Below are 46,855 nucleotides of genomic sequence, written 5' to 3' on the forward strand. Positions count from 1 at the left end.
GGGCGGGGGCACCGCGCCGGGGGGGCGGGGGCCGCCCCGGGGGTTGGGGGGGGCCCCGGGGGGCGCCCCCCCCCGCCCCGCCGGGGGGGGCGGGGGCCCGGGGGGCCCCCCGGGGCCCCCCCCGGCGGGTACGCCGGGACCGGCCGGTCCCGGCGTACCCGTGTCACGCCCTGGTGTTCCACTCCGCGATCACGGGCCGCCCGTGCTCCGTCGACAGACGGCTGAGGGTGCCCGTCTCCAGCCGGAACAGCCGGCCCTCGGACGGCGGCAGGCCCAGCCGGCGGGCGGTGAGGACGCGCAGGAAGTGGGAGTGGGCGACGAGGACGACGTCGCCGCCGGGGAGCGCCGCGGCCACCCGCGACAGCACCCGGTCGGCCCGCCGCCCGACCTGCTCCGGCGACTCGCCCAGGTGCCCCTCCGGGCCGGGCGGCACCCCGTCGGTCCACAGGTCCCAGTCCGGGCGCGTCCGGTGGATCTCGTCGGTGGTGACGCCCTCGTAGCCGCCGTAGTCCCACTCGTGCAGGTCCGCGTCCCGCGCGGCCCCGGTCAGCCCCGCCAGTTCGGCGGTGCGCGTCGCGCGGCGCAGCGGGCTGGTCAGGACGAGCGCGAAGGCGCGGTCGGTCAGCAGCGGGGCGAGCGACTTGGCCTGCGCCTCGCCGGCCGGGGTGAGGGGCAGATCGGTGAAGCTGGTGTGCTGCCCCGATCTGCTCCACTCGGTCTCGCCGTGGCGGACCAGAAGGATGTCCCCCACGGCCGTTACGCCTTCTTCGCCGACTCGACGGCGTGGCCGCCGAACTGGTTGCGCAGCGCGGCGATCATCTTCATCTGCGGCGAGTCCTCCTGGCGGGAGGCGAACCGCGCGAAGAGGGAGGCGGTGATCGCGGGCAGCGGCACCGCGTGGCCGATCGCGGCCTCCACCGTCCAGCGGCCCTCGCCGGAGTCCTCGGCGTAGCCGCGCAGCCCCGTCAGGTGCTCGTCCTCGTCGAGGGCGTTCACGGCCAGGTCCAGCAGCCAGGAGCGGATGACGGTGCCCTCCTGCCAGGAGCGGAAGACCTCGCGGACGTTCTCCACGGAGTCGACCTTCTCCAGCAGCTCCCAGCCCTCGGCGTAGGCCTGCATCATGGCGTACTCGATGCCGTTGTGGACCATCTTCGCGAAGTGCCCGGCACCCACCTTGCCCGCGTGGACGTAGCCGTAGGGACCCTCCGGCTTGAGCGCGTCGAAGATCGGCCGGAGCCGGTCGACGTGCTCCTTGTCGCCGCCGACCATCAGGGCGTAGCCGTTCTCCAGGCCCCACACGCCGCCGGAGACGCCCGCGTCGACGAAGCCTATGCCCTTGGCGCCCAGTTCGGCGGCGTGCTTCTCGTCGTCGGTCCAGCGGGAGTTGCCGCCGTCGACGACCGTGTCGCCGGGCTGGAGCAGCTCGCCGAGTTCGTCGATGACGGACTGGGTGGCGGGGCCCGCCGGGACCATCACCCACACCGTGCGCGGCGCCTGGAGCTTGTCGACGAGGTCGGCGAGGCTCGCCGCGTCGGAGAGCTCGGGGTTGCGGTCGTATCCGATGACGGTGTGGCCGGCGCGGCGGATCCGCTCGCGCATGTTGCCGCCCATCTTCCCCAGACCGATCAGGCCGAGTTGCATCGCTGTCATGTCAGTTCACTTCTCCTTGGGCGTTCCCGGTGTTCCGCAGCGAGCGGTAGGCGGCCACGAGGGCGGTGGTGGAGGGGTCCAGGCCGGGGACGTCGGCGCCCTCGGTCAGGGCGGGCTCGACGCGCTTGGCGAGGACCTTGCCGAGCTCGACGCCCCACTGGTCGAAGGAGTCGATGTTCCAGACCGAGCCCTGGACGAACACCTTGTGCTCGTAGAGGGCGACGAGCTGGCCCAGCACGGACGGGGTCAGCTCGCGCGCCAGGACGGTGGTGGTGGGGCGGTTGCCCTGGAACGTCCTGTGCGGCACCAGCTCCTCGGGCACGCCCTCGGCGCGCACCTCCTCCGGCGTCTTGCCGAAGGCCAGCGCCTGGGTCTGGGCGAAGAAGTTGGCCATCAGCAGGTCGTGCTGGGCCCTGAGGTCCTCGCTCAGCTCGCCGGCCGGGCGGGCGAAGCCGATGAAGTCCGCCGGGATCAGCTTCGTGCCCTGGTGGACGAGCTGGTAGTAGGCGTGCTGGCCGTTGGTGCCCGGCGTGCCCCACACCACCGGCCCGGTCTGCCAGTCGACCGGGGTGCCGTCGCGCTGCACGGACTTGCCGTTGGACTCCATGTCCAGCTGCTGCAGGTAGGCGGGGAACTTCGACAGGTGGTGGCTGTAGGGCAGCACCGCGTGCGACTGGGCGTCGAAGAAGTTGCCGTACCAGATGCCCAGCAGGCCCAGGATCAGCGGGGCGTTGGCCTCGGCCGGGGCGGTGCGGAAGTGCTCGTCGACGATGCGGAAGCCGTCCAGCATCTCCCGGAACCGGTCCGGGCCGATGGCGATCATCAGCGACAGGCCGATGGCGGAGTCGTAGGAGTAGCGCCCGCCGACCCAGTCCCAGAACTCGAACATGTTGGCCGGGTCGATGCCGAACCCGGCGACCTTCTCGGCGTTGGTCGACAGGGCCACGAAGTGCCGGGCGACGGCCTTGTCGTCCCCGTCCAGCCCGGCCAGCAGCCAGGCGCGGGCCGAGGTGGCGTTGGTGATGGTCTCGATGGTGGTGAACGTCTTGGACGCGACGATGAACAGCGTCTCGGCCGGGTCCAGGTCGCGCACCGCCTCGTGCAGGTCGGCGCCGTCGACGTTGGAGACGAACCGGACCGTCAGGGAGCGGTCGGTGTAGGCGCGCAGAGCCTCGTAGGCCATCGCCGGGCCCAGGTCGGAGCCGCCGATGCCGATGTTGACGATGTTGCGGATGCGTTTTCCGGTGTGGCCGGTCCACGCCCCGGAGCGCACCCGGTCCGCGAAGTCGGCCATCCTGTCCAGCACCGCGTGCACCCCGGGCACCACGTTGCGGCCGCCGGTCTCGATCACCGCCTCGCGCGGGGCGCGCAGCGCGGTGTGCAGCACCGCCCGGTCCTCGGTGGTGTTGATCCTCTCGCCGCGGAACATCGCGTCCCGCAGGCCGAAGACGTCGGTGGCGGCGGCCAGCTCCCGCAGCAGCCGCAGCGTCTCGTCGGTGACCAGGTGCTTGGAGTAGTCGATGCGCAGATCGCCGACGTGCACGACGTAGCGCTCCGCCCGTCCCGGGTCGGCGGCGAACAGCTCGCGCAGACTCGGCTCCCGCAGGTCGCGGGCGCGGTGCTCTTCCAGGGCAGCCCACTCGGGACGCCGGTTCAACCGGGGAACGTCAGACATGGGCAACGGCCTCCTTGGCGCCCTCGCCGCGCAGGGCGACGGCGTACATCTCGTCCGCGTCGAGGCGGCGCAGCTCCTCGGCGATGAGTTCGGAGGTGGGCCGGACCTTCAGCGCCAGGGTGCGCGGCGGCTGCCCGGGCAGGGACAGCGTGGCCAGCGGGCCCTCGGGCCGGTCGATGACGATCTCGCCCTGCTCGGTGCCCAGCCGCACCCCGGTGACGACCGGCCCGGCGGTCTCCACCCGGTCCACCGGCACCCGCAGCCGCGCCTGGAGCCAGCGCGCCAGCAGCTCGGCGCTGGGGTTGTCGGCCTCGCTCTCCACGGCCGCCGAGGTGACCGTCAGCCGGGCCTGGTCCAGGGCGGCCGCCAGCATCGAGCGCCACGGCGTCAGCCGGGTCCAGGCCAGGTCGGTGTCGCCCGGCGCGTAGTGCCGGGCCCGGGCCTCCAGCTCCCGCAGCGGCCGCTCGACGGCGTACAGGTCGGTGATCCGGCGCTGGGCGAGGGCGCCCAGCGGGTCCTTCGCCGGGTTCTCCGGCGCGTCCACCGGCCACCACACCACCACCGGCGCGTCCGGCAGCAGCAGCGGCAGCACCACCGAGTCGGCGTGCTCGGACACCTCGCCGTACATGCGCAGCACGACCGTCTCGCCGGTGCCCGCGTCGGCGCCCACCCGGACCTCGGCGTCGAGGTGGGAGCGGGTGCGGTCGCGCGGCGTGCGGGCGTGCCGCTTGATGACGACCAGGGTGCGCGAGGGGTGCTCGTGCGAGGCCTCCTCGGCCGCCCTGATCGAGTCGTAGGCGTTCTCCTCGTCCGTGACGATCACCATCGTCAGGACCATGCCCACGGCCGGCGTGCCGATGGCGCGGCGGCCCTGCACCAACGCCTTGTTGATCTTGCTTGCCGTGGTGTCGGTCAGGTCGATCCTCATGGCCTGCGCCAGCTCCGTCCGTCTCGTGCGAGCATCTCGTCGGCTTCCTCGGGTCCCCAGCTGCCCGCGGCGTACTGCGCGGGCCTGCCGTGGGCGGCCCAGTACTCCTCGACCGGGTCGAGGATCCTCCAGGACTCTTCCACTTCCTGGTGACGGGGGAACAGGTTGGCGTCGCCCAGGAGGACGTCGAGGATGAGCCGCTCGTACGCCTCCGGGCTGGACTCGGTGAAGGACTCGCCGTAGGCGAAGTCCATCGACACGTCCCGGATCTCCATCGACGTGCCCGGCACCTTGGAGCCGAACCGGACCGTCATGCCCTCGTCGGGCTGGACCCGGACGACCACCGCGTTCTGGCCCAGCTCCTCGGTGGCGGTGGAGTCGAACGGGGAGTGCGGGGCGCGCTGGAAGACCACCGCGATCTCCGTCACCCGGCGGCCCAGCCGCTTGCCGGTGCGCAGGTAGAACGGCACCCCCGCCCAGCGGCGGTTGTCCACCTCCAGCTTGATCGCCGCGTAGGTGTCGGTGGTGGAGTTCGGGTCGATGCCCTCCTCCTCCAGGTAGCCGCGCACCTTCTCGCCGCCCTGCCAGGCGGCCGTGTACTGCCCGCGCACGGTGTGCCTGCCCAGGTCCTCCGGCAGCTTCACGGCCCGGAACACCTTCAGCTTCTCGGTGAGCAGCGACTCGGCGTCGAAGGAGACGGGCTCCTCCATCGCGGTCAGCGCCATCAGCTGCAGCAGGTGGTTCTGGATGACGTCCCGCGCCGCGCCGATGCCGTCGTAGTAGCCCGCCCGGCCGCCGATGCCGATGTCCTCGGCCATGGTGATCTGCACATGGTCCACGAAGGACCGGTTCCAGATCGGCTCGAACAGCTGGTTGGCGAAGCGCAGCGCCAGGATGTTCTGGACGGTCTCCTTGCCCAGGTAGTGGTCGATGCGGAACACCTGGTCCGGCTCGAACACGTCGTGCACGAGCGCGTTCAGCTCGCAGGCGCTCGCCAGGTCGTGCCCGAACGGCTTCTCGATCACCGCCCGGCGCCAGGAGCCCTCCGGGGCGTCGGCCAGCCCGTGCTTCTTCAGCTGCTGGACGACCTTCGGGAAGAACTTCGGCGGCACGGAGAGGTAGAAGGCGTAGTTGCCGCTGGTGCCGCGCGCCCGGTCGAGCTGGTCGACGGTCTCCCGCAGCTGCTTGAACGCGGTGTCGTCGTCGAAGTCGCCGGGGATGAACCGCATCCCCTCGGCGAGCTGCTGCCAGACCTCCTCCCGGAAGGGCGTGCGGGCGTGCTCCTTGACCGCGTCGTGCACCACCTGCGCGAAGTCCTGGTCCGCCCACTCCCGGCGGGCGAAGCCCACCAGGGAGAAGCCCGGCGGCAGCAGGCCGCGGTTGGCCAGGTCGTACACGGCCGGCATCAGCTTCTTGCGGGACAGGTCGCCGGTGACGCCGAAGATGACCAGACCGGACGGGCCCGCGATGCGGGGCAGCCGGCGGTCGCGCGCGTCGCGCAGCGGGTTGGTCCAGTCGGTGGCGGGCAGGGCGGGCAGGGTCACGGCGGTCCGCTCCGCCTTCCCCCCGGCCGCCGGGGCGCCCGTCCCGGACAGCTTCTTGTTCATTCCCCGTCAACTCCCTTGCCCATGAGGGACTTCGTGACCGCGTCCAGCAGGTCCTGCCAGGCCGCCTCGAACTTGGCGACGCCCTCCCTCTCCAACTGCTCGACGACCTCGGCGTAGGAGATGCCGAGCCGCTCGACGGCGGCGAGGTCGGCACGGGCCTGGGCGTAGCCGCCGGTGACGGTGTCGCCGGTGACGGCGCCGTGGTCGGCGACCGCGTCCAAGGTGGCCTCCGGCATGGTGTTGACCGTGCCGGGCGCGACCAGCTCCTCCACGTACCGGGTGTCCCGGTACGCCGGGTCCTTCACACCGGTGGAGGCCCACAGGGGCCGCTGCTCGGTGGCGCGGTCGCCGGCCAGGGAGAGCCAGCGCTCACCGGGCGGCGTCCGGCCGTCGGCGGAGCCGAACACCTCCTCGTACGCCTGGTAGGCGAGCCGCGCGTTGGCCAGGGCCGCCCTCCCCTTCAGCGCGAGGGCCTCGTCCGTGCCCAGCAGGGTCAGCCGCTTGTCGATCTCGGTGTCGACGCGGGAGACGAAGAAGGACGCCACGGAGTGGATCCGGGACAGGTCGAACCCGGCCGCCCGGGCCTTCTCCAGGCCGGCGAGGTAGGCGTCCATGACCGCGCGGTAGCGCTCCAGCGAGAAGATCAGCGTGACGTTGACGCTGATGCCGGCGCCGATCACCTCGGTGATCGCCGGGAGTCCCGCCCTGGTCGCCGGAATCTTGATCATCACGTTGGGGCGGTCCACCAGCCAGGCCAGCTGCCTGGCCTCGGCGACGGTCGCGGCGGTGTCGTGGGCGAGGCGCGGGTCGACCTCGATGGAGACCCGGCCGTCGCGGCCGCCGGTCGCCTCGTACACCGGCCGCAGCACGTCGGCGGCGGCACGGACGTCGGCGGTGGTCATCATGCGGACCGCCTCGTCGACGGTGACGCCCCGCACCGCCAGGTCGGCGAGCTGCTCCTCGTAGCCCTCACCGGAGCCGATGGCGGCCTGGAAGATGGACGGGTTGGTGGTGACGCCGACGACGTTCCTCGTCTCGACCAGGCCGGCGAGGTCGCCGGACTCGATCCGCCGGCGCGACAGGTCGTCCAGCCAGACGGAGACGCCCTCGTCGGAGAGGCGCTCCAGTGCTCCCGCGGTGGCGGTTGCTTCGGTCACAGTGATCATCTTCTTTCGGCGTCTCGATCAACCGCGGGCGGCGGCCAGGGATTCCCGGGCCGCGGCGGCGACGTTCTCGGGGGTGAAGCCGTACTCGGCGAACAGGGTCTTGGCGTCGGCCGAGGCGCCGAAGTGCTCGAGGGAGACGATGCGGCCGGCGTCCCCGACGAACCGGTGCCAGGTCAGGCCGATGCCGGCCTCGACCGCGACGCGGGCCCTCACCGACGGCGGAAGGACCTGTTCGCGGTACTCGCGCGGCTGCTCCTCGAACCACTCCACGGACGGCATCGACACCACCCGGGTGCCGATCCCCTCGGCCTGCAGCTGCTCCCGCGCGGCGACGGCGAGCTGGACCTCCGACCCGGTGGCGATGATGATCACGTCCGGGGTGCCGGTGTCGGAGTCCCGCAGGACGTAGCCGCCCTTGGCCGCGTCCGGGTTCGGCTCGTACGTCGGCACGCCCTGGCGGGTGAGGGCCAGGCCGTGCGGCGCCGGGTTGGCGGCGTGCCGCTTGAGGATCTCGGCCCAGGCGACGGCGGTCTCGTTGGCGTCGGCCGGGCGCACGATGTTCAGGCCCGGGATGGCGCGCAGCGCGGCCAGGTGCTCGACGGGCTGGTGGGTGGGGCCGTCCTCGCCCAGGCCGATGGAGTCGTGCGTCCACACGTACGTCACCGGCAGCTGCATCAGGGCGGACATGCGCACGGCGTTGCGCATGTAGTCGGAGAACACCAGGAACGTGCCGCCGTAGACGCGGGTGTTGCCGTGCAGGGCGATGCCGTTCATCTCCGCGGCCATGGAGAACTCGCGGATGCCGAAGTGGATGGTGCGGCCGTACGGGTCGGCCTCCGGCAGCGGGTTGCCCGTCGGCAGGAAGGAGCTGGTCTTGTCGATGGTGGTGTTGTTCGAGCCGGCCAGGTCGGCGGAGCCGCCCCACAGCTCGGGGATCACCGCGCCGAGCGCCTGGAGCACCTTGCCGGACGCGGCACGGGTGGCGACCGCCTTGCCCGCCTCGAAGACCGGGATCTTCTCCTCCCAGCCCGCGGGCAGCTCGCCCTTGCTGACCCGGTCGAACAGCTCGGCCCGCTCGGGGGCGGCGTCGCGCCAGGAGGCGAGCCGCTTGTCCCAGGCGGCGTGCGCTTCGGCGCCCCGGTCCAGGGCCTTGCGGGTGTGGGCCAGCACCTCCGGCTCGACGGCGAAGCTCTGCTCCGGGTCGAAGCCGAGGACCCGCTTGGTGGCCGCGACCTCGTCCTCGCCCAGCGCCGAGCCGTGCGCGGCCTCGGTGTTCTGCGCGTTCGGCGCCGGCCAGGCGATGATGGTGCGCATCGCGATGATCGAGGGGCGTTCGGTCTCGGCCTGCGCGGCCTTCAGCGCCGCGTACAGGGCGTGCACGTCGATGTCGCCGTTGCCGGCGGGCTCGATCCGCTGCACGTGCCAGCCGTAGGCCTCGTAGCGCTTCAGCACGTCCTCGGAGAACGCGGTCGCGGTGTCGCCCTCGATGGAGATGTGGTTGTCGTCGTAGAGGAAGACCAGGTTGCCCAGCTTCTGGTGGCCGGCCAGGGAGGAGGCCTCGGCGGAGACGCCCTCCTGCAGGTCGCCGTCGGAGACGATCGCCCAGACGGTGTGGTCGAAGGGGGACTCGCCCGCGGGCGCGTCCGGGTCGAACAGGCCGCGCTCGTAGCGGGCGGCCATGGCCATGCCGACGGCGTTGGCGACGCCCTGGCCGAGCGGGCCGGTGGTGGTCTCCACCCCCGCGGTGTGCCCGTACTCGGGGTGACCGGGCGTCTTCGAGCCGTGCGTGCGGAACGCCTTCAGGTCGTCCAGCTCCAGCTCGTAGCCGGCCAGGTACAGCTGGGTGTAGAGGGTGAGCGAGGTGTGGCCGGGGGACAGGACGAAGCGGTCACGGCCGGTCCACTCGGGATCGGCGGGATCGTGACGCATCACCTTCTGAAAGAGCGTGTACGCGGCGGGAGCCAGGCTCATCGCCGTCCCCGGATGGCCGTTGCCGACCTTCTGCACGGCATCGGCCGCCAGCAGGCGGGCGGTGTCGACGGCACGCCGGTCGAGGTCGGTCCATTCGAAGCTGTCCGATGTCTGCGTGCTCATCTTCAAGAAGTCCTCGATCGAAGCGAAGTGGCTGGTCTGACGTGTTCAAAACTAAAAGTCTGACTTTTTTGCGGGAAGGTCGAGGTGTGCCAGCCTGTGGTGAAAGTGGGACACCCCACCGCGGCATGACGCACCAGCAGGACGGCACGAGAAGGACATGGCGGACGAAACCCCCCAAGACGGCGGCGATGGCGGCGACGGGATCAGAACGTTCCCCTTCCCGGTCGATCGGAGCGTCCTCGGCGTCGGCATGCAGGTCGGCCCGATGGGCGCCGGCCGCACCTGGTCCACCGCGGCCCCGCTGGGCCGGGTACACCGCATCGACTTCCACGTCGTCATGCTCTTCACCGGCGGCCCGGTCCGGCACATGATCGACTTCGCGGAGCACGAGGCGACGGCCGGCGACCTGCTGTGGATCCGCCCTGGGCAGGTCCACCGCTTCTCGCGGGAGAGCGAGTACCGCGGAACCGTCCTGACCATGCAACCCGGCTTCCTGCCCCGCGCCACCGTGGAGGCCGCCGGCCTCTACCGCTACGACCTGCCGCCCCTGCTGCGTCCCGACCCGGCGCAGCGCGCCGGCCTGGAGGCCGCCCTCGCCCAGCTGCGGCGCGAGTACGAGGACACCGCGACCCTGCCGCTGGGCCTGCACACCGCGGTGCTGCGGCACTGCCTGACGGCGTTCCTGCTGCGCCTGGCCCACCTCGCGGCGAGTTCCGCGCGGACGGCGGGCGGGCAGGCCGGCACCGCCTTCACCCGGTTCCGGGACGCGGTGGAGCGGGGCTTCGCCACCAACCACAGCGTCAGCGCCTACGCCGACGCGCTCGGCTACTCCCGCCGCACCCTGGTCCGCGCGGTCCGCGCCGCCACCGGCGAGACCCCGAAGTCCTTCATCGACAAGCGCGTGATCCTGGAGGCCAAGCGCCTCCTCGCCCACACCGACCTGCCGATCGGCCGGGTCGGCGCGGCGGTCGGCTTCCCCGACGGGGCGAACTTCTCCAAGTTCTTCCACCAGCACACGGACATGACCCCGGCGGCGTTCCGGGCGGAGCTGCGCTGAGGGCGGCGGCACGCGAAAGGGGCCCCATGCGTGCGCGAGGCCCCACCGGAGACGGCCGGGCGGGGTCCCGGGGAGGGGGCCCCGCCCGGACCGGTCAGCGCCCGAAGGTGAACCAGTTGACGTTCACGAAGTCCGCGGGCTGTCCGCTGGTGAAGGTCAGGTACACGTCATGCTTTCCGGTGACCGGGCCGATGTTCGCGGGGACGGTCCTCCACGACTGCCAGCCGCCCGTGCTGCCCACCGCGAAGCTGCCGACGGGCGCGCTGGTACGGCTGTCCAGGCGCACCTCGACCAGGCCGCTGACGCCGGACGCGGCCCCGCTCGCGACCCGCGCGGAGAACTGCCGGGCCGCGCTGGAGCCGAAGTCGACGCCCTTGTACTGGACCCAGTCGCCGTTCGCGAGGGCGCCGATGTTCTGGCCGCCGCCGGAGTCGGAGGTGGCCTCGGTGATCACCCCGGACTGGCCGTCGAACGACTCGGCCTGGATGGTGCCGTAGGCGTCGCGGCTGCCGGTCGGCGGAGGCGTGGTACCGCTCCCACCGGCCGACAGCACCTGGACGTAGTCCACGAGCATCGGGTGGCCGGGCTGCGTGCCGCCGTCCGGGCCGCCGCCGAAGGCGTTCGGGAAGCCGCCGCCCATCGCCACGTTGAGGATGATGTAGAAGCCGTGGTCGGTGGCGTTCGCCCAGGTCGTCGCGTCGACCTGGTTGGCCCGTACGGTGTGGTAGTTGATGCCGTCGACGTAGAAGCGGATCTCCTCCGGACTGGTCGAGCGGTCCCACTCCATCCGGTAGGTGTGGAAGCCGGCCGTGCAGGCGGTGCCGGGACAGGCGGTGCTGCCGCCGATGCCGCTGGTCTCGTTGCACGGGCCGCCCGGCGAGGTGCCGCAGTGCATCGTGGCCCACACGGTGTTCAGGCCCTGGGTGTTCTCCATGATGTCCAGCTCGCCGACGGCGGGCCAGTTCCAGTAGTTGCCGCGGTAGGGCGCGCCCAGCATCCAGAACGCCGGCCAGTAGCCCTTGGCGGCGGCGCCGGTGACGTTCGGCACCTGGATGCGGGCCTCCACGCGCAGCTTGCCGCCGGCCGGGGGCTGGAAGTCGGTGCGGTTGGTCTCGATGCGGCCCGAGGTCCAGTTGCCGGCCGCGTCGCGCAGCGGCGTGATGCGCAGGTTGCCGTTGCCGTCGAGCGAGACGTTGTTCCTGCTGGACGTCATCGTCTCGACCTCGCCGGTGCCCCAGTTGGCGGGGCCGCCGGGATAGCCGGTGCCGGTCGCGTACTGCCAGTGGGCCGTGTCGACGCCGGATCCGGCGGCGCCGTCGAAGTCGTCCAGGAAGACCTGCGTCCAGCCCGACGGGGGCGGGGGAGCGGAGGCGCTCGCGGACGGCGTGGCGACGGTGGCGCCGGCGACCGCGAGGCCGAGGGTGCCGAGTACGGCGACGAGCGCGCGGCGCAGGGGCCGGCGTCTGCGGGGTGTGCCGGAGGTTTCGCTCATGTGGGGATGCCTCTCGGGTACGGAACGGGGTGGTGCGGGTGTCCCAGGAGAGCGCTCCCGGCTGCGTGAGAGCGCTCTCAAATTGCCGCCAATGTGCTCCGAGCCCATCCGGTCGTCAAGAGGTGAAACCGATAAAGTCCCGCCGGGGCAGGGGAGTTCATCCCGTGAAGGACCCGAATGCGGCAAAGAGCGCTGCGGGCCGGGCCGTACGGCCGCAGGCGTGCCCCGCGCCGCACCCGGGGGCCGTGCGCTCCCGTCGGCGCGGCGCGCCGCCCGCCTGCCGCCCCTGCCCGGACGGGACCGGCCGCCGAGGCCGTCCGCCGGCGTCGTGCCGCCCGGCGGGCGGGGCGCGGGCGCGACGGCCGTGGAGAGCCGGCCGGGCGTGCCATGATCGAGGCCGGCGGACGGGTCGTGCCGCGCACCGGCGCGGCGGGGCTCCCGGGCACGGGGACGGCGCGGTCCACGGCCGCGGGACCCGGACGCGGTGAGGACGAACGAGCCGGCCGGCACGGCGCCGCGGACCTTCCCGCGGGAGGCGGGCGCCGGGGCGGCCGTGGCGGGAAGGGTGCAGAGGTGAAGCTGACGATTCTGGGCGGCGGCGGATTCCGGGTGCCGCTCGTGTACGGGGCGCTGCTGACGGACCGGGCGGAGGGCCGGGTCACCCGGGTCGTGCTGCACGACCTGGACGCCGGCCGGCTCTCCGCGGTGACCCGCGTGCTCGCCGAGCAGGCGGCCGGCGTGCCCGGCGCGCCCGAGGTGAGCGCCACCACCGACCTGGACGAGGCGCTCACCGGCGCCGACTTCGTGTTCTCCGCGATCCGCGTCGGCGGCCTGGAGGGCCGCGCGAACGACGAGCGGGTGGCCCTCGCGGAGGGCGTCCTCGGCCAGGAGACGGTCGGCGCGGGCGGGATCGCCTACGGCCTGCGGACGGTCCCGGTGGCCGTGGACATCGCCCGGCGGGTGGCCCGCCTCGCCCCCGACGCCTGGGTCATCAACTTCACCAACCCCGCGGGTCTCGTCACCGAGGCCATGTCCCGCCACCTCGGCGACCGCGTCATCGGCATCTGCGACTCCCCGGTCGGCCTCGGCCGCCGTGTCGCCCGGGTGCTGGGCGTCGACCCGCGCGAGGCGTTCGTCGACTACGTCGGCCTCAACCACCTCGGCTGGGTGCGCGGCCTGCGCGTCGACGGCCGCGACGAACTGCCGCGCCTGCTCGCCGACCCCGAGCTGCTGGGCTCCTTCGAGGAGGGCAGGCTCTTCGGCGCCGACTGGCTGAGGTCGCTCGGCGCGATCCCCAACGAGTACCTGCACTACTACTACTTCAACCGGGAGGCCGTCCGGGCCTACCAGCGGGCCGAGAAGACCCGCGGCGCCTTCCTGCGCGACCAGCAGGCCCGCTTCTACGCGCGGATGCAGGACCCCGACGCCCCCGCCCTGGAGATCTGGGACCGCACCCGCGCCGAGCGCGAGACCACCTACATGGCCGAGAACCGCGAGACCGCGGGCGCCGGCGAGCGCGACGAGGAGGACCTGTCCGGCGGCTACGAGAAGGTGGCCCTCGCCCTGATGCGGGCCGTCGCCCGCGACGAGCGCACGACGCTGATCCTCAACGTCCGCAACCGCGCCACCCTTTCGGTCCTCGACGCCGAGGCCGTCGTCGAGGTGCCGTGCCTCGTCGACGCCAACGGCGCGCACCCGGTCGCGGCCGACCCGCTGCCCGGCCACGCCACCGGCCTGGTCTGCGCGGTGAAGGCGGTCGAGCGCGAGGTGCTCGCCGCCGCCGAGTCGGGTTCCCGCGCGGCGGCGGTCAAGGCGTTCGCGCTGCACCCGCTCGTCGACTCCGTGACCGTGGCCCGCCGCCTCGTCGAGGGCTACACCGCCGTCCACCCCGGTCTCGCGTACCTGCGGTAGGGCTTGTCCGGTGCCGCGCACGGCGGACGCCGCCGGGCCGAGGGCGGGCCGGGTCCGGAAACCGCGCCGGCGGTGTTCCCGTGAACCCCGGGGGGCGAGGGACGCGCAGGCCGGAGCGCGGCCATGGTGGACGCGGAGGCCGCCGTGACGTGTCGCCCCGCCCGCCCGGCACCCGGAGTTCTCCTTCCGCCCTCGGGACGCGCGGGCAGGGAGCGGGGCAGAGGCGTCGCCGGGCGGGGCCCGCGTGGCGACGCGGCCCGCGCGCGCCTACAGCGGCAGCGCCTCGGCGGCGGTCCCGACGCTGCGCACCGGCGCGGGAGGGACCGGCAGCAGCTCCCCCTCCTCCGCGGGCCGCGGCGGCGTCGCGGCCCGCAGCGGACGCGGCCCGGACACCACCGTGTAGTCCTGCCCGAGGAACGGCGGCACGATCTCGCCCGGGTCCTCGCCGAGCGCCAACCGCACGGCGGCCCAGGGGGCGTTGATCCCGCACAGCGACAGCTGGTGCAGTCCGCCGGCCGGGCGGGTGTTGACGTCCATCAGGACCGGCCGCTCGCCGTACATCCGGAACTGGATGTTGGACAGGTGGTGCAGCCCGAAGCCCTCCGCGATCCGCCGCGCGGGCTCCAGCCACCGCTCGTCCAGCGTGAAGCCCCGGCGGCGGCCGTTCTTGGTGCGGCCCACCGCCAGCCGCACCCGGTTGTCGCGCCCGGTGAGGCAGTCCACCGACACCTCCGGCTGCTCCAGCCGCGGCATCACCAGCCAGTCGACCGGCTCCTCGGCCCTGCGCAGCGCCTCGACGACCAGGTCCAGCGGCACGTACGGGCTCGGGAAGCCGCTCAGGTGCACGAGCGAGAAGGGCGCGCGCGTGACCACGCGGAAGCCCACCCCGCCCGCACCGGACACCGGCTTGAAACACGCCTTGTGCCCGTTCGCCTCCAACTCGTCCACGGCGGCGACGAGTTCGTCCGCGTCGCGCACCCGCCACCACGGCGGCGTCGGCACGCCGATCGCCTGGACCGCCTGGTAGGCGATCACCTTGTCCCGGAAGACGGCCACGGCCTCGGGCGGCGGCGCCAGCAGCGCCGTGCCGGCCGCCTCGAACTCGGCGCGGTGCGCCACGATCGCCGCCTGGTGCAGCCGCGGCACGAACACGTCGATGCCGCGCCGCGCGCACTGGTCCAGGGCGTACTCGACGTACGCGGCGGGGGACAGGCCCTCCGGTTCCAGGTCGGCGGTGTCGGCGGCGGCCAGCACGGGGGAGTCCGGGTCGCCGTGCGTGGCGTGGATCTCCACCGCCCGGTCGCTGGGATTTCTCCGCAGCTGATCCATGAAGAACACGTTCTCCGCGTACGTGCGGTTCAGCCAGACGCGTACGCGAGAGACCATGCAGGCCGCCTTTCACGGTTCGCGGGCAGGGCGAAGCAGGCCGTGCCCGGCCAGGGGGGTAGGGAGGGACACCGAACCGCCCTGTGCGAGAGGGGATGCGCGGCGGTGGTGTTGGGGCGATCATACGGCTTCGCGGGAGTGCCGCGTGCAACGCGCGTGTTACGGGTTCCCCGGTCACGCACACCGGTCACGCACGCCGCTCGCGCGCACCGGCCGCGCCCACCGATCGGCGCCCGCGGACCGCGCGGACGCCGGCCCTCCGGTCCGGTCCGCCCTTGTCCCCCGGACGCGGATGTGATCTCTTGGACGCGTCGTGTGCCCGCGGGGGCGACGAGCGCGGAGGAGGCGGAGGATGACGTCGACGACCGGCCGTGCCGGGCAGCTGTGGGCCATCAGCGATCTGCACATCGGATACCCGGAGAACCGCGCCCTGGTCGAGGACATGTACCCCGAGTCGGACGGCGACTGGCTGCTGGTGGCCGGCGACGTGGCGGAGACCGTGTCCGACATCCGGTGGGCGCTGAAGACGCTCGCGGACCGGTTCCACCGGGTCGTGTGGGTGCCGGGCAACCACGAGCTGTGGACCCATCCGAGGGACACCGTCGCCCTGCGCGGCGTCGCCCGGTACGAGCACCTGGTCGAGATGTGCCGCGACCTCGGCGTGACCACGCCCGAGGACCCCTACCCGGTCTGGGACGGACCCGGCGGGCCGGCGGTGGTGGCGCCGCTGTTCCTGCTGTACGACTACTCGTTCCTGCCGGCCGGGTGCGCCACGAAGGAGGAGGGGCTGGCGTACGCGCACGGCACCGGGATCGTGTGCAACGACGAGTACCTGCTGCACCCCGACCCCTATCCGAGCCGCGAGGACTGGTGCCGGGCGCGGGTCGCCGAGACCGCGCGCAGGCTCGCCGAACTCCCCGGCGACCTGCCCACGATCCCCGTCAACCACTACCCGCTGGACCGGCATCCGACGGACGTGCTGTGGCACCCCGAGTTCGCCATGTGGTGCGGCACCCGGCTGACCGCCGACTGGCACCGCCGGTTCCGCGTCGACACCATGGTCTACGGCCACCTCCACATCCCGCGCACCACCTGGCACGAGGGAGTGCGCTTCGAGGAGGTGTCGGTGGGCTATCCGCGCGAGTGGCGCAAACGGCCGCAGCCGCCGGGCCGGCTGCGCCGCATCCTGCCGAGGGAGGACGGGTCCCGGTGATCGGGGAACTGCTGCCGGACACGGTGGTCGCCGTGGAGACGTACGGCCACGAGACCGGGGACGCACCGCTGTACCCCGAGGAGGAGGCGCTCGTCGCGCGGGCGGTGCCCAAGCGACGGCGCGAGTTCGCCGCCGTGCGCGCCTGCGCCCGCCGGGCCATGGAGAAGCTCGGCGTGCCGCCGCAGCCCGTGCTGCCCGGGGAGCGGGGCGCCCCGCAGTGGCCGTCCGGCCTGGTCGGCAGCATGACCCACTGCGAGGGCTACGGCGCCGCCGCCCTGGCCCGCGACGGCGACCTGGCCGCGCTCGGCATAGACGCGGAACCCCACGGACCGCTGCCGGACGGAGTGCTGTCCGCGGTGTGCCTGCCGACGGAGGCGCGACGGCTGCACCGGCTGGCCGAGCAGCGGCCCGCGGTCCACTGGGACCGGCTGCTGTTCAGCGCCAAGGAATCCGTCTACAAGGCGTGGTTCCCCCTCACCCGGAAGTGGCTGGACTTCTCGGAGGCCGACATCGAGATCGCGGCGGACGCCGGCGGGGACCACCGCGGCACCTTCCGCGCCACCCTGCTCGTCCCCGGCCCCGAGCTGGCGGGCCGCCGTCTCACCCACTTCGACGGCCGCTGGACGGTCGGACGCGGCCTGGTGGCCACGTCGGTGACGGTCCCGCACGGCTGACCGGCGGCGGCCCCCGGCCCGGCCGGGGGCGGGAGACCGGCCCGGCTCCGCCGGCGTCCGGGTGTCAGGGCTCCTCGTGCCAGTTGCGCAGCAGACGGAAGAACCCCTCCTCGGTGCCGGTCAGACCCGCGTCCGCCAGGGCGTGCTCCGCCTCGGCGAGCACGGCGGGCGGGACGACGGGGGGCCGGTGGCCGCCGGGCGGGCCGGAGGCGGCGTCGAACGCGGCCCGCACCGTGTGCAGCAGCCGCAGACAGGCCTGGACGGCGGTGCGCTCACGGTCGGTCGGGACGGCGGTGGGCATGGGGCGGCTCTCCCCGTGTCGGCGTCAGCGGTCCGCGCCCCGCGCGGATGCCCCCGCACGGCGCGGCGCCACCCCGCGCCCGGCCGCCGTCGCACCCGCCGCCGGGCTTCGGCCCGCTCAGCCCCGCGGCCCGAGGTATCCGAGCGACGCCCCGATCCGCCCCGCCAGGTGGTCCCGCTGCACCGGCCCCCGCAGCGACGAACCCGCCAGCCACGTGCGGCACCTGCTCGCCAGCAGCAGGCCGAAGCTCTCGGCCTCCTCCTCGTCGGCGAGGTCGAAGCGGGAGCGCGCGGCGACCGTGCGGACGGTGGCCCGCAGATCGGCCTCGTCGCCGAGCAGGCGCGCGGCGACCGCGGCGCCCTCGACGTGGTGGCCGTGGTGCCCGGCCTTCATGTGCCACAGCTCGTGCCCGAGGATCACCAACTGGTGGTCGGGCGCGGTGCGTTCCTCGACCACGACGAGGTCCTGGTCGGCCATGTCGAGCCAGAGCCCGCTGGCGGTGCCGGGCGGGAAGGCGGCCGTGCGGAAGTGCACGGGGCGGCCCCGGCGTCTGCTCATCGCGGCGCAGAGCGCGGCGTACAGGTCGGCGGGCCGTGCCGGGGCGGGCAGCGTCAGCTCCGCCACCAACTCGCCGCACAGCCGGCGCATCTCCCTCCCGATGCCCACGCCCCTCCCCAGGCTCACGACTCGGGCCGCTTCACGCTCTCCAGGAGCATGTCCAGCCATTCGGCGACCTTGTCGCGGTGCTGGTCGGTGGGCAGCTGCGCGGCCCGCCAGGCGATCCCGCGGACGCCGTGGTCCTGCAGCAGCCGCTCCAGCGGGTCGTCGGCCGCGGCGGCGGCCTCCCGCTCGCGGTCGGCGAGCTTCTGCAGGAGTTCCTGCTCGGTGTGTTGCAGGACGGTCGCGAGCGCCTCGGGGTCCTCGGCGGTGAGGAACCCGGCGTGCACCCGGAAGAACCGCTGGATGGCGTCGCAGTGCTCCATCGTGGGGCGCCGGTCGCCGTTGATGAGGGCGCCCGCCTGCTGGCGCGACATGCCGGCGCCGTCGGCGATCTCCTGCTGGGTGTAGCGGCGCCCGTTCGGCTTCAGCCGGGTGCGGCGCAACAGGTCCAGCCGCTGCACGAACCGCGCCTGCACATCCGGCTCGCCCGCCGGCCGGCCGCTGAGCAGGGCCTTGACCACGGACTCCGGGACGCCGGAGGCGACGGACAGACGGCCGACGTCGAAGACCTCGGCGTGCGGCACGCCGAGCCGGTCGGCGAGCGCGGTGACGCGGGCGACGACGGCCGGCAACGCGGTCGTCGGCGCGGCGCCCGGACCCTCGACGAAGCCACCCGTCACCGACAGATCTCCTACGTCTCTCACAGGCTTCTCACATGTGGTTGCCGTGAACTTCCCGGAGAGTAGCCCTTCGCCCGAACCCGCATCCAGGTCTCGCCACAACTGTGGCCAATTTCAGCCGTCAACCGGCATGAAATGCCACGATAGTTGACATGCCGCGCGTCCGAGCAGCAGGATCGGGGCGCCGCGGCAGTGCGGCACAGGCAAGAGGGGTGACCTCCCGATGGCATATCAGGCAGGAGGGCAGCGGTCGGCGCCGCGGTCCGTCCCCGAGACTCCCGCGGCCCAGGCGTACCTGCAGGACTACGCCGCGCTCCTGGAGGCCGTCCCCTTCCCGTCCTTCGTCGTCGACCACCGCTGGGACGTGGTGCTGGCCAACGGCGCCTTCCGGGCGCTCTTCCGGGAGGTCGGCCCGCACCCGACGGCCATGCCGGGCGACAACTTCCTCAGGTTCGTCCTGTTCCACCCGGACGCGTCCGCCGTGCTGGGCGAGCACGAGTCGAGCTGGTGCCTGCCGATGCTGGCGCACTTCGCCGCCGCCGTGGAGCGGCACGGCCACGACCACGGGCTGCAGGCCATTCGCCGCGACATCGCCCAGGACCCGATCATGGAGGCCGCCTACCGGCAGGGCCTGCCGCACTGGATCCGCGCGGTCGGCGAGGAGGCCGTCGAGCACGACGGGGCCGTGCGCCCGCTGCGCCACCCCGATCCGCGCTGGGGCGCCACCGACTGCCGGATCGTCGTCGAGACGTCGGGGGCGCTGGAGCGCATGGGCTGCACACGGCTGACGCTGGTGCTGCGCGAGGCGCGCCGCACCGCCTCCGGCGCCCGCCCCCGCCGTGCCGCCTCCCACCTCCGGGTGGTCCCCGCCGCCGAGTGAGCCGGTCCCGGCCGGCGGGCCGCGCCGGCCGTCCGGCCGCTCCCGGCACGCGCGCCGGACACCGGCAGCGGCTCCGGGAACGACACCGTCCCCCGGCCGGCGGCGCCGCGATCCGCGGCGGCACCGCCATCACCGTCCGGGACACCCCGGTCTCCGGCGCCCCCGCCTCCGGCGCACCGGCCGCCGCGCACGGGCGGCCCCCGCCGCCGGGCAGGAGCCCGTCAGCGCCGCAGCTCCCGGTGCGCGGTCTCCGGCAGCCGCAGGTACACCAGTGAGGACAGCAGGCACACGGCGGCGACGTACCAGGGGAAGAGCCCGGGGTGGCCGAGCTCCTTGACCAGCGTGCCGACGTACGGGGCCGTGCCGCCGAAGAGCGCCACCGTCAGCGAGTAGGGGAAGCCGATGCCGGCCGCCCGTACCCGGGGCGGGAAGATCTCGGCGTTCACGGCCGCGCTGATCGAGGTGAACCCGGTCAGCAGCACCATCCCCGCGCAGCTCACCAGCAGCAGCACGGCGAAGGAGTCGCGCAGGGCGTGCAGCAGCGGCACGCACAGCAGCGCGAAGCCCAGCCCGAAGAAGAGCAGCAGCGGGCGGCGGCCGACGGGGACGCCCCCGCGCGGGCCCGTCCGGGCGCGGGGGAGGTCGGAGAGCAGCCCGCCGAGCGGCTGGAGCAGCCCGAAGAAGGCCAGCGAGATCGTGCCGGCGAGCAGCGCCTCGGACTTCTCGACGCCCGCGTTGAGCTCGGCGTACGTCGGCAGGTACGACGTCCAGGTGTAGTAGGCGAGGGTGCCGCCCGCGGTGATGCCGCAGATCAGCAGGGACTCGCGCGGGTGGCGGCGCAGCGCCTCCAGCAGGCCGGGGCGCGGCGCCCGCCGCTGCTCGATGCTGCGGGTCTCCTCCGCGCCCCGCCGGATCCACAGACCGGCCAGGCTCAGTACGGCCCCCAGGACGAACGGGACGCGCCAGCCCCAGCCGTTCATCGACTCCTCGGGGAGCGTGGCGACGAGCAGGGTGGTGATCCCGGAGGCGGCGAGCTGCCCGGCGGTCGTCGACACGTACTGGAAACTGGAGAACAGCCCGCGCCGGCCGGGCCCGGCAGACTCCACCAGGAAAGTCGTCGACGCCGCGAACTCCCCGCCCACGGACAGCCCCTGCAGCAGCCGCGCGGCCACCAGGACCACGGGGGCCAGCACGCCCGCCGCCGCGTACGTCGGCGTCAGGCCCACCAGCAGGCTGCTGCCGCCCATCAGCAGGATGGTGACCGTCAGCGCGGTCCGCCGCCCGTGCCGGTCCGCGACCGCGCCCATCAGCAGCCCGCCCACGGGCCGCATGAAGAAGCCCACCGCGAACACCGCGAACGTCGACAGCAGCGGCACCAGGGAGTCGTCCGCGTCCTCGGGGAAGATCCGGGCGGCGATGTAGGTGGCCAGGAACGTGTAGGCGTACCAGTCGTACCACTCCACCGCGTTGCCCACCGAGGCGGCGAGGAGCTGGCGTACGGGCCGGTGCGCGGGTCCGGCCGAGGTGTCCATGCGTGTCATGATCGCGACCATCCCCGGGCGGCGGGCCCGGCACACCTCACATACCGAGGACCTTCACACGGGTGTCATCCGGCCCTTCCTCGACGTTCGCCGCTGCTGGAAAACTCGCTCCGCGCGCCATCCGCCGCGTTCCGGCCAGTTCTCCGCCGTCAGGACGAGAGGTCCCTCACCCATGCCCGAAGCCAACCGGCGCCGCTTCCTGCAGCTCGCGGGCGCCACCGCGGCGTTCACCGCCCTGTCCGCCAGCATCGAGCGCGCCGCCGCGCTCCCGGCCCACCATCGCACGGGGTCGATCGAGGACGTCGAGCACATCGTCGTCCTGATGCAGGAGAACCGTTCCTTCGACCACTACTTCGGCAAGCTGAGGGGCGTCCGCGGCTTCGGCGACCCGCGCCCGGTGACCCTGGACAGCGGCAAGCCGGTGTGGCACCAGGAGCAGGACGGCACGGAGGTGCTGCCCTTCCACCCGGACGCCGACGACCTCGGCATGCAGTTCCTGGAGGGCCTGCCGCACGGCTGGACCGACGGCCAGGAGGCCTACCACGGCGGCAAGTACGACCGGTGGCTGCCCGCCAAGGGCACCACGACCATGGCCTACCTGACCCGCGAGGACATCCCCTTCCACTACGCCCTCGCCGACGCCTTCACCGTCTGCGACGCCTACCACTGCTCGTTCATCGGCTCCACCGACCCCAACCGCTACTACATGTGGTCGGGCCACACCGGCAACGACGGCGCCGGCGGCGGCCCGGTCCTCGGCAACGACGAACTCGGCTACGCCTGGACGACCTACCCGGAGCGCCTGGAGCAGGCCGGAATCTCCTGGCGGATCTACCAGGACGTCGGCGACGGCCTGGACGCGGCCGGCTCCTGGGGCTGGATCCCGGACGCCTACCGCGGCAACTACGGCGACAACTCGCTGCTCTACTTCGACCGGTACCGCACCGCCCGGCCCGGCGAGCCCTGGTACGACAAGGCCCGCACCGGCACCGACGTGAAGAACGGCGACGGATACTTCGACCGGCTGCGCGCCGACGTCAAGGCGGGCAGGCTGCCGCAGATCTCCTGGATCGCCGCGCCGGAGGCCTTCTCCGAGCACTCCAACTGGCCGTCGAACTACGGCGCCTGGTACATCGCGCAGGTCCTGGACGCGCTCACCGCCGACCCGGCGGTGTGGGCGAGGACGGCCCTGTTCATCACCTACGACGAGAACGACGGCTTCTTCGACCACGTGGTGCCGCCGCTGCCGCCGGCGTCCGACGCGCGGGGCAGGTCCACGGTCGACGTCTCCCTCGACCTCTACCCGGGCGACGCCAAGCGCCCGGCCGGCCCGTACGGCCTCGGCCCGCGGGTGCCGATGCTGGTCGTCTCGCCGTGGAGCAAGGGCGGGTACGTCTGCTCCGAGACCTTCGACCACACCTCGATCCTGCGGTTCATGGAGCGCCGCTTCGGGGTGCGCGAGCCGAACATCTCGCCGTGGCGCCGGACCGTCTGCGGCGATCTGACCTCCGCGTTCGACTTCTCCCGCAAGGACAGCCGGCCGGCCGCGCTGCCGGACACCGACGGCTACCAGCCGCAGGACCGCGAACGCCACCCCGACTACCGCCCGACGCCGCCGGCGGACCCGCGGATGCCCCGCCAGGAGCGCGGCCTGCGACGTACCCGGCCGCTGAAGTACGCGCCCCGCGTGGACGCCGCGGTGGACCCGTCGGCCGGGAGGGTCACGCTGACCTTCGCCTCGGGCGCCGAGGCCGGCGCCGCCTTCCACGTCACCTCCGGCAACCGCGCCGACGGCCCCTGGACGTACACCACCGAGGCCGGCCGGACCGTCGCGGACACCTGGGACCCGGCCTCCCCGGGCGGCGCCTACGACCTCACCGTGCACGGCCCGAACGGCTTCGTGCGCGTCTTCAAGGGCACGGGCCGGGCCGCCGGACCGGAGGTCACCGCCCGGCACACCGGCGACGACGTGGAACTCGTCTTCACCCACCGGGGCCGCGGCACGGTCCGGCTGAGGCTCGGCGACGGCTACGGCGGCCGGACCACCACCGTCACGGTGCGGCCCGGCGCCGCGGTGCGGCGCACGGTCCGGCCCGCCGCCGGCCACCGCTGGTACGACCTGACCGTCACCTCCGAGTCCGACCCGGCGTTCCTGCGCCGCTTCGCGGGACACGTCGAGAACGGGCGGCCGGGGGTGAGCGACCCGGCGATCCGCACCGAGTAGCGGCCGCCCCGCGCCGTGCGGCGGCCTTCAGCGAGCAGCGGTCGTGAGGGGTCCCGGTTCCGCCGGCCGGGGCCCCGGGGCCGGTCCGGACGCGGCCGCGGACCGCGGGGCCGCGGCCGGCGGACGGTCGTCGGGGGGTCCGGGTTCCGCCCGGCTCAGCAGCACCACGCCCCACGAGGCCACGGCCGCGCCCGCCAGCGCGAGCAGCACCCCGGCGGGGCCGCCCTGGAGGCGCTCGCCGAGCAGGGACAGCCCGATCACCGCGGCGGCCACCGGATTGGCCAGGGTCACCACGGCGAGCGGGGCGCCGAGGCCGCCCCGGTAGGCGGTCTGCGACAGCAGCAGCCCGCCCGTCGCGAAGGCCGCGACGAGCAGCGCCACCCCGACGACCTGGACACCGAGCACCGGACCGGATCGGTCGGTGGCGGCCACCGTGACGGTCTGGGTGAGCGCCGAGGCCGCCCCGGAGGCGAACCCGGACGCGGTCGCGTGCCGCAGCCCGGGGCGGACGCCCGGCCGCGCCAGCATGCCGATCAGCGTCGCCGTCGCGCCCGCGACCGCCAGCGCCTCCGGCCCGCTCAGCACGTCGTCGGGCGCCGGCCCGGACGCCGTGACCAGCAGCGCGGCCAGTCCGAGCAGGGTCAGCGCGGTGCCCCGCCACTCGACCGCGCTCACCCTCCGCCGCGCGAGCCGCGCCCCCATCGGCACCGCCGCGACCAGGGTGAGCGCGCCGAGCGGCTGGACCACGGTGAGCGGTCCGTACTTCAGGGCCACCACGTGCAGCAGCGCGGCGAAGGCGTTGAGCGCGACCGACCACCACCACGCCCCGCCGGCCGGCAGCCGCGCCGGGCCCGCGCCGCGGCGGCGGGCGGCCAGCCGTTCCTGGACCACGGCGGCGGCCGCGTAGGCGACGGCGGAGACCAGGGACAGGACGACGGCGGCCAGGACGGCGCTCACCGTCCCGCTCCCACGAGCGCTCCGCTCCGGGCCGCGGCGATCCCTTCCCGGCCGCGCCCGGCGGTCGTCGCCGCGCGGTGCGGCGCCGGGATCAGCGCGAGCGCCGGGGTGAGCAGCGCCGCCGCCACGAGCGCGTCGAGCCAGTAGTGGTTCGCCGTCCCCACGATCACCAGCAGGGTCAGCAGCGGGTGCAGCAGCCACAGCCACCGCCACCGCGACCGGACCGCGACGACCAGTCCGACCGCCAGCATCAGCGCCCAGCCGAAGTGCAGCGACGGCATCGCCGCGAACTGGTTCGACAGCTGGTCGTCCGCCGGGGGCCCGTACACCGACGGCCCGTACACCCGCGCGGTGTCCACCAGGCCGGTCACCGCGAGCATCCGCGGCGGGGCGAGCGGAAGGGCGAGGTGCAGCACCAGCGCGGCGGCGGTCAGCGCGGCCAGCGCCCGGCGGGCCCAGACGTAGTGCGCCGGACGCCGCAGCCAGAGCCAGAGCAGGAAGGCGGCGGTGGCGGGGAAGTGGACGGTGGCGTAGTAGGTGTTCGCCAGGTGCACCAGGGTGTCGCCGTGCAGCAGCAGGGACTGCACCGCGCCCTCGCCGGGCAGCCGGACCGCTCGTTCCAGGTCCCACACGCGGTGCGCGTTGCGGAAGGCCTCGCCGGTGCGGCCCGTCGCCAGCTGCCGGCCGGACTTGTAGACGAGGAAGAGCCCTGCGACGAGCAGGAGTTCACGGGCGAGCGGTGGCCGCGCCGCCGCGTCCGCCTCCGCTTCCGCAGGCTCGGTGCGGGCGTTCATCCCCCGGCCCCTTCGCTGACGGTGGTGCGTCTGTCATCGATACGATTCAGTATCGATACGCCAGTGTACCGATACTCCGGAGTATCGGTACACTGGCGTATCGATGGACCCGGACGGCCCGGAGGTCCGGTCCGTCCGGGCCGCACGGAAGGCGGGCCCCCGGCGTCCGTCGAGGGGCCGCCGGAGACGAGCGAGGAGCAGACCCGATGACGTCGCAGGCCGCGCAGGGACCGGAGACGGTCGCCGCCTCGCGCCGCTCCAAGCTCACACCCGAGCGTGAGCAGGAGTTCTTCGACGCCGTTCTCGACCGGATCCGCGCCTGCGGGTACGACGCCGTCACCATGGAGGGCATCGCCGCCAGCACGCGCTGCAGCAAGTCCACGCTCTACCGGCAGTGGAAGACCAAGCCCCAGTTCGTCGCGGCGGCCCTGCGCTCCCACCGCCGGGTGCGGTTCGCCGGCATCGACACCGGCTCGCTCGCCGAGGACCTGCGGCAGGCGGCCCGTGCCGCGGGCGAGTGGTCGGCCCAGGACACCGTGCTGCTCCAGGCGCTCGGCCATGCCGTGACGCAGGATCCGGAGCTGCGCCGGGCGCTGCGGGAGGCGCTGGTCGACCCGGAGGTCGCCGCACTGAAGGAGATCCTCCGCCGCGGGGTCGAGCGGGGGGAGGTGGCCGCCGGCCATCCGGCGCTGGAGTACGTGCCCGCGCAGATGTTCGGTGTGCTGCGGATCCGGCCCGTCCTGGAGGGCGAGCACGCGGACCCCGAGTACCTGGTCCGGTTCGTGGAGGCCGCCGTGCTGCCGGCGCTCGGCCTCACCCGAGGACCCAGGCCGCCGTCCACGGGATGACCGGACGGTGACCTGACCGCGCCGCACCGTGGGGACGGGGGCGGCGCGCACCCCCGGCCGGGCGGGGTCCCCCTCGAGCGGAGAGGGACCCCACCCGGCCGGACCGCCTCCCCGGCGGCGGGGAGTGCCCGGCGCCGGGGGTCAGACGTCCTGCCCGCTGCCGCCGCCCGTCGACACCTCGATGCCCTCGGTGATGTCGTCGATGACGGACTGCTCCTCCCCGGCGTCCACGCCGAAGCGGACCACGACGATCTGCCGCGGGTCGGCGGGGGAGGGGAAGGCCAGCGACTGGACGTACCCGTCGGCCCCCTTGCTGGTGACCGCCTTCCAGCGGACCAGGTAGCCCTTCTGCCCGGCCACGGTCACCGCCTTGGAGGCCAGCACGTCGTGCGAGGTGATCCCGCCGTAGCTCCTGCCGCCGTAGGACTCCTCCGCGTTCGCCGGGATGTCCGCCTTCGCGACCTCCTCGGCGGTGCTGCCCTCGGTGCCGAGGGCCAGTGCGGGCGCCGAGTACGCGCCGCCCTTGGTGCAGGTGGCGGAGGCGTCGCCGGGGCACTCGTAGGAGTCCTCGGACGTCACCTGCGCGCCGACGGTGATCTCCTGGCCGTACCACCCCTCCGGGATGGGCAGGCTGATCCCGCTGACCGCGTCGGTCACCGACCCGCTGTCGATCCTCGGCGGCTCGGACCGCTCCGGCGAGGGCGACGCGCCGCCCGACCCGCCGCCGGAGTCGCCGAAGGGCCCGCCCGGCCCGCCCGGGGTCTCCTGCCGGGCGCCCACGCCGCCGCCCGGACCGTCACCGTCGACCAGCGCGTACACGCCGACCCCGATGCTCGCGAGGACCGCGACGGCCGCGGCGACGGCTATGCCGGTCCGCAGCCGGCGCCGCCCGGCCGGCGGCCGGGCGGGATACGGCGGGGCGCCCGGAAAAGGCGGCTGCGTCGGGGGACCCCACGCGGCGGCCGATCCCGCGGGGCGGACCTGGTCCGTCCAGGCCTTGCCGTCCCACCAGCGCTCGGTGGGCGGACCGTCACTTGTCTGCCCGGGGTCGGGGTACCACCCGGGGGGAGTCACCTGCGTCATGACCCCACCGTATGAGGTCTCGGTGAAAGCCGGATGAGAGGCCCGGACCGGATCCGGCCGGAGGCGGGCGCACCGCCCGGGCCGTGAGCGCCGCCGGTCCGGCGACGGCGTCCGGGCGGACGCGCGGCACGGCTCGCCGGGACGCCGTCCGCACGGACGGGACCGCGTCCGCACCGTCCCCGCGGGCGGGCCGCCTGCACGCCGCCCACGCCCTCCGCGCCGCGCCGCCCGCGCCGTACCGCTCCACGGGGGCGCCGGCCGGGCCCGCGCCCGGCTCCCGGCGGCCGTGCGCCGCGCCCGCTCCCGGCGGACCACCGCTCCCGCCACCGGCAAAACCCTTTCTTGGCAAGCTTTTTGACGGTCCATGAGAAACGGGCCGACCGCGGCCGCGCCCCGCGCGCCGGCCCCCTTTACCCCGTGTCGTCCGTCACGGCAACTGCTGCCCCGACCGGACTCCGCCCCGCCGGCCGGAGGGCTACGCTCGGGATCCGTACGTCGTTCGAGCGACTCGACCCGGGGAGGTAACGGGATGACGGAGGTACGGCCCAGGGCCGCCGCCTCGGCTTCCCTGTGGGAGCGCGACCAGGAGATCGCCGTCCTCACGCAGGCGGTCGACACCCTGTGCGCGGACCGCTCGTCCCCCGGCGGCCTGCTGGTCCTGCGCGGCGAGGCCGGCCTCGGCAAGACCGCGCTGCTGGCCGAGGCCCGCCGCATCGCCGAACGGCGCGGCTGCGCGGTGTGGTCGGCCCGCGGCGGCCAGACCCTGCGGTCCGTCCCCTTCCACGTGGTGCGGCAACTGCTGCAGCCCGCGCTGGTGTCGCTGCTGCCGGAGGAGGCGCGCGAGTACCTCGGCGACTGGTACGGCATCGCGGGCCCCGCCCTCGGCATCGCGGACCCCGGTGAACGGCACGCCGACCCGCAGGGCGTGTGCGACGGCCTGGTCGCCGCCGTGCGCCGGCTCGCCCGGCGGGAGTGGCCGCTGGTGCTGCTGATCGACGACGCCCACTGGGCCGACCAGGAGTCCCTGCGCTGGCTCGCCGCGTTCGCCGAGCGCCTCGGCGACCTGTCCGTGCTGGCCGTCGTCGCCCGCCGGCCCGGCGAGGCCACCGGCGCCGCCGCCCGCCACCTGGACGCGATCGCCGCCGCCGCGCGCCGCCCCGTCACCACGCTCAGCGCCCTCACCCCGGACGCCACGGCCGGGCTCACCCGCGCCACCCTGGGCACGGACGCCGACGCCCCGTTCTGCCGCGGGGTGTGGGCCGTCACCGGCGGCAACCCCTACGACACCGTCGAACTGCTCGCCAAGGTGCGGGACAGCGGGCTGGAACCGGTCGGGTCCCGGGCCGGCGAACTGCGCGCCCTGAACCGCGCCGCCCGCGGCGGCGGTCTCGTCGCCCGCCTGGAACAGCTCGGCGTCGACGCCACCCGGTTCGCCTGGGGCGCCGCCGTCCTCGGCACCGGCATCCGTGTGGACCTGGTGGCCCGGCTGACCGTGATGAGCCACGAGGACGCCGCCCGCTGCGCCGAGCTGCTGCGCGCCGACCGCATCCTCACCGAGCCCGATCCGGCCGCCGGGCAGGCGGCCGACGGCGACCTGGAGTTCGTCCACCCGCTGATCGCCACCGCCGTCTACGAGTCCATCCCGGACGCCCTGCGCCGGGCCATGCACGGCATCGCCGCCCAGCTCCTCACCGACTCCGGCCGCGGCGCCGCCGCCTCCCGCCACCTGATGGAGGTCCACCCGGACGACGACGCCGAACTCGTCGAGCAACTGCGCGAGGCCGCCCGCGAACACCTCGCCGTCGGCGCCCCGGAAGCCGCCCGCCGCTGCCTGGAACGCGCCCTGCAGGAACCGCCCGGGCCCGACGTCCACGCCCGCGTGCTGTACGAACTCGGCTGCGCCACCCTGCTCACCGCGCCCGCCCGGACCATCGGCCACCTGCGCGCCGCGCTCACCCTGCCCGGCCTCGACGCGGACACGCGCGTGGAGGCCGTCTGGCGTCTGTCCCAGGCCTACCTGCACAACGACCAGCCGGAGGAGGCCGTCCGCACCGTCGAGGCGGAGGCCGCCCGGCACGGACCGGGACCGGCCCGGATGCGGCTGCAGGCGGTGCGCTGCATGTGGGAGGGCCTCCACGCCGGCGAGGACACCTCACCGGGGCGCTCCGCGCGCCTCGCCGAACTCGCCGCCTCCTGCACCGGCCGGGACAACTCCGAGCGCGCCCTGCTCATCCTGCGCGCCTTCGACGCCATGACCCACGGCGAGAACGCCGAGGTGGTCGTCGAACTGTGCGACCGCGCCCTCGTCGACGGCCGCCTCGCCCCCGGCCTCGGCTGGACCGACCCGGAGTGGGGCGTCGAGCTGCTGATGATGCTGGGCAGTTCGTACGCCTGCGCCGACCGGCTCGACCGCGCCGAGAGCCTGTTCGCGGAGGCCCTGCGCGCCTACACCGCCGCCGGCTGGAGCGGCGGCCACCTCGCCCTCGCCCACGCCTTCCTCGGCCTCGCCTACCGCAGGCAGGGCCGCCTCAGGGACGCGGAGCGCGTCCTGCGCGAGGCGCTGCGGCTGGCCGAGCGGGTCGGCCGCGGACTGCCCCTGTACTGGTCGGCGACCTGCGGCCTGATCGACACGCTGCTCGCCCGCGGCCACGTCGGGGAGGCCTGGGGGGTCGCCGAGCAGTACGGCTTCGCACCGCCGTACCCGTCCACCATCGTCCTGCCGGACACCCGGTCGGTGCGCGGGCGGCTGCTGCTGGCCGTCGGCCGCACCGCGGAGGGCGTCGACGAACTGGAGTCCGCCGAGGAGGCGGCGGCGGCCCGCGGCGGCCACAATCCGGTGCTCGCCCCCTGGGCCCTCGACCTCGCCCGGGCCCTCGCCGCTCAGGACCCCGCCCGTGCCGCCCGGCTCGCCGCGGACGCCCGCCGCCACGCCGAGCGCTTCGGCACGGACACCGCCATGGGGGAGGCCCTGCGCTGCGCCGCCGCCCTGGAGACCGGCCGGCGCGCGGTCCGGCTCGCCGCCCAGGCGGCGGCCCGTCTGGAGGCCTCGCCCTGCCAGTACGAGCACGCCGCGGCCCGCGTCGAGTACGGCATCGCCGCGCGCTCGGTGCCCGAACTCGAACGGGGCCTGGCGCTGGCGCGTTCGTGCGGCGCGGACGGGCTGGCGGCACGGGCGCGCAAGGCCCTGGAAGCCGAGGGCGCGCTGTCCCGCGTCGGGGTGTGAGGGCCTCGGGCCCGCCCCGGCCGGTCCGTCCGTCCCCTCCCGCCGGGCGTCGCGCCCCGCGGCCGCAGGCGGCCTCGTGCGCCCGCGCCGGACGCTCAGCCCGCGCCGCCGTCCTCCTCCGCCAGCACCCGCTGCGCCGTGGCGAACGCCGAGTTCGCCGCCGGGACCCCGCAGTACACGGCGGTCTGCAGCAGCACCGCGCCGATCTCCTCCGGCGTGAGCCCGTTGCGCCGGGCCGCCCGTACGTGCATGGCCAGCTCCTCGTAGTGGCCGTGCGCCACCAGCGCGGTGAGGGTGATCATGCTGCGCTCGCGGCGGCTGAGCGTCGGGTCGGTCCAGATCTCGCCCCAGGCGTAGCGGGAGATGAAGTCCTGGAAGCGGGCGGTGAAGGGCGTCTGCCGGGCCTGCGCCCGGTCCACGTGCGCGTCGCCCAGCACCTGGCGCCGCACCTCCATGCCGCGTGCGGCGTCCCCGTCGAAGTGGGCGCGCAGCGCCGTCAGCACGGCCTCGGGGCGCTCGGCGGGTGCCAGGTGCGAGGCGCCGGGGATCTCCACCAGCGCGGCGCCCGGCACGGCGTCCGCGATCTCCCGCAGATGCGCCGGCGGGGTCGCCGGGTCCTCCCGGCCGGCGATCAGCAGCGTCGGCACGGAGATCCGGGCCAGCTCCTCCCGCAGGTCGTACGCGGCCAGCGCGTCGCAGCAGGCGGCGTACGCCTCCGGGTCGGCGTCCCGGTGGTCGCGGACCAGCCCGGGGACGGTGAAGCCGGGCGTGAACCAGCGCGCGTCTGCGCTCTTCGCGAGCCCGGCCAGTCCTTCGCGGCGGACCAGCGCGGCCCGCTCCCGCCACGGCTCCGCCCCGTTGAAGTGCGCCGACGAGCAGATCACGGCCAGTGACGACAGCCGCTCGGGGTGGTGCACCGCCAGGTGCAGCCCCACCGCGCCGCCCAGCGACACGCCCGCGTACGCGAACCGCTCGACGCCGAGCGCGTCGGCGAGCTCCAGCACCAGCCCGGCCAGGTCGCCGACGGTGGCGCCGGGGCCGATCAGGCCGGCCGGGGAGCCGCCGTGCCCCGGCAGGTCCCAGCGGACCACCCGGTGGCGGGCCGACAGCTCGGGCGCCACCTCGTCCCACAGGGCGCAGGAGGTGCCCAGCGAGGGCCCGAGCAGCAGCGGGGGAGCCGAGGCGGGGCCCTCGGCGCGGTGGTTGAGGAGTCTCTCGGTCAACGTCGCTCCAGTGCACGGTCGGTGAGCGCGGGCGCGGCGCCCGTGTAGCGGGCGGGGTCGGTGAGCTCGCCGAGCTCGCCGAGTTCGCTGTCCGCCAGCCCGGGCTCCTCGGCGAGGAGGTCGCCCAGGGCGCGGTCCTCGGCGTGGGCGCGCCGGGCCAGTTCGGTGAGCAGGGCCTTGGCGCGGGCCCGGCCGAGCACGGGCGCCAGCTCGGCGGACAGCCGCTCGGACACGATCAGCCCGTGGGTCAGGCCGAGGTTCTCGCGCATCGCCTCCGGGCGCACCCGCAGCCCCTCGGCCAGCTCGGCGGCGTCCCGCGCGGCGCCGCCGGTCAGCCGCAGCAGCTCCCGCAGCGGCTCCCACTCGGCGTGCCAGGCCCCGGCGGGCCGCTCGTCCTCCGCCGCCAGCGCGCCGTACAGCGTCGCCGCGAGCTGCGGCGCGCGCCGGGCCGCCGCCGCGATCAGCGTGGAGCGCACCGGGTTGGCCTTGTGCGGCATGGCCGACGAGCCGCCCCCGCTGCCCTCCGCCACCTCCCGGACCTCGGTCCGGGACAGGGCGAGCACGTCCACGGCGAGCTTGCCGAGCGCCCCGGCGGTGAAGGCCAGGCATCCGGCGAGGTCCGCGACCGGCGTCCGCAGCGTGTGCCAGGGCAGCGGCGGCGCGGCCAGGCCCAATTCGCGGGCGTAGGCCGCCGGCAGCGCGAGCGGATCGTCCGCGCCGTACGCGGCGAAGGCGGCCAGCGTCCCGGCCGCGCCCCCGAGCTGGGCGGGCAGCGCCCCCCGCACGGCGGTGACCCGGTCGCGCGCGTCGAGCACCAGCGACCGCCATCCGGCCGCCTTCAGTCCGAACGTGGTCGGCACGGCGTGCTGGGTGAGCGTCCGCCCCGGCAGGGCGGTGTCGCGGTGGCCGGCGGCCAGCCGGGCCAGCGCCCGCTCGGTGCGGGCGAGGTCGGCCAGGACCAGGTCCAGGGTGCGCGCGGCGACCAGCATCGCCGCCGTGTCCAGGATGTCCTGGCTGGTGGCGCCCCGGTGCACGTACGGGCCGTGCTCCTCGCCGACCGCCGCCGTCAGGTCGGCGACCAGGGGGATGACCGGGTTGCCGCCGGCGCGGGCGCGCTCGGCGAGGGACCGCACGTCGAACCCGTCTCCCCGGGCCGCTTCGGTCACCGCCGCCGCGGCCGGGGCCGGGACGAGGCCGAGGGCGGCCTGGGCGCGGGTCAGCGCGGCCTCCGCGTCCAGCAGCGCCCGCAGATAGGCGGTGTCGCTGGTCGCCGTGGCGGCCGGCGAGCCGGCCCACCCGGGGGCGAGCAGGCCGGCGTCGTCGGAGCCGGCCGCCGTCACCGGAACTCCAGGAAGACCGTCTCGCCCTCGCCCTGGAGGCGGATGTCGAAACGGTAGGTGCGGTTGCCCTCGTCCGCGGCGATCAGCGTGGAGCGCCGCTCGGGCGCCAGCCGCGCCAGCAGCGGGTCCGCGGCGAGCGCGGCCTCGTCGCCCGGCAGGTAGATCCGGGTGAACAGGTGCACGAGCAGCCCGCGCGCGAACACGCACACGCTGATGTACGGGGCGCTGCGCCCGCGTGCGCCGGGCCGCAGCGTGCGCGCGTACCAGTGGCCGTCGGCGTCGGTCTGGATGCGGCCCCAGCCGGTGAACTCCACGCCGTTGCGGCCCAGGTAGCCGCCGGTCGCCGGGTCGCGCCGGATCGAGCCGTCCACCTGCGGCAGGTCGCCCTCGGGGTCCGGGCCCCACAGCTCCACGAACGCGTCCGGCAGCGGCTTGCCCTCGCCGTCGGTGACGTACCCGTGCACCGTGATCGTGTCCGGGTGGCCGAGCGGCGCGATCTCCTCGCCGCCGCGGAACGGCAGCGCGTACCCGTAGAAGGGGCCGACGGTGTGCGAGGGCGTGGGCAGCACGCTCTCCGGCCTGCTGGTGTCGATCTTCGTCATGGCGGTCAGCGCCCTTCTTCCATCCAGGTGGCGTTCGGGCCGTCCAGCACGATGTCCCAGTGGTAGCCCAGCGAGAACTCGGGCACGGACAGGCTGTGGTCGTAGGTGGCGACCAGCCGCTGCCGGGCCGCGTCGTCCGTCACGGACTGCAGGATCGGGTCGTACGGGAACAGCGGGTCGTTCGGGAAGTACATCTGCGTCACCAGCCGCTGGGTGAACGCCGTGCCGAAGACCGAGAAGTGGATGTGCGCCGGACGCCAGGCGTTGACGTGGTTGCGCCACGGGTACGGGCCCGGCTGGATCGTGGTGAACCGGTAGCGGCCCTCGTCGTCGGTGAGGGTGCGGCCCACACCGGTGAAGTTCGGGTCCAGCGGCGCGTCGTGCTGCTCGCGCTGGTGCGCGTACCGGCCCGCCGAGTTGGCCTGCCAGATCTCGATCAGCTGGCCGCGCACCGGGCGCCCGTCGCGGTCCAGCAGCCGGCCGGAGACGGTGATCCGCTCGCCGATCGGCTCGCCGGTGTGCTGCCGGGTGAGGTCGTTGTCGATCTCGGTGATGTCCCGCTCCCCGAACGCGGGGGAGGACAGCTCCACCAGCTCCGGGTCCTGGGTGACGTCGATGGCGACCGGCGGCTGCTTCGGGTGGCGCAGCACCGAGGAGCGGTACGGGGCGTAGTCCCGGCGCGGGTGGTGCTCCACGGGCGCGCCGTCGGCCACCCGCTTCTCGTACGCGGCGTGCTCGGCCGCGATCTCCTGGTCGATGTCGTGCTGGGTGAGGGTCATGGGGGTTCCTAACGCTTCCTAGCGCTCGAGGACGAGGGCGAGGCCCTGGCCGACGCCGATGCAGAGGGTGGCGACGCCGACCCCGGCGCCCTTGCGGGCGAGCTGGTGGGCGACGGTGCCGGCGAGGCGGGCGCCGGAGGCGCCCAGGGGGTGCCCGAGGGCGATGGCGCCGCCCTGCGGGTTGAGGATCGCGGGGTCGAACTCGGGCCACTCGGCCACGCAGCCGAGCACCTGGGCGGCGAACGCCTCGTTGAGCTCCAGCACGTCCAGGTCGGCGAAGGTCTTCCCGGCCCTGGCCAGGGCGCGGTGGACGGCTTCGACGGGCGCGAGGCCGAAGTAGTGCGGGTCGGTCGCCGACACCCCGGTGGCGCTGACGCGGGCCAGCGGCTCGCGGCCGGTGGCCTCCAGCCCCTCCTCGTCGACGAGCAGCAGCGCGGCGGCGCCGTCGTTGAGGGGGGAGGCGTTGCCCGCCGTCACGGTCCCGCCGTCCTTGCGGAAGGACGGCTTCAGCTTGGCCATCGCCTCCAGCGAGGCGTCGGCGCGCACGGACTCGTCGGCGCCGACGACGACCGGGTCGCCCTTGCGCCGCGGGACCGGCACGGGGGCGAGCTCGGCGTCGAACAGGCCCTCGGCCTGCGCCTTGGCCGCCTTCCGGTGGCTGTGCAGCGCGAACTCGTCCTGCTGCTCGCGGGTGATCCCGTGCTTGTCGGCGATCAGCTCGGCGGACTCGCCCAGCGGGATCGTCCACTGCGGGTCCATCCGCGGGTTGACCATGCGCCAGCCCAGGGTGGTGGAGTACAGCTCGGCGTGCCCGGCCGGGAAGGGCCGGTCGGACTTGGGCAGCACGTACGGCGCGCGGGTCATCGACTCCACGCCGCCGGCCAGGGCGATCGAGGCGTCCCCGACCGCGATGGCGCGGGCGGCCTGGATCACCGCCTCCAGGCCGGAGGCGCACAGCCGGTTGACGGTCACGCCCGGCACGCTGGTGGGCAGGCCCGCCAGCAGGGCGGCCATGCGGCCGACGTTGCGGTTCTCCTCGCCGGCGCCGTTGGCGTTGCCGAAGTACACGTCCTCGATCCGCGCCGGGTCCAGCCGCGGGGTGCGGGCGAGGAGCGCGCGCACGGCGTGGGCGGCCAGGTCGTCGGGGCGCACGGCGGCCAGCGCGCCGTTGTAGCGGCCGATCGGGGTGCGGACCGCGTCGACGATGTAGACGTCCTTCACGACTGGATCTCCTCGGGGATGCGGACCTCGGCGGCGGTCCTGGCGACGATCTCCTCGGCGCTCACGCCCGGCGCGCACTCGACGAGGACGAGTCCGTCGCCGGTGACGTCCAGGACGCCGAGGTCGGTGATGATCCGGTTCACGCACGCCTTGCCGGTCAGCGGCAGCGCGCACTCGGCGAGGATCTTCGGGCTGCCGTCCTTGGCGGTGTGGGTCATCACCACGATGACGGTGCGGGCGCCGTGGACCAGGTCCATCGCCCCGCCGATCCCGGTGATCATCTTGCCGGGGACGGCCCAGTTGGCCAGGTCGCCGCGGGCCGAGACCTGCATCGCGCCGAGCACGGCGACGTCGATGTGCCCGCCGCGGATCATGCCGAAGGAGAGCGCGGAGTCGAAGAAGGAGGCGCCCGGCAGGACGGTGACGGTCTCCTTGCCGGCGTTGATCAGGTCCGGGTCGACCTGGTCCTCGGTGGGGTAGGGGCCGGTGCCCAGGATGCCGTTCTCCGACTCCAGCACCACCTCCACGCCCTCGGGCAGGTGGTTCGGGATCAGCGTCGGCAGTCCGATGCCGAGGTTGACGTAAGCGCCGTCGGGCAGCTCGCGGGCCGCCCGCGCGGCCATCTCCTCCCGTGTCCAGGCCATCAGCCGCTCACCCTCCCTGCCGCCTCGGGCGCGGAAACCGTGCGCCGTTCGATCTGCTTGTCGGCGGCCTGCTCCGGGGTCAGGGCCACCACCCGCTGGACGAAGATCCCCGGCAGGTGCACCGCGTCCGGGTCGATCCCGCCGGGCTCGACCAGCTCCTCCACCTCGGCGATCGTGACCTTCCCGGCCATCGCGGCCAGCGGGTTGAAGTTCCGCGCGGACTTGTTGAAGACCAGGTTGCCGTGCCGGTCGCCCTTGGCGGCCCGCACCAGCGCGAAGTCGGTGCGGATGCCGTGCTCCAGCACGTACTCCGCCCCGTCGAACTCGCGGACCTCCTTCGGCGGGGAGGCCAGCGCGACCCCGCCGGAGCCGTCGTAGCGCCAGGGCAGCCCGCCTTCGGCGACCTGAGTGCCCACCCCGGCCGGGGTGTAGAAGGCGGGGATGCCGGCGCCGCCGGCCCGCAGCCGTTCGGCCAGCGTGCCCTGCGGGATCAGCTCCACCTCCAGCTCTCCGGCCAGGTACTGCCGGGCGAACTCCTTGTTCGCCCCGATGTAGGAGCCGGTCACCCGCGCGATCCGGCCCGCGGCCAGGAGCACGGCCAGGCCCGAGTCCATCGCCCCGCAGTTGTTCGACACCACGCTCAGGCCCGTCACCCCGCGCTCGTACAGCGCCTGGATCAGCACGTTGGGCACACCGCTCAGCCCGAAACCGCCCACCGCCAGCGACGCGCCGTCCGGAACATCGGCCACCGCCTCCCCGGCCGTGGCGACCACCTTGTCCATCCGAGAAGCCCCATCTCTTCCAAGCGCCCGATGGTGCCGACCGATCGGCAAATTAATCAGGGCACTGAGTATTTCAGCGAGGTTTCCCGCACACTGCCATTGGACGGCTGAGCCGTCAAGACCCCTGCTGATCAGGTATCTCTCGCTAGGGGAGCAGGAGACGGAATCGCTGTCGCCCGGTATCGTTCAGTGCACCGACAAACGGCAACCTCAGGAGCGCACATGGCCGCGGTGGACCTCACCACCCACCCCGGGCACCTGGCCCGGCGGCTGCAGCAGGCCCACTACCTGCTGTGGAACACGATGGTCTCCGAGGAGATCACCTCACCGCAGTTCGCGGTCCTCAACGCGCTCGTCGCCGAGCCGGGCCTCGACCAGCGCACGGTGGGGGAGCGGGTGGGACTCGACCGCTCCACCATCGCCGAGGTGATCAGCAGGCTCGGCCGGCGCGGGCTGCTCGACAAGGTGCGCGACCCGCAGGACGGCCGCCGCTCCCTGCTGCGCCCGACCGACGAGGGGCTGCGCACCCACCGCAAGCTGACCGTGCGCACGGCCCGGATGAACCAGGTCTTCCTGGCCCCGCTCTCCGCCGAGGAACAGAGCCTCTTCTTCGACCTGATCCGGCGGGTCGCGGACGCCGCGGAAGGGCTCCGCAACCCGGCCGAGCCGGTGGCGGCGCCGCACTGAGCCCCTGACGCGCCGCGCCCGCTCCGCCTCGCGGCGGCCGGGCCGGCCGGGAGGCCGCGTCCGCCGATCGGCGCGGGGCGCGGTTCGACGGGAACCGGCCCGGGTACCCGGGCGCCACCGTAGGACCGACGTGCACGGGCGACGGAGGGAGCGCGAGGCGATGAAGGCAGTGACCTGGCAGGGCAAGCGGGACGTGCGCGTGGAGGACGTGCCCGATCCCACGATCCAGGAGCCCACGGACGTGGTCATCCGCGTCACCTCCGCCGGACTCTGCGGCTCCGACCTGCACCTGTACGAGGTGCTCACCCCGTTCATGACGCCCGGCGACATCCTCGGCCACGAGCCGATGGGCATCGTCGAGGAGGTCGGCGCGGCCGTGCCGGACCTGCAGGTGGGCGACCGGGTCGTCGTGCCGTTCCAGATCGCCTGCGGCAACTGCTGGATGTGCCTCAACGCCCTGCAGACCCAGTGCGAGACCACCCAGGTCCACGGCGAGGGCATGGGCGCCGCCCTGTTCGGCTACACCCGCCTGTACGGCGCGGTGCCGGGCGGGCAGGCCGAGTACCTGCGCGTGCCGCAGGCGCAGTACGGCCCGATCAAGGTGCCCCAGGGGCCGCCCGACGACCGCTTCGTCTACCTCTCCGACGTGCTGCCCACCGCGTGGCAGGCGGTGGCCTACGCCGACGTCCCGCCGGGCGGCAGCGTCGCCGTGCTCGGCCTCGGCCCCATCGGCGACATGGCCTGCCGGGTCGCCCAGGTCAAGGGCGCCGGCCGGGTGTTCGGCGTGGACCTGGTCCCGGAACGGCTGCGGCGGGCGCGCGAGCGGGGCGTGGAGACGTACGACCTGCGCGCCTTCGATAACGAGAAGGAACTCGTCGCCGCGATCCGCGACGAGACCGACGGCCGCGGCCCCGACGCCGTGATCGACGCCGTCGGCACCGAGGCGCACGGCAGCGCCGCCGCCAAACTCGCCCAGCAGGCCGCCGGGATGCTGCCCCGCAAGATCGGCGGCCCGCTGGCCGAGCGGTTCAGCGTCGACCGGCTGGCCGCCCTCTACACCGCCATCGAGCTGGTGCGCCGCGGCGGCACCATCTCCCTGTCCGGCGTCTACGGCGGCATGGCCGACCCGCTGCCGATGCTCACCCTGTTCGACAAGCAGATCCAGCTGCGGATGGGGCAGGCCAACGTGCGCCGCTGGACCGACGAGATCCTCCCGTACCTCACGGACGAGGACCCGCTCGGCGTCGACGACTTCGCCACGCACCGGGTGCCGCTGAGCGAGGCGCCGCACGCCTACCGGATGTTCCAGCGCAAGCAGGACGGCGCGGTCAAGGTGCTGCTGCAGCCCTGACCCGGGCCCGGCCCGGGGCGCCGGCCGCCGGGCGGGAGCACGGCCGCGGGCCCGGTGACCCGCCGGCCCGCCCGGGAGCCCGGGCGGGCCGGCGGGGCCGGGGAGCGGCCCCCCTACAGTTCCCTGATCCGGACGTCCCGGTACGACACCACGTCCGTCGTGCCGTGCACCTGGAGCCCGATGTAGCCGGAGGCGAACCGCCGCCCGTCCGTGCCCGGGTCGTCCGCGCGGGGCGGGGAGAACTCCTGGCCGCCGGCGTTGTCGAACTCGTTGATCAGCACGCCGTTGCGGTAGACCGAGTAGTGCTGGCCGACCACCCGGATCTCGTAGTCGTTCCAGGTGCCCTTCTGCGTGACGCCGGCGCCGGCGAGACCCACCCGGTCGAAACCGTAGACCGAGCCCGTCTTGTACGGGTCGCCGTCGGGCCGGTCGAACACCTGCACCTCGTGCCCGTACTTGATGGCGGCCCACTCCGGCCGCGGCTCCTCCGGATGGTCGTGCACCCACGGGAACCGCACCAGCACCCCGGAGTTGGCGTTGCCGGCGCCCGGGGCGTCGTCACGCCACTGCAGCCGCAGCGAGAAGTCGCCGTACTTGCGCTGCGGGAACCACAGCATGCCCAGGCCCGGTTCGGTGGTGCCGCTGGTGATCGACCCGTCCGGGTTCAGCGCGAACGAGCCGCCGCCCACCTGCTGCCACCGCGCGAACGACTCCGCGCTGCCGTCGAGGATCGTGCGGTAGCCCTCGGTCTGCCCGGGCTTGCCGATCCCGGACTGGCGGGCGGCCTTCTGGACGGCGTCGTACTCGCGCCGGTCGACGACCCCCTCCTTCAGCAGCGCGTCCAGGACGCCCTTGACGTGCTTGAGGAACAGCGCGTGGGACGTCCACTCCTTCTCGTCCTCGATCAGTTCGTTGATGCGGCAGCGGCTGTCGGTGAGCCGGTTGGGCACGCCCGAGTCGACCGTGCCGACGATCACCGTCAGCCGCTCGTCGTACTCGGGGCAGGCCGGCGCCGGGACCTGGCCGGACACCACCGTGAAGCTCACCGTACGGGCCGGGGAGGTGTTGCCCGCCTCGTCGGTCGCGCGGTACGCCATGATGTGCGCGCCCGCGCGGTCCACCACCACCGGGGCGGTGTACGCCAGGTACGGCCCCCCGTCGAGCGCGTACTCGATCCGGTCGACGCCCGAGCCGTCCCCGTCGGTCGCCGTGACCGTCACCCTGGCGCTGTTGACGTACGCGCCGTCGGAGTTCCGCGTGCCCTCGACGGTCACGCCCGTCACCGGCGGGGTCGTGTCCTGCGGAGGCGCCGCGACGACCGTGAACTGCACGCTCCGCTCCGCCGAGACGTTGCCCGCCCGGTCGGCGGCGCGGTAGCGCACGGTGTGCGTGCCGGGCTGGTGGACCATCACCGGCGTGGTGTACGGCTGCCAGGCGCCGGAGCCGACCGCGTACTCGATCCGGTCGACCCCGGAGCCGGTGTCCGAGGCGCTCACGGTGACCGTGGCCATGTCGACGTAGGCGCCGTCGGCGTTCCGCTCGCCGCTGACCGTGGCGGACGTCTCGGGCGGGGTGGCGTCGTCCGACGGCGGCGCCACCACCGTGAAGCGCACGCTCTTCTCGGCGGAGACGTTGCCCGCCCTGTCGAACGCGCGGTAGCGGACCGTGTGGCCGCCCACCTGGCCGACGACGACCGGGGCGGTGTACGGCAGCCACTCGGCCGCGTCGTCCACCGCGTACTGGATCCGGTCGACCCCGGAGCCGCCGTCGTCCGTGGCGCTGATCGCGACGGACGCCGAGCCGACGTACGCGCCGTCGGCGTTCTGCGCACCCGTCACCTGCGCCGAGGTCTCGGGCGGCGTGCTGTCCTCGCCGCCGCCCTCGGTCACCACCAGCACGCCCTTCATCTCCCCGTGGCCGGGGATCGTGCAGTGGTAGAGGTACCGGCCGGGGGAGAGGGTGACCTCGGCGGTGTGCCGGCCGCCCAGGTCGTCGCCGGGGTTGGCGAGGATGTTCAGCCGGACGTCGTCGTTGTACTCGGGGTCGCTGGTCACGAACGTCAGCGTGTGCGGCATGCCGGTGGTGTTGCCGGTCGCCGCGCTGTTCTCGAAGACGATGGTGGCCGGGCCCGCCACCGCCGTCGCGGGAGCCGACGTGTAGCGGGTGATGTCGTCGCCGGCGGTCCAGGTGAGGACCTGGGCGGCGGCCCGGGCCGGTGGGTCGTCCTGCCCGGCGGCCGTCGTGGGCACGCCGAGCGTCATCAGCACGGCGGCCAGCAGGGCCGCGAGGACTCCTCGTCGGTGTTTCACCGCACTCCCCTCGCCAGTTGGCCGGCGGCCGGGGTCGGCCCGCCGCCCGTGTAGGTGACGCGCCACAGCGCCGACCTGGAGTCCGAGGTGAAGAAGCCGCGGCCGTAGTCGAGGGCGTACAGCGCGCCGTCCGGACCGAACTTCCAGTCCATGAGGTTCCTGATGCCGTCGTCGCCGACCGGCACGATCTTCTTCAGCGACTCCGAGTGCACCGGCAGCCCTCCGTCGCCCTGCGTCGCCGGGTCCATGAGCACCGCGTTGCGCGGCTGGTCGCCGTCGTAGAAGTCGCCGACGAACCACTTGCCGTCCCAGTACGCCGGCCACTTGACGCCGCTCGTGCTCGCGGCGTCGTAGCGGTAGACGGGGCCGTTCATCGCGGCCTGCCCGCCGCCCTTGAGCCAAGGCAGCCGGTAGGTGGCCTCCTCCGCCCGGTAGGAGGGGACGCCGTCCGCGGTGCGCGGGAAGTCCGGGGCGCCGCCCTGCGGGGAGTACCAGATGTTGTTGCCGGTGACCGGCGGCAGGTTGACCAGGCCGTCGTTGTTCGGCGACTCGTTCTTCGGGTGGTCGCAGTCGTACCAGCCCAGCGGCTTCGACGGATCGGGCAGGTTGCGGTCCCGGTAGGGCTGCTTGTTGCCCATGCAGTAGGGCCAGCCCCGGTTGCTCGCCTCGGTGATCACCGCGAACGTGTCGTACTTGGCCGGGCCCCAGGTCGGGGAGGGGGCGGAGGCGTCCGGGCCGACCCAGCCCGCGTACAGGACGTCGGTCGACTTGTCGACGAAGATGCGGGCCGGGTTGCGCACGCCCATCACGTAGATCTCGCCGCGCGTCTTGCCGCCGCCCTCGGCGGTCTCCTTGCCGGTGAAGAGGTTCCCGTCCGGGATCGTGTAGGTGCCGTCGGGTTCCGGGTGGATGCGCAGGATCTTGCCGTTGAGGTTGTTGGTGTTCCCGGCGGTGCGGCGCGCGTCGGCGAACGACACGCCCTTGAAGGCGGGCTCGGGGTTGTTGCCCGAGTAACCGTCGCTGAACCCGCTGGAGTTGTTGTCCCCGGTGGCGATGTACAGGTTCTCCTCGGAGTCCCAGGCCATCCCGCCGCCCGCGTGGCAGCAGCTGTGGATCTGCACCGGCCAGGCCAGCAGCACCTTCTCGCTGCCCGGGTCCAGCCTGTTCGTGGCGTGGTCGAGGGTGAAGCGGGAGACGCGCCGCTCGGCCATGCGGGTGTCGCGGTCGATCCGGGAGTGGGGCGTGTAGTGCAGGTACACCCAGCCGTTCTGCTCGAACCGCGGGTCCAGTTCGATGCCGAGCAGGCCCTCCTCGACCTTGGTCAGCTCGTCGCCGCCGCCCTTGTTGCCGAAGACCGTCAGCTCGCCCGCGAGCGTGACCTCCCCGGTCTCCGGGTCGTAGACGTGGATCTGGCCCGTGCCCTTGCCGACGTCCGGGTCGTTCCAGTCGGTGACCACCGGCCGGGAGGCGTCGGCGCCGCCCCGGCCGATGTAGAACACGCGGCCGTCGGGCGCGGTGACCAGTCCGTGCGGTTCGCCGATCTGGTCGTTGCGCCCCGGCTGGTTGGGCCGGGTGAGCCGTTCGGCCCGGTAGTTGCCGGTGATGGTCGCCGTGCAGTCGGCCTGCGCCAGACGGGTGGTCCACAGCAGGGCGCCGCGCAGGTGCGCGCGGAAGTCGGTCTCGTCGTACGACGACACCGTGCCGCCCATGCCGGTGTAGAAGGAGCGCCCGCCGTCGTAGTCCCGGCACCAGCTCACCGGGTGGTCCCAGCCGCCCGCGCCCGGCCCGGGCCGGTACGTCGACTCGCGCACCCGGGCCACCGTGTGCACCTCGCCCGAGGGGTTCTTCACCCAGTTCAGCCACTTGTCGGGGCGCTTCCACTGCACCGGCAGGTCCCGGGTGGCCGGATGGCGCCGGTCCCCGACCTCGACGGTGGCCCGCTGCACGTCCGCCGGGCCGGAGGCGGCCGGGCGGGCGCCGATCAGGCCGGTGAACCAGTCCGAGTACGGCTCCGCGCGGGCCGCGTCGTGGATGCCGAGGAAGCCGCCGCCCGCCTCCATGTAGGCCTCCAGGCCCGCCTCCTGGTCCGGGTCGAGGACGTCGCCGCCGCCGGTCAGGAACACGACCGCGTTGTACCGGCCGAGCTGCGCGCCGTCGGTGAACACCGAGGCGTCGTCCGTGGCCTCGACCCGGAAGCGCTCGCCCGCCGGGCCGGACAGCCCGATCCGCTCGATCGCCTCGATTCCGGCGTTCACCACCGGGGACTCCTGCCCGGCCGCCGCGGAGCCGTGGAAGATCAGCACGCGGACGTTCGCGCCGCCCGGCGGCGACTTGATCGACATCGTTGTCAGGGGCGGATCGGGGGCCGGGTGCGCGCTCGCGGCGGGAGCGGCCAGCAGTCCGGCCACGGCCGCGGCGGAGACGGCGGCCGCCCGGCCGCGTCTTCCCGTGCTCGGCCCTCTTGACGCGCTCAACCTTCGTAAGTGCATGGGCGCCTCCTCGGTCACGGCAGCAGCGCCAAGGAAGCTAGACCTCTTTGCGTCACCCGCCAATAGGTATGACCGCAATGGAACGAACTTTGTCCTGAGTGTGGATAAACAGGAGGGTGGCCGGTACCGTCTCACCGGCTCATCACAGCCACGTCTTCGCTCCGTCCCTCGCAACACGTTCTTCGCGGTTCCGTACCAGGGTGGGGAGTTCGGCATGGACAGACGCAGTTTCAACCGACGGGTGCTGCTGGGCGGCGCGGCCGTCGCGACGTCGTTGTCGCTGGCCCCGGAGTCCGCCGGCGCCGACGGCCCGGCGAGGACGGCCCCGGCCGGCGGCGAGGTGAGACACCTCAAGCTGTACGCCGAGAAACTCCCCGACGGGCAGATGGGCTACGGCCTGGCGAAGGGCGAGGCGACGATCCCCGGGCCGCTCATCGAGCTCAACGAGGGCGACACGCTGCACATCGAGCTCGAGAACACGATGGACGTGCCGGTGAGCCTGCACGTCCACGGCCTGGACTACGAGATCTCCAGCGACGGGACGAGACTCAGCGGGAGCGACGTCGAGCCCGGCGGCACCCGCACCTACACCTGGCGCACCCACGCCCCCGGCCGGCGCAAGGACGGCACCTGGCGGGCGGGCAGCGCGGGTTACTGGCACTACCACGACCACGTCGTCGGCACGGAACACGGCACGGGCGGCATCCGCAAGGGCCTGTACGGACCGGTGATCGTCCGCCGCAAGGGCGACGTCCTGCCGGACCGCACCCACACGATCGTCTTCAACGACATGCTCGTCAACAACAAGCCCGCGCACTCGGGCCCGAACTTCGAGGCCACCGTGGGCGATCGCGTGGAGTTCGCGGTGATCACGCACGGCGAGTACTACCACACCTTCCACCTGCACGGTCACCGCTGGGCGGACAACCGCACGGGCGCGCTCACCGGGCCCGACGACCCCAGCCAGGTCATCGACAACAAGATCGTCGGCCCGGCGGACTCCTTCGGCTTCCAGGTGATCGCGGGCGAGGGCGTCGGGGCGGGCGCGTGGATGTACCACTGCCACGTGCAGAGCCATTCCGACATGGGGATGGTGGGGCTGTTCCTGGTGAAGAAGGCGGACGGGACGATCCCCGGGTACGACCCGCACGAGCACGCGTCCGGCGACGCGGGGGAGCACGCGCACGGGCAGGGGCGCATCATGGGCGGGTGACCCTCGTCCTGACCCGGAGCGACCTGGAAGCCGTCCTGGACCCCGCCGACTGCATCGCCGCCCTGCGCGAGGGCTTTTGCCGCGCGGACGCCGCACCGGTCACCGGGCAACGGGTGCGCACCGACCTGCCGTTCCCCGGTACGGCCACGGCGCTGATCCCCGGGGTGCTGCCCGGCGTCGAGGCGTACACGGTGAAGGTCAACGCCAAGTTCCCCGGGGCGCGGCCCGCGCTGCGCGGGGTGATCTGCCTGCACAGCGGCCGGGACGGCGAGTTGCTCGCCCTGCTGGACTCGGCGACGGTGACCGCCTGGCGCACCGGACTGGCCGCCGCGCTGGGCACGCACGTACTGGCGGACCCGGCCGAGGACGGCGCCGTCGGCGTGGTCGGCGCCGGCGCGCAGGCGGAAATGATGGTGCGCGGACTGGCCGTGCTGCGCGGACGGCGCGAACTCGTCGTGCACGACACGGACGGCGACCGCGCCGCCGCGTTCGCCGCACGGCACGGCGGCCGGGTGGTGGACTCCGCGCCGCAGGTCGCCGCCCGGGCCGGTCTGGTGCTGACGGCGACCTGGTCGCGCGTGCCGCTGCTGGGGCTCGCGGACATCAGGCCGGGGCAGCACGTCACCAGCCTCGGCGCCGACGAGCCCGGCAAGCGGGAACTCGCCGCCGACCTGCTGGAGGCGTCGCTGCTCGTCGTCGACGACCGTGAACTGGCGGTGCGCACGGGCGTCCTGGGGGCCGCCGGCCTGGACGCGGGGGCCGCCGACGCGACGCTCGGCGAGGTGCTGCGGGGCGAGCGTCCGGGGCGGACCGGTCCCGAGGCCCGCACGGTCTACGCCCCCGTCGGCCTGCCCTGGCAGGACCTGGCGCTCGCCTGGCTCGCGTACGGGCGGGCGGAGCGCGCGGGGAGGGGACGGCGGATCGACCTGCTGGCCTGACGGCCGGGCCGGAGGGAGCCGGGACACGGACCCCCGCCGGCCGGGAGCCCGGGGCGTGCCCGCACGGGCCGCCCCCGGGTCCGAGAGCGCTCTCTCCCGCCCGTCCCGCCGGGGCTATCCTGATCCGCAGCCGCCGAGGAGGAGCCCCGCAGTGACCGAGACAGCGCCGCGTCCCACGCTGGAGGCCGTGGCCGCGCGGGCCGGGGTCTCGCGGGCCACCGTGTCCCGGGTGGTCAACGGGTCGGACGGGGTCCGCGAACCCCTCGTCGAGCGGGTCCGCAGAGCGGTGGAGGAACTCGGGTACGTCCCCAACCAGGCCGCCCGCAGCCTGGTGACGAAACGGCACGACGCCGTCGCCGTCATCGTCGCCGAACCGGAGACCCGGGTCTTCGCCGACCCCTACTTCGCGCTGCAACTGCGCGGCATCAGCCAGGAGCTGACCGCCCACGACAACCAGCTCGTGCTGCTGCTCACCGAGGGCCGCGCGGACTACGCCCGGGTCGGCCGCTACCTGGCCGGCGGCCATGTCGACGGCGCGCTCGTCTTCTCGCTGCACCTCGACGACCCGCTGCCCGGCCTGATCCAGCGCGCCGGCGTGCCGACCGTGTTCGGCGGGCGGCCCGGCTGGAGCGACGGCAGCCGCGACGTGGTGTACGTGGACAGCGACAACCGGGGCGGCGCCCGCGAGGCGGTACGCCACCTCGCCGGCCTCGGCCGCACCCGCGTCGCCCACATCACCGGCCCCCTCGACCAGACCTCGGCCGTGGACCGGCTGGACGGATTCCGGGACGTCATGGCCGACGCCGATCCGCGGATGGTGGTGACGGGCGACTTCACCCCGGGCGGCGGGGAGCGGGCGATGCGGGAGCTCCTCGACCGGTGCCCGGACCTGGACGCCGTGTTCGCCGCCAACGACCTCACCGCCTCGGGTGCCCTGCGGGTGCTGCGCGAGCGCGGGCGGCGCGTGCCCGACGACGTCGCCGTGGTCGGCTTCGACGACATGCTGCCCGTCGCCGAACAGACCGACCCGCCGCTGACGACGGTCCGCCAGGACATCGAGGAGATGGGCCGCCTGATGGCCCGCCTGCTGCTGCGCGGCCTCGACCGGGGGGGGGGGGGGGGGGGGGCCCGCCCGCCCCCCCCCCCCCCCCCCCCCCCCCCCCCCCCCCCCCCCCCGCCCCCCCCGCCCCCCCCCCCCCCCCCCCCCCCCCCCCCCCCCCCCCCCCCCCCACG

General features: G+C 74.3%; 37 protein-coding genes and 1 pseudogene. 13 read left to right on the forward strand and 25 right to left on the reverse strand.

Annotated elements, in window-relative coordinates; genetic code table 11:
* Window positions 1-163: 163 nt before the first annotated feature.
* The 7 genes from ACIBAI_RS17525 to tkt are packed head-to-tail and all read right to left on the reverse strand — an operon-like array spanning window position 164 to window position 9,120.
* Window positions 164-751, reverse strand: a complete 588-nt coding sequence (locus ACIBAI_RS17525; protein WP_399035130.1) for a histidine phosphatase family protein — start codon at window positions 749-751, stop codon at window positions 164-166.
* A gap of 5 nt (window positions 752-756) precedes the next feature.
* The gene (gene gnd / locus ACIBAI_RS17530; protein WP_399035445.1) at window positions 757-1,641 is read right to left on the reverse strand and encodes a phosphogluconate dehydrogenase (NAD(+)-dependent, decarboxylating); all 885 of its coding nucleotides are present in this window, start codon (window positions 1,639-1,641) and stop codon (window positions 757-759) included.
* A 10-nt stretch (window positions 1,642-1,651) separates the two neighbouring features.
* Window positions 1,652-3,325: a glucose-6-phosphate isomerase gene (pgi, locus tag ACIBAI_RS17535; RefSeq protein WP_399035132.1), complete on the reverse strand. Its 1,674-nt coding sequence runs from the start codon at window positions 3,323-3,325 to the stop codon at window positions 1,652-1,654.
* Window positions 3,318-4,253, reverse strand: coding sequence for a glucose-6-phosphate dehydrogenase assembly protein OpcA (gene opcA / locus ACIBAI_RS17540; protein WP_399035135.1), 936 nt, complete (start codon window positions 4,251-4,253; stop codon window positions 3,318-3,320). The genes pgi and opcA overlap by 8 nt, the downstream gene beginning before the upstream one ends.
* On the reverse strand, window positions 4,250-5,860 hold the full coding sequence (zwf, locus tag ACIBAI_RS17545) for a glucose-6-phosphate dehydrogenase (RefSeq protein WP_399035137.1): 1,611 nt from the start codon (window positions 5,858-5,860) through the stop codon (window positions 4,250-4,252). Before zwf ends, opcA begins: the two co-directional genes overlap by 4 nt.
* The gene (gene tal / locus ACIBAI_RS17550) at window positions 5,857-7,026 is read right to left on the reverse strand and encodes a transaldolase (protein WP_399035139.1); all 1,170 of its coding nucleotides are present in this window, start codon (window positions 7,024-7,026) and stop codon (window positions 5,857-5,859) included. Before tal ends, zwf begins: the two co-directional genes overlap by 4 nt.
* A gap of 18 nt (window positions 7,027-7,044) precedes the next feature.
* On the reverse strand, window positions 7,045-9,120 hold the full coding sequence (gene tkt, locus ACIBAI_RS17555; protein ID WP_399035141.1) for a transketolase: 2,076 nt from the start codon (window positions 9,118-9,120) through the stop codon (window positions 7,045-7,047).
* Between the two features lie 157 nt (window positions 9,121-9,277).
* Between tkt and ACIBAI_RS17560 the strand changes: the two genes are divergently transcribed.
* Window positions 9,278-10,177 carry an AraC family transcriptional regulator gene (locus tag ACIBAI_RS17560; RefSeq protein ID WP_399035143.1) on the forward strand — a complete coding sequence of 300 codons (900 nt, stop codon included), beginning with the start codon at window positions 9,278-9,280 and terminating at the stop codon, window positions 10,175-10,177.
* 94 nt (window positions 10,178-10,271) lie between these two features.
* Here the strand turns inward: ACIBAI_RS17560 and ACIBAI_RS17565 are convergent, their stop codons facing one another.
* Complete coding sequence (locus ACIBAI_RS17565) at window positions 10,272-11,669, reverse strand: glycoside hydrolase family 16 protein (protein ID WP_399035145.1); 1,398 nt, start codon at window positions 11,667-11,669, stop codon at window positions 10,272-10,274.
* A 573-nt stretch (window positions 11,670-12,242) separates the two neighbouring features.
* Here ACIBAI_RS17565 and ACIBAI_RS17570 point away from each other — a divergent pair.
* Window positions 12,243-13,580 (forward strand): 6-phospho-beta-glucosidase, encoded by a 1,338-nt coding sequence (locus ACIBAI_RS17570; RefSeq protein WP_399035147.1) that lies wholly within the window; start codon window positions 12,243-12,245, stop codon window positions 13,578-13,580.
* A 267-nt stretch (window positions 13,581-13,847) separates the two neighbouring features.
* Here ACIBAI_RS17570 and ACIBAI_RS17575 read toward each other — a convergent pair whose 3' ends face one another.
* On the reverse strand, window positions 13,848-14,966 hold the full coding sequence (locus ACIBAI_RS17575; protein ID WP_399035149.1) for an ATP-grasp domain-containing protein: 1,119 nt from the start codon (window positions 14,964-14,966) through the stop codon (window positions 13,848-13,850).
* A 352-nt stretch (window positions 14,967-15,318) separates the two neighbouring features.
* Here ACIBAI_RS17575 and ACIBAI_RS17580 point away from each other — a divergent pair, with 352 nt between their 5' ends.
* Entirely contained in the window at window positions 15,319-16,179 is an 861-nt protein-coding gene (locus tag ACIBAI_RS17580) for a metallophosphoesterase family protein (RefSeq protein ID WP_399035151.1), read from the forward strand.
* A complete protein-coding gene (locus ACIBAI_RS17585; RefSeq protein ID WP_399035153.1) occupies window positions 16,176-16,853 on the forward strand; it encodes a 4'-phosphopantetheinyl transferase in 678 nt (225 codons plus the stop codon). The genes ACIBAI_RS17580 and ACIBAI_RS17585 overlap by 4 nt, the downstream gene beginning before the upstream one ends.
* A 64-nt stretch (window positions 16,854-16,917) precedes the next feature.
* On the opposite strand, the gene ACIBAI_RS17590 is transcribed toward ACIBAI_RS17585, so the two are convergent.
* The 3 genes from ACIBAI_RS17590 to ACIBAI_RS17600 all read right to left on the reverse strand — a co-directional run bounded on the left by ACIBAI_RS17590 (window position 16,918) and on the right by ACIBAI_RS17600 (window position 18,494).
* Complete coding sequence (locus ACIBAI_RS17590) at window positions 16,918-17,154, reverse strand: hypothetical protein (protein WP_399035155.1); 237 nt, start codon at window positions 17,152-17,154, stop codon at window positions 16,918-16,920.
* A gap of 117 nt (window positions 17,155-17,271) precedes the next feature.
* Window positions 17,272-17,802 (reverse strand): toxin-antitoxin system, toxin component, encoded by a 531-nt coding sequence (locus tag ACIBAI_RS17595; protein ID WP_344599956.1) that lies wholly within the window; start codon window positions 17,800-17,802, stop codon window positions 17,272-17,274.
* A 32-nt stretch (window positions 17,803-17,834) separates the two neighbouring features.
* On the reverse strand, window positions 17,835-18,494 hold the full coding sequence (locus ACIBAI_RS17600; RefSeq protein ID WP_399035157.1) for a helix-turn-helix domain-containing protein: 660 nt from the start codon (window positions 18,492-18,494) through the stop codon (window positions 17,835-17,837).
* Window positions 18,495-18,717: 223 nt separating this feature from the next.
* Between ACIBAI_RS17600 and ACIBAI_RS17605 the strand changes: the two genes are divergently transcribed.
* Window positions 18,718-19,374: a hypothetical protein gene (locus tag ACIBAI_RS17605; protein WP_399035159.1), complete on the forward strand. Its 657-nt coding sequence runs from the start codon at window positions 18,718-18,720 to the stop codon at window positions 19,372-19,374.
* Window positions 19,375-19,595: 221 nt separating this feature from the next.
* Here ACIBAI_RS17605 and ACIBAI_RS17610 read toward each other — a convergent pair whose 3' ends face one another.
* On the reverse strand, window positions 19,596-20,927 hold the full coding sequence (locus ACIBAI_RS17610; RefSeq protein WP_399035160.1) for an MFS transporter: 1,332 nt from the start codon (window positions 20,925-20,927) through the stop codon (window positions 19,596-19,598).
* 160 nt (window positions 20,928-21,087) lie between these two features.
* Here ACIBAI_RS17610 and ACIBAI_RS17615 point away from each other — a divergent pair, with 160 nt between their 5' ends.
* Window positions 21,088-23,139, forward strand: coding sequence for a phosphocholine-specific phospholipase C (locus ACIBAI_RS17615; RefSeq protein WP_399035162.1), 2,052 nt, complete (start codon window positions 21,088-21,090; stop codon window positions 23,137-23,139).
* A 27-nt stretch (window positions 23,140-23,166) separates the two neighbouring features.
* Here the strand turns inward: ACIBAI_RS17615 and ACIBAI_RS17620 are convergent, their stop codons facing one another.
* Both ACIBAI_RS17620 and ACIBAI_RS17625 read right to left on the reverse strand, forming a co-directional pair.
* Window positions 23,167-24,096 carry a hypothetical protein gene (locus tag ACIBAI_RS17620; RefSeq protein ID WP_399035164.1) on the reverse strand — a complete coding sequence of 310 codons (930 nt, stop codon included), beginning with the start codon at window positions 24,094-24,096 and terminating at the stop codon, window positions 23,167-23,169.
* Window positions 24,093-24,890, reverse strand: a complete 798-nt coding sequence (locus ACIBAI_RS17625) for a phosphatase PAP2 family protein (protein WP_399035166.1) — start codon at window positions 24,888-24,890, stop codon at window positions 24,093-24,095. The genes ACIBAI_RS17620 and ACIBAI_RS17625 overlap by 4 nt, the downstream gene beginning before the upstream one ends.
* Before the next feature lie 206 nt (window positions 24,891-25,096).
* On the opposite strand from ACIBAI_RS17625, the gene ACIBAI_RS17630 reads away from it, so the two are divergent.
* Window positions 25,097-25,738 (forward strand): TetR/AcrR family transcriptional regulator C-terminal ligand-binding domain-containing protein, encoded by a 642-nt coding sequence (locus ACIBAI_RS17630; RefSeq protein ID WP_399035168.1) that lies wholly within the window; start codon window positions 25,097-25,099, stop codon window positions 25,736-25,738.
* Between the two features lie 141 nt (window positions 25,739-25,879).
* Here ACIBAI_RS17630 and ACIBAI_RS17635 read toward each other — a convergent pair whose 3' ends face one another.
* Window positions 25,880-26,821 carry a DUF2510 domain-containing protein gene (locus ACIBAI_RS17635; protein ID WP_399035170.1) on the reverse strand — a complete coding sequence of 314 codons (942 nt, stop codon included), beginning with the start codon at window positions 26,819-26,821 and terminating at the stop codon, window positions 25,880-25,882.
* Window positions 26,822-27,350: 529 nt separating this feature from the next.
* Here ACIBAI_RS17635 and ACIBAI_RS17640 point away from each other — a divergent pair.
* Window positions 27,351-30,044 (forward strand): ATP-binding protein, encoded by a 2,694-nt coding sequence (locus ACIBAI_RS17640; protein WP_399035172.1) that lies wholly within the window; start codon window positions 27,351-27,353, stop codon window positions 30,042-30,044.
* Between the two features lie 95 nt (window positions 30,045-30,139).
* Here the strand turns inward: ACIBAI_RS17640 and pcaD are convergent, their stop codons facing one another.
* The 7 genes from pcaD to ACIBAI_RS17675 are packed head-to-tail and all read right to left on the reverse strand — an operon-like array spanning window position 30,140 to window position 36,635.
* Window positions 30,140-31,267 (reverse strand): 3-oxoadipate enol-lactonase, encoded by a 1,128-nt coding sequence (gene pcaD / locus ACIBAI_RS17645; RefSeq protein WP_399035175.1) that lies wholly within the window; start codon window positions 31,265-31,267, stop codon window positions 30,140-30,142.
* Window positions 31,264-32,607, reverse strand: a complete 1,344-nt coding sequence (pcaB, locus tag ACIBAI_RS17650; protein WP_399035176.1) for a 3-carboxy-cis,cis-muconate cycloisomerase — start codon at window positions 32,605-32,607, stop codon at window positions 31,264-31,266. The genes pcaD and pcaB overlap by 4 nt, the downstream gene beginning before the upstream one ends.
* On the reverse strand, window positions 32,604-33,209 hold the full coding sequence (gene pcaG / locus ACIBAI_RS17655; RefSeq protein WP_399035178.1) for a protocatechuate 3,4-dioxygenase subunit alpha: 606 nt from the start codon (window positions 33,207-33,209) through the stop codon (window positions 32,604-32,606). The genes pcaB and pcaG overlap by 4 nt, the downstream gene beginning before the upstream one ends.
* A gap of 5 nt (window positions 33,210-33,214) precedes the next feature.
* Window positions 33,215-33,988, reverse strand: coding sequence for a protocatechuate 3,4-dioxygenase subunit beta (gene pcaH, locus ACIBAI_RS17660; protein ID WP_399035180.1), 774 nt, complete (start codon window positions 33,986-33,988; stop codon window positions 33,215-33,217).
* A gap of 18 nt (window positions 33,989-34,006) precedes the next feature.
* On the reverse strand, window positions 34,007-35,209 hold the full coding sequence (locus tag ACIBAI_RS17665; protein WP_399035181.1) for a thiolase family protein: 1,203 nt from the start codon (window positions 35,207-35,209) through the stop codon (window positions 34,007-34,009).
* Complete coding sequence (locus ACIBAI_RS17670) at window positions 35,206-35,853, reverse strand: CoA transferase subunit B (RefSeq protein ID WP_399035183.1); 648 nt, start codon at window positions 35,851-35,853, stop codon at window positions 35,206-35,208. The genes ACIBAI_RS17665 and ACIBAI_RS17670 overlap by 4 nt, the downstream gene beginning before the upstream one ends.
* A complete protein-coding gene (locus tag ACIBAI_RS17675) occupies window positions 35,853-36,635 on the reverse strand; it encodes a CoA transferase subunit A (RefSeq protein ID WP_399035186.1) in 783 nt (260 codons plus the stop codon). Before ACIBAI_RS17675 ends, ACIBAI_RS17670 begins: the two co-directional genes overlap by 1 nt.
* 222 nt (window positions 36,636-36,857) lie before the next feature.
* Here ACIBAI_RS17675 and ACIBAI_RS17680 point away from each other — a divergent pair, with 222 nt between their 5' ends.
* Window positions 36,858-37,322, forward strand: coding sequence for a MarR family winged helix-turn-helix transcriptional regulator (locus tag ACIBAI_RS17680; protein ID WP_399035188.1), 465 nt, complete (start codon window positions 36,858-36,860; stop codon window positions 37,320-37,322).
* 160 nt (window positions 37,323-37,482) lie between these two features.
* Window positions 37,483-38,673, forward strand: coding sequence for a zinc-dependent alcohol dehydrogenase (locus ACIBAI_RS17685; protein WP_399035190.1), 1,191 nt, complete (start codon window positions 37,483-37,485; stop codon window positions 38,671-38,673).
* 113 nt (window positions 38,674-38,786) lie between these two features.
* Here ACIBAI_RS17685 and ACIBAI_RS17690 read toward each other — a convergent pair whose 3' ends face one another.
* The gene (locus tag ACIBAI_RS17690; protein WP_399035448.1) at window positions 38,787-40,934 is read right to left on the reverse strand and encodes an OmpL47-type beta-barrel domain-containing protein; all 2,148 of its coding nucleotides are present in this window, start codon (window positions 40,932-40,934) and stop codon (window positions 38,787-38,789) included.
* A gap of 44 nt (window positions 40,935-40,978) precedes the next feature.
* Window positions 40,979-43,471 (reverse strand): ThuA domain-containing protein, encoded by a 2,493-nt coding sequence (locus tag ACIBAI_RS17695; RefSeq protein WP_399035193.1) that lies wholly within the window; start codon window positions 43,469-43,471, stop codon window positions 40,979-40,981.
* Window positions 43,472-43,685: 214 nt separating this feature from the next.
* Between ACIBAI_RS17695 and ACIBAI_RS17700 the strand changes: the two genes are divergently transcribed.
* From ACIBAI_RS17700 to ACIBAI_RS17710, 3 genes and pseudogenes are all read left to right on the forward strand, one after another.
* Window positions 43,686-44,684: a multicopper oxidase domain-containing protein gene (locus ACIBAI_RS17700; protein ID WP_399035195.1), complete on the forward strand. Its 999-nt coding sequence runs from the start codon at window positions 43,686-43,688 to the stop codon at window positions 44,682-44,684.
* Complete coding sequence (locus ACIBAI_RS17705) at window positions 44,681-45,622, forward strand: ornithine cyclodeaminase family protein (RefSeq protein ID WP_399035196.1); 942 nt, start codon at window positions 44,681-44,683, stop codon at window positions 45,620-45,622. The genes ACIBAI_RS17700 and ACIBAI_RS17705 overlap by 4 nt, the downstream gene beginning before the upstream one ends.
* 151 nt (window positions 45,623-45,773) lie before the next feature.
* Window positions 45,774-46,763, forward strand: a pseudogene (locus ACIBAI_RS17710) (LacI family DNA-binding transcriptional regulator); the annotation flags it as partial.
* Window positions 46,764-46,855 lie beyond the last annotated feature (92 nt).

It is taken from the genome of Streptomyces sp. NPDC051041 (assembly GCF_044456065.1).
GTDB classification, from domain to species: Bacteria; Actinomycetota; Actinomycetes; order Streptomycetales; family Streptomycetaceae; genus Streptomyces; species Streptomyces glaucus.

Coding starts and splice junctions, on each gene's coding strand:
- tal (WP_399035139.1), bottom strand. CDS start 7,026: ATGATCACTGTGACCGAAGCAACCGCCACCGCGGGAGCACTGGAGCGC.
- ACIBAI_RS17630 (WP_399035168.1), top strand. CDS start 25,097: ATGACGTCGCAGGCCGCGCAGGGACCGGAGACGGTCGCCGCCTCGCGC.
- ACIBAI_RS17640 (WP_399035172.1), top strand. CDS start 27,351: ATGACGGAGGTACGGCCCAGGGCCGCCGCCTCGGCTTCCCTGTGGGAG.
- gnd (WP_399035445.1), bottom strand. CDS start 1,641: ATGCAACTCGGCCTGATCGGTCTGGGGAAGATGGGCGGCAACATGCGC.
- ACIBAI_RS17580 (WP_399035151.1), top strand. CDS start 15,319: ATGACGTCGACGACCGGCCGTGCCGGGCAGCTGTGGGCCATCAGCGAT.
- ACIBAI_RS17595 (WP_344599956.1), bottom strand. CDS start 17,802: ATGCGCCGGCTGTGCGGCGAGTTGGTGGCGGAGCTGACGCTGCCCGCC.
- ACIBAI_RS17670 (WP_399035183.1), bottom strand. CDS start 35,853: ATGGCCTGGACACGGGAGGAGATGGCCGCGCGGGCGGCCCGCGAGCTG.
- ACIBAI_RS17590 (WP_399035155.1), bottom strand. CDS start 17,154: ATGCCCACCGCCGTCCCGACCGACCGTGAGCGCACCGCCGTCCAGGCC.
- ACIBAI_RS17635 (WP_399035170.1), bottom strand. CDS start 26,821: ATGACGCAGGTGACTCCCCCCGGGTGGTACCCCGACCCCGGGCAGACA.
- tkt (WP_399035141.1), bottom strand. CDS start 9,120: ATGAGCACGCAGACATCGGACAGCTTCGAATGGACCGACCTCGACCGG.
- ACIBAI_RS17560 (WP_399035143.1), top strand. CDS start 9,278: ATGGCGGACGAAACCCCCCAAGACGGCGGCGATGGCGGCGACGGGATC.
- ACIBAI_RS17690 (WP_399035448.1), bottom strand. CDS start 40,934: ATGACGCTCGGCGTGCCCACGACGGCCGCCGGGCAGGACGACCCACCG.
- pgi (WP_399035132.1), bottom strand. CDS start 3,325: ATGTCTGACGTTCCCCGGTTGAACCGGCGTCCCGAGTGGGCTGCCCTG.
- ACIBAI_RS17680 (WP_399035188.1), top strand. CDS start 36,858: ATGGCCGCGGTGGACCTCACCACCCACCCCGGGCACCTGGCCCGGCGG.
- ACIBAI_RS17625 (WP_399035166.1), bottom strand. CDS start 24,890: ATGAACGCCCGCACCGAGCCTGCGGAAGCGGAGGCGGACGCGGCGGCG.
- ACIBAI_RS17695 (WP_399035193.1), bottom strand. CDS start 43,471: ATGCACTTACGAAGGTTGAGCGCGTCAAGAGGGCCGAGCACGGGAAGA.
- pcaG (WP_399035178.1), bottom strand. CDS start 33,209: ATGACGAAGATCGACACCAGCAGGCCGGAGAGCGTGCTGCCCACGCCC.
- ACIBAI_RS17685 (WP_399035190.1), top strand. CDS start 37,483: ATGAAGGCAGTGACCTGGCAGGGCAAGCGGGACGTGCGCGTGGAGGAC.
- ACIBAI_RS17605 (WP_399035159.1), top strand. CDS start 18,718: ATGGCATATCAGGCAGGAGGGCAGCGGTCGGCGCCGCGGTCCGTCCCC.
- ACIBAI_RS17575 (WP_399035149.1), bottom strand. CDS start 14,966: ATGGTCTCTCGCGTACGCGTCTGGCTGAACCGCACGTACGCGGAGAAC.
- ACIBAI_RS17675 (WP_399035186.1), bottom strand. CDS start 36,635: ATGGACAAGGTGGTCGCCACGGCCGGGGAGGCGGTGGCCGATGTTCCG.
- opcA (WP_399035135.1), bottom strand. CDS start 4,253: ATGAGGATCGACCTGACCGACACCACGGCAAGCAAGATCAACAAGGCG.
- zwf (WP_399035137.1), bottom strand. CDS start 5,860: ATGAACAAGAAGCTGTCCGGGACGGGCGCCCCGGCGGCCGGGGGGAAG.
- ACIBAI_RS17565 (WP_399035145.1), bottom strand. CDS start 11,669: ATGAGCGAAACCTCCGGCACACCCCGCAGACGCCGGCCCCTGCGCCGC.
- ACIBAI_RS17610 (WP_399035160.1), bottom strand. CDS start 20,927: ATGGTCGCGATCATGACACGCATGGACACCTCGGCCGGACCCGCGCAC.
- pcaH (WP_399035180.1), bottom strand. CDS start 33,988: ATGACCCTCACCCAGCACGACATCGACCAGGAGATCGCGGCCGAGCAC.
- ACIBAI_RS17615 (WP_399035162.1), top strand. CDS start 21,088: ATGCCCGAAGCCAACCGGCGCCGCTTCCTGCAGCTCGCGGGCGCCACC.
- ACIBAI_RS17700 (WP_399035195.1), top strand. CDS start 43,686: ATGGACAGACGCAGTTTCAACCGACGGGTGCTGCTGGGCGGCGCGGCC.